Raw genomic sequence first — 57,671 nt, 5'->3', positions numbered from 1 at the left:
GGAAATATCCCGGAAACCCCATGTCAATAATGGTTTGGCATTCCCAACGCAAACGTTTCAAATAAGTAGGACGATGCGTATCCCGCTCAGCTTCTGTGTTGTACAACTGCGTTAGGCGCACTTCTAGACCGTCTTCGGCTTCTTTAATTAAATAATCACCTAGACTCATGCCTTCAGGGGTAGGAAAATCCGGTAAATGCGGCACCCCCAATTTAAGCTCCACGTTACAACGCTTTGCAATTTCTACCGTATTAATTAATGCCGAAGGAATATCGGCAAAGCGCTGCTGCATATATTCTGAATTAACAAAATACTGTTCAGGAGTAAATTTACGTGTTCGACGCGGATTCGCTAACTGCTCCCCTTCTGCAATACACACACGCACTTCATGAGCTCGGAAATCTTCGGGCTCAGCAAATTGAATAGGGTGAGTAGCTACCACAGGTAAGGTCAAATCACCCGCTAAAGATATTGCCGCTTGTATATAACGCTCTTCATCGACAAAACCTGCGCGCTGCAACTCTACATAATAACGATTTGGGTAATGCTCCTGCCACTGCTGTGCCCATTTCCAAGCTTGCTCTACATTGCCTGATAATAACGCTTGCCCTACGTCACCTTGGTGCGCTCCCGATAATAAAATCAAGCCGCTTTGATTAAAGAGCCATTCACGCTTTACCTCACCGCGACCTTTGTATTGATTCGTCAGCCAGGCTTTAGTCAGCAACTCACACAATGCCAAATAGCCTTCCATATTCATGGCAAGCACTGCCACTTTAAACGGTTTATCTCTATCTATTTCATTTTCCAAATACAGATCACTGCCTGCAATGGCTTTAATTCCTTGCTTACGAGCTGCTTTATAAAATTTAATTAATCCAAACAAATTAGCTAAATCAGTAATAGCTAAAGCCGGTTGACCGTATTCTTTGGCTTTGGCCACCATAGTAGGAATGCGTGTAATCCCATCTACCACTGAGAACTCAGAGTGACTGCGTAGGTGCACAAAAGCAGGGGTTGGATGGGAGGTTGTAGATATAGTCATAAAAATTAAATTACCTTAACGCTGCAAAGCATGCCAAGCACGCTCTACTCGCTTAACAGAAATGGGCATTGGCGTACGGAGTTCTTGAGCAAATAAAGAAACCCGTAATTCTTCTAGCATCCACATAAAGCGATCTAGCTGAGGATCTTCCGCTCCTTTAAGTGTTACCCGTGCTCGCAAATACTTACTCTGCCAAGGTAACACCTCCCCCATCAATCGTTGATCTCGTGCCGGATCAGCACGCAGTTTATCTATGCGTGTTTGTGCTGCTTTTAAATAGCGCGGGTAATGCTGTAATTGTTGTGAGTCCGTATCGCGAATAAACCATTTATGCATTAAACGACTTTGTTGGGATTGTAAATCTTCATAAGCATGTTGATGCGATTTAATGGTAGGCAATTTACGCATAAGCTCTGACCACGCTTGCAAAATAAGGGCTGCTTGTTTAGACACTTCTTGAGCAATTAAACCAAAGCGATTACGCGCCGCATCCACACGCTGCTTAAACTCGTTTTCATTGGTAGGCCAAGGTTCCATTAAACAGGATTGGTCGATAGCCGCATCGATTATTTGGGTTTTCAACTCGTCTTGAGTACCTAAATTCATATATAACAAAGCGGTACGAGTAAGGTCCTTAAGATTTTTCTCTTGAAATTTCACGGCATCACGTAATGCTAATCTGAATAATCTACGTAATCCTATTTTATGCGTACGCTTCGCTACCGCAGGATCATCAAATACGTCTAGTTCACAATACTCACTCTGATCAACTAGAGCTGGATAACCTACTACCGCTTGCCCACCGCGTCTTATCTCCAGTATTTCAGGTAGCTCACCAAAACTCCACGTGGTAATTTTGTCGTGAGCTAGGGCTTTAGCTACGCTTTTATCTTTAACAGCCACTTCTTGAAAAGAGGCTTGAGCGGCTTGCCCATGCTCTGCCTTCAACTGATCTATATTACGCCCCCCGGACAGCATACGACCTTGATCATCAATAACTTTAAAATTCATTAATAAATGAGGTGGTAAATTTTCCGGCTTAAAATCTGAGGCTTCTATACGTACCCGTTTTTGCTGCCATATATCGTCAATCAAGGCTTGCGTTAAGCTTTTAACTGGTTTGTGCGCTTGTTCAAACCAACGCTTATGAAAGCTTTCTGCATAATCAGGCACCGGCACACACGCTCTACGTAATCGTTGCGGCAACGAACGTAATAAATGCTGCACCTTCTCTTTAAGCATGCCCGGCACTAGCCATTCCGCACGTTCATTATCAATTTGGTTTAAATGAAATAAAGGCACAGTCACCGTAAGCCCATCACGCACGGAGCCGGGTTCAAAATGGTAATCCGCTTTTAGCTTGACCCCTTTCCACTCAATTTGACGGGGGAATACGTCTGTGGTCACCCCTGCGGCCTCGTGCTGCATCAGCTGATCACGATCTAGGAGCAATTGCTCGGCTTTTTCTTTAGGCAGTTTTTTATACCAACGCTCCAAAGTGGCAGTCTGAAACACATCTGCGGGAATCAATTGATCATAAAAAGCATAGATCAATGCATCATCAATTAATATATCGGGCCGGCGCGTTTGATGCTCAAGCTTTTCTACCGCATGTATTTGCTGATCATTGTGTTTAATGAATGGCAGATTCGACTGCACTTCCCCTGCAACTAGGCCATCACGTATAAATACTTCCCGTGCTTCTACGGGATTAATACGACCAAAATGAATACGTCTACCACTATAAATAGTGAGACCATACAGGGTGGCTCTTTCATTAGCTACTACACGCCCGGCTCGTTTTTCCCAGCGTGGCTCTGACCACGTTTTTTTCAATAAATGACTACCCACGCGCTCTACCCAAACAGGATCTATACGCGCTAAGCAACGGGCGTAAAGACGGGTGGTTTCTACTAATTCAGCCGCTAATACCCAGCGCCCGGCTTTTTTCCCTAGAGTAGATCCTGGGTGCATATAAAAGCGAATGTCGCGGGTACCCTGATAAGCATGCGACTCCTCAGACTTATGACCAATATTACTGATAAGTCCGGTTAATAAACACACATGTATTTGCTCATACGTGGCTTCTTTTTCATTAAAGCGCCATCCTTGCTCACGAATCAAAGTTTGTAACTGCTTGTGAACCTCACGCCACTCTCTAAAACGCATGGGTGATAAAAATCGCTCACGTAATAGGCTTGCTAATTTGCGATGCGACAAGCGACTTTTCACTTGTTCTGCATACCACTGCCACATTTTAATAAAGGATAAAAACTCTGACTGTGGTTCCACAAACATTTGGTGCGCCCGCTCCGCATTGTCACGCTGCTCTAAAGGACGCTCTCGTGGATCTTGAATGGATAAGGCCGACGCAATAACTAGCATCTCACTTAGGCAATGCTGATCTTTAGCCGCCAGAATCATGCGAGCAATACGCGGGTCCAAGGGCAGCCTAGATATTTCTTTACCTATTTTTGTGAGATTGCGGGCCTCATTCAAGGCGCCAATTTCTTGTAATAACTGATATCCATCTGCAATGGCGCGCCCAGAAGGCGCATCCACAAAGGGAAAGGTCTCTACTTCATTTAAACGCAATGCCTTCATGCGTAAAATAACGGCAGCTAAGGAAGAACGTAGTATTTCTGGATCAGTAAATTCAGCACGCTGATTAAAATCCTCTTCCTCATACAAACGTATGCACACCCCCGACGCCACACGCCCACAACGCCCAGCACGCTGATTAGCCGATGCTTGGCTAATGGGCTCAATGCGCAACTGTTCTACCTTATTACGCAAGGAGTAACGTTTAATACGCGCTAATCCACTGTCAATCACATAACGTATGCCCGGTACCGTTAAAGACGTTTCAGCCACGTTTGTGGCTAAAACAATACGGCGCGCATTGCCTTGTGGTTTAAAAATACGGGATTGATCGGCATGATTAAGACGCGCATATAAAGGTAGAATTTCAGTTCCTATCAATTCGGCTTTACGTAAGGCATCGGCCGCTTCGCGAATTTCTCTTTCTCCCGGTAAAAAAACTAGAATATCCCCTCTACCAATGCGCTCACACTCTTGAACAGCATCTATAATGCCATCATTTAAATCACGCTCAGAAATATCCTCTTTTTGCTTTGCCTCTTTATCTGTTTTTTCCGTTAAAATAGGTCTATAACGAATTTCCACAGCATATAAACGGCCAGACACCTCAATAACAGGTGCTGGCTTACCGTTTGTCTTGAAATGTTCTGCAAACTGTTCAGCGTCAATGGTAGCCGAAGTAATAATGACTTTTAAATCAGGGCGTTTATCAAGTAGTTGGCGTAAAAACCCGAGCAAAAAATCAATATTAAGACTGCGTTCGTGGGCTTCATCAATAATAATGGTGTCGTAACGTCTTAATAACGGGTCACGTTGAGACTCAGCAAGTAAAATGCCATCCGTCATGAGTTTAATGGCAGAGCGCGGACTGGTTTTATCAGTAAATCGAATTTGATATCCTACCCAATCGCCAATTTCAGTCTGTAACTCTTCAGCAATACGGTTTGCCACCGAAGTAGCAGCAATACGGCGCGGCTGCGTATGGCCAATCATTTTTTTACGCCCCCGCCCTAACTCTAAACAAATTTTAGGTAATTGCGTGGTTTTACCTGAGCCCGTTTCACCGCTTACAATAACAACTTGGTTGTTTTTAATGGCAGCAGCAATGTCGTCACGCCGTGCGCTGACGGGCAAATCTTCCGGATAGCTTATGGCAGGAAAGGAGGGGGCAATGGGTGTTGCTGTTGCTATAGTCTGTTCAGTATTTTTTTGCATGAAACTCGTTATATCGTAATCCGTGATCTATTCACATTATAGTTTGCTTAATCTTTTGTTCATCTTATTTGTACTATCCCTATGAGCCAATCTGATCTAGATACTTTTTCCGCCCTTGATGCGCCTGAATTTGCACCCGCCCAATTTGTACGCTGGTTTAGAGAGGTGGCCCCCTATGTACATCGATTTAGAGGTAAAACCTTTGTTATAGGTTTTGGTGGCGAGCTGGTTAGAGACGATATGCTCAATACGCTAATCCCTGACTTATCGTTAATGTCAGCTTTAGGGATTAAGCTAGTGTTAGTACATGGATCCAGACCCCAAGTGAACGAGCAATTGCGCGTTAAAGGCCATAATCTTTCATTTGGCCGCAGAAATGAGCCTACTACGGCCGCTGCTTTAGAATGCGCCAAAGAAGCCGCTGGCGAAATACGACTGGACATAGAGGCCGCCTTTAGCCAAGGTTTACCTAATACCCCCATGTCTAATGCTCAAATTCGTGTTATTTCAGGTAACTTTATCACCGCACGCCCCATGGGAGTCATTGATGGAGTAGATTACATACATGCTGGCGCCGTGCGTAAAATTGACACCCACTCCATCTTACAATCATTAGAACATGAAGCCATTGTACTGCTATCACCGCTGGGGTTTTCCCCCACCGGTGACGCGTTTAATATGGAAATGGAAGAGCTGGCTCAAAAAACGGCCATTGCCATACGCGCTGAAAAACTCATTTACTTAACCCCCAATGCCATTGCCACTCAAGATGGTAGAGAAGAAATTGCAGGTGAACTAGCGCGTATAGAAGCAGACAGATTGCTTGCAGCAGGTAAACTCAACGAAGACTCCACTATGTTTTTAGAGTCAGCCTCCAAAGCCGTAAAAGGAGGCGTTCCTCGCGCGCACCTTGTTCCCTACCCCTTAGATGGTAGTATTTTACTTGAAATATTTACCCATGACGGCGTGGGCACCATGGTGGTAGAAGACAAACTCGATGACCTACGCACAGCCACTCTTGATGATGTGGGGGCTATACTACAGCTCATTGAACCTTTAGAGGCAGATGGCACCTTAGTGGCTCGGGGTCATGCGGTGGTAGAGCGTGAAGTAGAACGTTTTACTGTCTTAGAACACGATGGTTTTATTTACGGTTGTGTGTCTATTACGCCTTATCTGAGTCAAGGCATGGTAGAAATGGCATGCTTAATTGTACACCCCGAATGGCAAGGCGAAGGCGAAGGCGAATTATTACTACGTCATGCTGAAAGCCGAGCCCGCACCTTAGGTGCTAGCAGTCTATTTGTACTTACCACTCGTACCTCACACTGGTTTATTAAAAATGGCTTTGTGCAAGGCACGGTAGAAGATTTACCTCAAGAAAAGCAGGCTCAATACAACCGTTCACGCAATAGTTTGGTGTTTATAAAAAAATTGAAACCAGCGAATCTGAAACTATAAGCCTTAAGCTTTGCGATGACTTGATAGAATCAAAAGCGGCTTCCTATTACAATCAGACAGTAATTCATTTTTTTAAAGGTGTGATATGTCCAGAATGGTGCAATGCGTCAAATTAAATAAAGAACTGGAAGGTTTAGATTTTCCACCGTATCCGGGAGATATTGGTGCCAAAATTTGGCAATCCATTTCAAAAGAAGCCTGGGCTAATTGGGTGGCGATTCAAACTCGTATTGTGAATGAAAATCACTTGAATTTAGCCGATGCACGCGCCCGCAAATACTTAACAGAACAAATGCAACGTTATTTATTTGAAGATGCTGATGTAGAAGCTCAAGGTTATGTACCCCCGGCTGATTAAGCAAACACATACAAAAAAATCTGGCATAACGATTAATTTATGCCAGATTTTTTATTGTGCTTTGATTACGCAAGTAGCCATCAATATAGCCATTAATTTTTACTCATCAAAATTAACATCTCTACCTAAAGCTGTACGTACTGTATGTTTCATCCCCATATGGCGCACATCATCACCTAATACTAAGTAGATAACACGTTCAGCCATATTTTTAGCGTGATCACCCATACGCTCTAGCGCTCTAGCAATAAAAATCAAATCAATAGAACGCGAAATGGTGCGCGGATCCTCAATCATGTAGGTAATGATATGACGTAATGAACCTTTCCATTCTTTGTCTACATCCTTGTCTTTACGCACCACATCAGCAGCCAACACCATGTCTTTACGTGCAAAGGCATCTAAAGAGAGATGAATCATGCTAACTACCGAATTACTCATATGACGCAGCTCAACTACTGGCTCGTAACCCGTATCGGCTTCATATAACCGGCGTGCCATCTTGGCAATGCGTTCAGCTTCATCACCACAGCGCTCTAAGTCAGTAAGCATTTTTGAAATGGAAAGCAACATGCGTAAATCAATAGCGGTAGGCTGATTGCGCGCAATAATATAGGTAATGCGCTCATCAATTTCCACCTCTAAACTATTTACCTCTTTTTCACGTTCGCGCACAATATCCACTAAGCTTAAATCACCAGTAAATAGCGCTTCCATGGCTTGCTCAACCATGGACTCGACCACGCCGCCCATTTGTAAAAACAAAGAACGAGTGGCCTCTAACTCGGTATGAAATTGTTTGTTTGTATGCTCAATCATAAGAACCCCTTAATAAGTATAGAAAATTATACCCAGCTTCTATGACATTGTTATGACACCGTTTTGGGTTGCCACTAAAGCTACAGTAGCTCCTGACAGAGCAAAAAGACCGCAACATACCACACCAGGAATATCGTTAATTTCAGACTCAAACTTGGCGGGGTCGGTGATCTTTAAACGTTCTACATCTAAAATGTGATTTCCGTTATCGGTTACAAAACCTTCACGCCACTCAACAATACCACCCAACTGCGCCAGACGACGGCTTACCGCCTCACGCGCCATGGGGATAACTTCTACAGGTAAAGGGAATTTACCCAACTGTTGTACGGCTTTGCTTTCATCAACTAAACATAAGAAATGACGCGCTACAGAAGCCACAATTTTCTCTCGCGTTAAGGCTCCACCCCCACCTTTAAGCATATGACGCTGCTTGTCAATTTCATCCGCACCATCAATATACCACTCCATTTTTTTCACATCATTTAAGTCTAATACTTCTATACCGTGACGTTGCAGGCGCTCTGTAGAGCGTTCGGAGCTGGAAACCACTGCTTTAAATAAGTCTTTATGTTCAGCTAAAGCATCAATAAACAGATCTATAGTGGAGCCGGTGCCTATACCTACTATGCTGTCTTCGGAAATTCTAGGCACAATAAAGTTAATAGCGGCTTCTACAACTTGGTGTTTTAGTTCATCTTGTGAGTACATGATTATCTTTACTTAATTGTTTATTTGTTTAACTGTTTATTTTTGAAAACGGGCAGCAAAAGCATCCGGCTTGAAACCTACAGAAACGCTGTGTTCATCAACCGCCACCGGCCTACGTACTAAAGTAGGAAACTCAGCAATTAGTTGTACCCATTCCTCATCCGTATCTGCTGCTTTCTGCTCTTCGGTCAGATTACGCCAGCTTGGCGAAGCCCTATTAACCAGCTTAGCCCAGCCCCCTACTTGTTCAGCCCACTGCGGCAATAATACCGGATCTATAGGGTGATCTCTGTAATCAATAAAAGTATAAGCTACCTCTTGGTCATCAAGCCATTTGGTCGCTTTTTTACACGTGCTGCAGTTTTTTAATCCGTAAATTTTTACCATATTATTTATCTCTTTGAAGACGACTAGCCACAATAACCACTAAGCCCACACCAAAAATAAATAGGGTAGCTAAAGCATTAATTTCAGGTTTTAACCCTAAACGCACGCGTGAAAACACTTCCACCGGTAAAGTGGTATAACCTGGGCCAGACAAAAACGAAGCGATCACCACATCATCCAAAGACAGTGTAAAAGCTAAAAGCCAAGCTGCCATTAACGCCGGGGCTATTAAAGGCAAGGTAATACTAAAGAACACCTTAAGTGGCGTCGCTCCCAAATCTAAAGCGGCCTCTTCGTAAGATTTATCAAAATCACGAATACGTGCTTGTATGACTACCGCCACATACGCCACACACAGCACTACGTGCCCCACCCAAATAGTAAATACGCCATTGCCATCAGGCCAGCCTAAAAGCTTAGACATTTCCACAAACATCAGCAGCAGTGAAATACCTAAGACCACTTCAGGAATAACCAACGGCGCGCTTAACATACCCACATAAAGGGTAAAACCTTTAAACTTACCCATGCGCGACAATACATACGCTGCCCACGTACCAATAGCGACTGAGGCAGTAGCAGTGATAAAGGCAATAAAAAACGACAGTTTTGCTGCATTTAATAAAGCCTGATCTGCAAATAAAGACTGATACCAACGCAAAGAAAAACCCGACCATGAAGTCATGATGGCAGAATCATTAAATGAAAACACCACCAAAAACACAATGGGTAAATATAAAAAGCCAAAGCCTATAAATAAACTCAAAGCCCGCAAATAAGGATTTGCTTTCATCATAATCGTTATCCTTTTTGCTCTGCATGCAGGTGCTTTACCTGACTGTATTGAAAGAAAATCAATGGCACGATGAGTAATAAAACCATCACACAGGTTACAGCCGCTGCCATAGGCCAATCTGCATTATTAAAAAACTCATTCCACATGACTCTACCCATCATGAGGGTGTTAGCTCCACCTAACATTTCAGGTACCACATACTCTCCTACTGCCGGAATAAATACCAGCATGGCACCAGAAACCACACCTGTCATAGATAGAGGTAAGGTTACTTGTCTAAACGCCGTAAAGGGCCGCGCACCCAAATCATAAGCCGCCTCTAATAAACGCAAATCTAATTTCACTAAAGTGGCATACAAAGGCAAAATAAAAAACGGTAAATACGCATAAACTAAACCTATATACACTGCTAAATCAGTACGATAAATCTCTAAAGGTACATCCGTAATACCAGCCCACATTAATACATTATTTAAAATGCCATCATTACGTAAAATACCCACCCATGCATAAACCCGTAATAATAACGAGGTCCAAAAAGGTAAAATCACCGCCAACAATAAATAATTACGTGTAGCTGGATTAGATCTAGCGATGTAATACGCCATGGGATAGCCGATCAGCACACATATTAATGTAGTGATGGCCGCCATTTTAACGGAGCTTAAATACGTGGCTATGTATAGATTGTCAGTAAATAACAAAATATAGCCACGTAAGTGCAGCATTAAATTTAAGGTTTCATCTGTGTAATCAAGCAGTGGCGTATACGGAGGTATGCCAAACTGCAGATCCGCAAAACTGATTTTAAAAACCAATAAAAACGGAATGAATAAAAAGAGAAATAACCAGACAAACGGGGCGGCAATAATAAGCGTACGCCCCGATGGTTTTAATGCAGAAAGATTCAGCTTTTTCATGAGGCTAATACCGTTGCGCTATCAGCAGACCAAGACACATACACCTCATCTTCTACAGCAGGTGCATCCGCTTGAGTTAATACTGAAGTGGGCATATTCGCTTCCATTAACATGCCACTATCTAAACGAATTTGATAACGTACATAGCCGCCCATCCAGGCCACATGCGTGACTTCACCCCGCCCCCAGTTGTGTTCTTGAGAAGGTTTCTCATGACTGACGTGAATTTGTTCAGGGCGTACTGAAACGTGCACTTCCATGCCTAGCGGCTCACTAATACCGTGATCCACATGTAAATGACTACTTAAATCCTCACTTTGAATTTCTACGTGATCGGACTCATCTACCACGATTTCACCAGTGAATAGATTAGTGGACCCAATAAAACTAGCCACAAACCGAGAATTAGGAAAGGTATACACATCATAAGGCGTGCCACACTGCTCTATTTGCCCTCCCGTCATCACGGCAATACGATCTGCCATGGTCATGGCTTCTTCTTGGTCGTGCGTCACCATCATGCAGGTCACTCCTACCTGCTCTAGAATTTTCACAAGCTCCACCTGGGTTTTTTGACGAATCTGCTTATCTAAGGCAGACATAGGTTCATCTAAAAGCAATAGCTTTGGTCGCTTCACTAAACTACGCGCCAAGGCCACCCGTTGCTGCTGACCGCCCGAAAGCTGACTAGGTTTGCGACGCGCAAAGCCAGCCATCTGCACCAAATCCAAGGATTCAAACACGCGCTCATGGATTTCATTAGCAGCCACGCCTTCTTGTTTCAAACCAAAGGCCACATTGGCTTCCACCGTCATGTGCGGAAATAAGGCATAGGATTGAAACATCATATTGACCGGACGCTTATAAGGCGGCAAATCGGTGATATCTTCATTATCAAGATAAATACGCCCTGAGGTGGCTTCTTCAAAGCCCGCCAACATACGCAGTAGCGTCGACTTTCCACAACCTGAGCTGCCCAAGAGCGCAAAAATCTCATGACGTTGCACGGATAAATTCACCGATTTAACGGCTACCGTATCACCAAAAATCTTGACAATATTTTCTACACGCACAAACTCATCTTCATCGCCAACCCAAGAAGAGCCAGCGGAGCGATTCTCTAACATCGAATATTCCTATGCCTTAAAGATGCAATAATTAACGGCCAGACTTCAACTCAGACCATAACCGAGTCTGTAAACGCTGAATAGCTAAAGGTTGCGGTTTAATAATAAATAACGTTTGGGATACCTCTTGTGATGGGTAAATCATCGGATTATTTGCCACCTCAGGATTTACAAACTCACGTGCGGATTTATTAGCATTGGGAAAGAACATAGTATTTGTAATGGCGGCATGCACTTCTGGGTTTTCTATGTAATTAATGAAGGTATGAGCAGCCTCCACATTCTTAGCACTTTTAGGAATTGCCATCGTATCAAACCACACCGGCGCACCGCCTTCAGGGATGTAATAATCCACTTTGTAATCTTTGTTCGCTTCACGTGCGCGATGTGCTGAAATCATCACATCACCAGAAAAGCCATACACCATGCATAAATCACCGGCCGCCAACTCATCAATATATCCCGAAGAACTAAATTGACGAATAAAAGGACGAATGGTTTTTAGCAGCTCCAAAGCTTCTTTGTAATCCTCAGGTTCAGAGCTATTGGGATCTTTACCCATGTAATGTAATACTGCTGGAAACACTTGAGCCGCTTCATCGAGCATAGAAATGCCACAACTTTTGAGCTGTTCAGCATTTTCAGGCTTAAACAGCATGTCCCAATTTCCTAGCTCAACCTCATCGCCAAAAACTTCCTTAACGCGCGTCACGTTATAGCCCAAACCATTAGTACCATACCCCCAAGGGATTAAATACTCATTGCCCGGGTCTACATCCGCTAATACCGCCATCAGGTCAGGATCTAAATGCTCCCAGTTTGGAATTTTAGATTTATCGAGTTTTTGAAATATGCCACCTTCGATTTGACGAGCGGCATAATGCGTTGAAGGCACAACCACGTCGTAACCTGATTTGCCGGTTAACAATTTGGCTTGTAAGGTGTCATTATTATCAAAGGTATCGTAGCGTGCTTTAATACCGGTTTCTTTCTCAAAGCCGGAAATGGTATCGGGCGCAGTATATTCAGCCCAGTTATACACATTCACCACATTTTCCTGCGCGTGTGCAGCTGTTAATGCAGCTGTTAATGCAGCCCCAACAAAAAAAGACTTGGCTATGCTGAAGTTCATAGTTGTGAACCCCTTTAAGAAAAATTTAATGGAAAATAACTAGGCGTGGCTTAGAGCAGCTGATAGGCATGATAAAACTCTTCAAACCATTGCAACCCTATATCACCCCGCACTTTAATTAAGGATCTACGCAGACGCAAGACGTTGTTTAGCCGCTGTTTGCTATTTACTACATTGAGAATTTTGGCTTTATCAAAATCAATTAAATGAATTTGCTGCTGCGCATCAATCAGAATATTAAATACGTTTAAGTCAGCATGCCATACACCGGCATCATGCATTTTTTTGACTACGAATGCAACGGCTGAGGCATTGGTTTTCTCTAGCTGATGAGCAATGGGTAGCGCTTCTGGGATGCGCTCTACAATGATTGCGGCCTTATAACCCAAAAACACACGCTCCCATAGCGCCGCTAAGGGCACAGGCACCGCTACCTGCCTGTTGCGCAGATGCAACAAAACGGCAAACTCAGCCCAAGAACGGGTGCGCTTAGCTCCCATCCAAAAATAATACCGTCGTACGAACTTAGCAATTAAACCACCGCGCCTATAGTGCCTTAATATCGCTTGCTGGCCGTTGTGTTTGATAAACCAAGCCGCATTGCGCCCTCCTTGAGTGACGGCTTGAGCCTGCAGGTTTACATTTTCAGGGTCAAACAACGCCGGTTTAGGCTCTGTGGTGAATCTAGGATTATAACGAATGCCGTCTGCATCAATAGTACGTATAGAAGAATTTCCCATGGCTTAAGGTTGTAAGCGGGCTACCGCATCCTCAATACGATCTACCGCCCAAATTTCTAAACCTTCTATAGGCTGCTTAGGTGCATTTGCCTGCGGAATCAAAGCAATGGAAAACCCCAGTTTAGCCGCCTCACGTAAACGCTCTTGGCCACGGGGTGCTGGGCGTATCTCACCTGCTAAACCTACCTCACCAAATATCACTAAGCCCTTAGGTAAGGGCCTATTATTTAAAGACGACATAATGGCTAATAGTACCGCTAAGTCAGCCGCGGGTTCTGTAATACGCACGCCCCCTACCGCATTCACAAATACATCTTGATCATGCGTCACAATACCTGCATGCCTGTTCATTACCGCCAACAACATGGCTAAGCGCGCCCCTTCTAAGCCTACCGATAAGCGACGTGGGTTCGGCACATGAGCAGTATCAACCAGCGCTTGAATTTCGACTAACAAAGGCCTCGTGCCCTCTTGGGTAGCCATCACACAGGAACCAGCTACGTCCTGCTGATGCCTAGATAAGAATAAGGCGGATGGATTACTGACTCCACGCAAACCTTTATCTGTCATAGCAAATACACCTAACTCATTCACGGCACCAAAGCGATTTTTAAAAGCCCGTACTAATCGATAGGAGGATTGACTATCGCCTTCAAAATATAAAACGGTATCTACAATATGCTCTAACACCCGCGGCCCTGCTAAAGAACCGTCTTTGGTCACATGGCCAATGAGCACTATTGCAATACCATGTTGTTTTGCCAAACGGGTGAGCTGCGCCGCACATTCACGCACCTGAGATACTGAGCCAGGAGCCGCACTTAACTGGGAAGAATAAAGCGTTTGAATAGAATCTATTACTGCCACCTTAGGTTGGCGCTCTAAGAGAGTGGCCGTAATATGCTCAAGCTGAATTTCAGCTAATAAATCCACACCTTCAGTGGGCAACTCTAAGCGCCGCGCACGCAAAGCCACCTGTTCCGCCGATTCTTCACCCGTTACATACAGTACCGGTACCACCGAGGCTAAGGAAGACATAGCCTGTAATAACAGCGTTGATTTACCTACGCCGGGATCACCGCCTATCAATATAACGCCCCCATCCACTAAGCCACCACCTAAAGCTCTATCTAATTCACTCAAACCCGTAGGCTGACGCGGCACTTCACGCGCTTGTATATCAGAAAGACTTTGGACTGGAGAAGCTCCCGCTAAAGATTGATAGCGGTTTACTACGCTCTTTACGGCCGCCGCCGGTTCTATGACAATTTCTTGTAAGGTGTTCCACTCTTGGCATTGTGAGCAACGCCCTTCCCAACGCGGGCTCTCGGCGCCGCACTCGGTGCACACAAAGGCGGTTTTTGCTTTTTTAACGGCTTTTCTGGTTACCATAATTCGTTTTTCTATCTTCCAATTAAACTGCTGCCACCATCAATAATAAGCTCTTGGCCCGTAATATGCCCTGCTGCTGGACTAAGAAAAAAGGCGACTGCTGCGGCAATTTCATCTGCTTGTGCTAAACGGCCCATGGGAATACGCTGCAGCACCTCTTGCTCACATTCACTGTGCTCAGGGCAATTTTGCCTAAAAAATGCTGTTTCAGTGGGGCCTGGCGCTATGGCATTCACCGTGATGCCATGGGTTGCTAACTCCAAGGCCCAGGTTTTGGTGCAGCTTAATAAGGCCCCTTTAGCAGCGGAGTAACTGGTGCGATCATAGGCACCATGAGCCGCTCTACTGGTAATATTAATAATACGCCCTTCTTGGCGTGATTTCATAGAGGGAATAAAGGTTTGCGTGACTTGCACTGCAGCGCGTACATTCAAATCAAACACCTCATACAGGGAGGCAATATCCACTTCACCTATAGATTGAGGCCTAACGGTGCCCACATTATTTACCACGGCATCAACCGGGTATTTCTCACGCAACATGCGTAACACCTCCTCGGTTAATCCAGCATCAGTAAAATCACAAGCATAAAGATAGCCGGGGAAATCAATATCTTGCGTATTACGCGCCAAACCCACTACGTGTGCGCCTAAATCGGCTAAATGTTGGCTAATAGCCCAACCTATACCCTTAGTAGCACCTGTTACAAGCACACATTTATTTTTCATCAAGATGTTGCGCGAGATACCCCGGACTGAAAGTCGGGGAGGGATAGCGCGTTGGCGTAAGCCAACCTGGTTCTCGCTTCTCCGTAGTTAATTGCTATCCGATCTAAGTGAATATCCGTAGCCATCGCTACGTTGAATAAGGGTGCAGTATCGATGGCTGATGCCTTGAACTAGCCCCTCTGCGGTTTGAATATTAAAGCTACCTGAAGCCCTAACAGCAACGCGACCCATATACACGCCAACCTTCTTGCCTTTCGTGACGATCGCCTTAACCCTATCACCCGTTTGAAAGCCATGAATTCGTTTTTGCCGTGTTAAATAGCCTCGCGGGAAGCCAAAACGATTAAGGCGTGTGCGTTGATAACTGCCGCGCCCAGTGGCTTTAATCGCTAACGTCGGTTTTTGCCACTGCTCCACATGATCCACTTGGCCCACACATACGGCATCTAAGGCATGCGTCTTTGGAATAGCGAGTCGTGAGCGATTGCACTTCGTTAAGCCGCCAGACCCAGTGCGTACAGTCAACCCGGTTGCTTTGAGCGCATTAAAGAGCTGCCATCGCGTGGCGTTAACCGCAGCCGCATCGCGTAACGGGCGTTTTGCTTGGGCTTGAATTTTAGTTAAGCGTTTAGGGTCTTTGGCCAAGAACAGCGTGATGTCTTGCGCGGCCTTTTTTAGGTTACACGGTGCACACGCGAGCGTTAAATTGCTGACGCGATTCGAGCCGCCACGCATTTGAAACCCGCGATGTATCAACTCAAACAGGTTTAGTACGTGCGCTGTAGTTATTATCTCGCCCGTTTCCGCGTCAATGGTGTTGCTATTGCGAACCAACGCCAGCCCTGATGTTTTACTGCCAGGGTCAATCTTAAGCTCTAACGGTTGTAACTCACTTTGCGCCACCTCTCTATCAATCAAGCGAATCGTAAAGGGGATCAATCGATGCACCCTGGCTCGCCCTCGCGCCAAAAGCAGTCTTGCTCGCTTCTCGGAGCACGGCATCAAGGGCACTTGGCGTCTATCTATTACAAAAACAGCCATGGCTATTTTCTCCTACTGGTTGCCCTTACGGGCCTAGTGACGGAGGCTTACGCCTCGCTCCCCTCGACAAGGTTGATGTCCCGCTAGATGCCTAACGCACCCTGCGGTAGCCCGTTTCGTGCCTACCCGAGGCGTGTCTGCGGCTACCGCTTGCAGCGCGTGGAACTGAGGAAGCATTCCACGGTGCGTCTTGAACGTAACATCAACGTAGCGCCACGACAGCGCTGAGTCTGGTCAATCTAGGCAAGCACAGAGTGACTCTGGCATGCCTCGCCTTTAGGGCGGGGTTATTGACGCGTTTTTCCCTATTTCTATTAGTTTGAAATCACCCGGGGCACACGTAGCGCTACAGCACATAGTAATTCATAACCAATGGTACCTGATGCTTGAGCCACTTCATCTACACTAGGCCCTCCTTGCCCCCATAACACTACCTTAGCACCTATCTGTGCCTCTTCAATATGGGTTAAATCTACCATTAACATATCCATAGAAACACGCCCTACTAACTGAGTGCGCTGACCATTGACAACCATAGGAGTACCGCTAGGCGCATGACGCGGATAGCCATCGGCATAACCACAAGCCACCACCCCTATACGCATGGCTTCAGTGCTAATAAAACTATGCCCATAACCCACTCCCTGATGGGCTGCTAAATGACGAATGCTGATAATTTCAGCATGTAAACTTTGTACTGGCAATAATTCTAAATCTTGGGCAGATACCCCAACAAACGGCGAGGCACCATATAAGCAAATGCCTGGGCGCACCCATTGCTCGTACTGGCCTGATAAGTGTTGTTGTAGAGTACCGGTTAATGTACCTGCTGAATTACATACACTTATGCGCCCCGGTAATTGATCGGTATACTCATTAAAACATTGCAATTGCTGATAAGTAATACTAGGATCATCATCGGCACGGGCAAAGTGGGTCATTTTACCCAAGGTGCCAATCACTCCCTGTTCTTGTAAGGCGAGTAACTGTGTAAAGGCTTCCTCAAACTGTTCTGGCGCAAAACCTAACCGGTTCATACCCGTATTAATTTTAACCATTACATCTAATGGATGACTCAAACTTTTAGCATGTTGCTGTAAAAGTGTAATTTGATGGCTGGTATGTATGACTACTGTAATGCAATGCTGATTAGTAATTGCTAAATCTTCTACATCAAAAAATCCTTCCAAGAGCATCAGTGGTTTTTTCCAACCTAGTTCTCTACAGCGCACTACTTCCGCAATATCTAACATAGCTAAGCCATCCGCCTCAGCAAAGCCTTGTACTGCCTCATCTATGCCATGACCATACGCATTGGCTTTAATTACCGCCCAAACACGAGGAGTTGGCCGCTTTAAGGGCATAACCTGCTGCTGTAAATTTGAACGTACTTGCGCTAAATTATGACGCATAGCCGGGATAGAAATGTGAACCGAAATAGGACGAGGCATACTACAACCCAATTATTGATCTATGAAAAATGCTGAAGGAAGGCGAGTGAACGCACTTAACAAAGATAATAACCTACGAGTACCTTATAATTAAGCTCATGTCTGTAGATCATTACGAAAACTTCCCGGTGGCCTCTTGGCTTATGCCTAAGCACCTACGCCAACCTATTGCCCATATTTATTGGTTTTCACGCCATGCTGATGACATCGCCGATGAAGGTGAGCATAGTGATGCGTGGCGCCTCACACAGCTTCAAGGTTATAGAGAAGCCTTAACTCAAATTGAAGCGGGACAATTGCAGTTTAGTGCGAATGATGACCGTTATGCTATCTTCGCTCCTTTACTTCCGGTCATCAAAACAAATAAGCTTCCCATAAACCTGTTTACCGATCTACTTACCGCCTTTGAACAAGACATCCGCGTTAAACGTTATGAGGATTACAAGCAACTGTACGAGTATTGCCAACACTCCGCTAATCCAGTAGGACGTATTTTATTGCATTTGTATCATGAACTCAGTGCAGACAGTTTGCAGATGTCAGATGCCATTTGCACTGCCCTACAATTAACCAATTTTTGGCAAGATGTGGCCATCGATTGGCAAAAAGACCGCGTTTATATTCCCCTAGAACAACTACAGCACTACGACCTAGATGAACAATACATAGCCTCCCGCTATGCGCATGAACCCACAACTGCCGCACAAGATCTACAATGGCAACGCCTAATGCAAGCACAAGTGCAATCCACGCGTGAACTATTTCATCGTGGAAAGCCGCTAGCTAAGCGCTTGCCTGGCCGTATAGGTTTAGAGTTACGCATGATAGTATTAGGTGGCTTACGCATTCTAGAGCGTTTAGATCAAGTAAACTACGATGTATTTCAGGCAAGACCAAAACTAGGCAAAGCCGACTGGCTACTATTAGGTGGCCGCCTTTTGACCACGCGATTTTAATTACAGAGAAAAATGAGTCCAGACGAATATTGTCAGAATAAGGCAGCCCAAAGTGGCTCCAGTTTTTATTATGCCTTTTTGTTTTTACCTCCTGAGCGTCGCAAAGCCATTACGGCTTTATATGCCTTTTGCCGTGAAGTCGATGATGTAGTGGATGAAACTTCAGAATCCTCCATAGCGCGTATGAAGCTAGTGTGGTGGCGCGAGCAAGTTAACGCTCTCTACCATAACCCAAAAGAGGCCACGCATCCGGTGATGTTAGCCTTAGCTCCTCACCTGAAGACGTATGATCTGAAAATGACAGAATTACTTGCTGTTATTGATGGCATGGAAATGGATTTAGAGGAAGTACGCTATCAAACGTGGGATGAGCTACGAGATTACTGTTGGCATGTGGCCAGCGTAGTGGGAATTTTATCAGCAAAAATCTTTGGTCAAACCACTGAAAAAACCACTGATTATGCCGTCAAACTGGGATTAGCCTTTCAGCTTACAAACATTATTAGAGATGTGGGTGATGACGCGCGCAGGGGGCGTATTTATTTACCCATGGAAGAATTAGAGCAGTTTAATGTACGCCCTAATGAAATCTTAGACGCCATGCACAGTGATAGGTTCGAGGCGCTTATGGCCTATCAAACCGAACGTGCCTATGGTCTGTATAAAGACGCTGCCCTTGCTCTGCCCGAACAAGATCGCCGTGCTCAGCGCCCGGGTTTACTCATGGCCGCTATTTATTATGCCTTGCTAGAAGAAGTAGCACGCGATAAATGGCAAGTACTTGATCAACGCGTGTCTTTGACGCCTATACGTAAATTTTGGTTAGCTTGGAAGACTTGGGTAAATGGCGGTAAAGGACTACTTAAACGATTAGGGCGATGAAAAAAAAAGTTGCAGTTATTGGTGCGGGCTGGGCTGGAGCGGCGGCGGCTTGGCAATTACATAAAAACGGTCATTGCGCTACGATTTTTGAAGCGTCTCATACGATAGGAGGCCGTGCCCGCAAGCACAATTCCACCCTACTATCACAAGTAGTGGATAACGGCCAACACCTACTACTAGGTGCCTACTCATCGACGTTGGCTCTTATGCAAGAGCTAGGTATAGACCCAAAACAAGCGTTTTATGGCTTTGACTTAGATATACATAGCGCCGATGATAGTTTTAGATTTAAAACCGCCCCTCTACCTGCGCCCTTGCATTTACTGGCTTCTTTATTTACAGCCAAAGGGCTAAGCCTCTCAGAGCGTTTACCCCTTCTTCGTTTACAAAGCTATTTAATAACTAAACGCTGGCAAGTGCCTGCCGCTATGACGGTGAAAGAACTATTAATACACAATAAACAACCGCCGGTATTAATTAATAAACTGTGGGTTCCTTTGTGTATAGCCGCCTTAAACACTCCTATAGAAACCGCTTGCGCCCAGCTTTTTTCCAATGTGTTACGTGACAGCCTAGGTGGCAGTCGTAAAGACACCCAAATGCTCATTCCTTTACGTAATATGAGTGATTTGTGGGCGGAATCCGCCCTGCAATATGCAGATGTGCGCTTAGGTCATGCAGCCAGACGGCTCACAGCTATCTCAGAGACACAATACCGCATCAATGAAGAGGAAGACGTGTTTGACGCGGTGATTATTGCTACTAATGCGCCCCCCGCCGCCCGTTTATTAAAATCATTAGCCTCAGAGCAAGAGCCAAACGCAGCACAGCAGCAATTACTTAATGCCTTGCAGGCCTTTGAATTTAATCCTATTGCCACCTTGTACTTACAGCCAGAATCCGCATGGAAAAACCCGCACCCTATGCTCATGCTGGAAGAGGATATGAATGGTTTAGCGGCGGGTCAATGGGTGTTTAATCATGCTGCCCTACCAGCTAGTGAATTCAAAAACATTATTAGTGTGACCATTAGCTACGCCAATAGACTGCACGGCCACAGCAAAGAATTAATAATGGATGCCATTATTAAGCAAGTGAACTACCAAGCACAAATCCCACTTCCCCCCATTGTTGCCAAAGAGCTTATTACTGAAAAACGCGCAACCTTTGTAGCAAAAACCGGCATAGAACGTCCTAAGATAAATACACCCTGGACAAGAATTAAATTAGCGGGAGATTGGGTGCAAAATGATTACCCAGCGGTACTAGAAGGGGCAGTTCGCAGCGGTATAGCCGCTGCGAACGCCATTGATGATGAAGCTTATTAGGCCGTCCGCTTATTAAGCATGCTGCGCGTGCTTTTCTACATAGGCACGTACCTGTGCCACGTCAGCATCCATTTCCACTACGCGCTGGGGTAAATCGCTTAAATGCTGCAAGTGCTCTGGTACCGGAGCCGACTGTCCAATAGCCTCCTCAATCGTTTCAGAGAACTTGGCAGGCAAGGCGGTTTCTAATACCAGCATAGGAATGCCTGATTGCACAAAGCCCTGCGCCACTTTCACCCCATCTGCTGTGTGAGGATCGATGAGCACACCGGTTTCTTCATAGGTTTTAGCGATAGTCTGTACGCGATTAGCGTGTGCACTCTGCCCTGCTACAAAACCATACTCACTTTCGAACACAGGGAGCATGTGGCTAAGATCAAAATAACCTTGAGTGGTTAACTGCTGCCAAAGTGCGCTGAGTTTTTCTGCATCACGCCCGACCAAATCAAACACAAAACGCTCAAAATTAGAGGCTTTAGAAATATCCATAGAAGGACTAGAAGTGGCGTAGGTATTTTCTGAACTACGTGGTCTATAAATACCCGTGCGGAAAAACTCTTCTAAGACGTTGTTTTCATTAGTGGCCAGCACTAAGCGCGCAATAGGTAAACCCATTTGGCGGGCAATATGCCCTGCTAAAATATTACCAAAATTACCAGATGGCACAGCAAATGACACCTTTTGCTCTGCACTGCTGGTAACACGTAACCAACCCCAGAAGTAATACACCACTTGAGCGGCAATACGAGCCCAGTTGATGGAGTTTACTGCGCCTAAGTGCATGGATTGCTTAAAGTCTAAATCGCCAGCCAACTGCTTTACAATATCTTGGCAGTCATCAAATACCCCTTTGACGGATAAATTATGAATGTTTTCATCTTGTAAAGAGTACATTTGAGCCCGCTGAAAAGCACTCATGCGGCCATGTGGTGACAGCATAAACACATTGACACGGCTTTTGCCACGCAAGGCATATTCTGCCGCTGAGCCGGTATCGCCAGACGTAGCCCCTAAGATATTGATATAAGCATCACGTTTTTCTAGAACGTACTCAAAGACTTGCCCTAAAAACTGCATGGCCATGTCTTTAAAAGCTAAGGTTGGGCCTTGTGATAAACCTAACAAACTCATATCGTCTTGTAAGGGTTTAACCGGTACCATGGTATCGCCTACGAATAACTCCGGGTCATAAGCGGCTTTCGTTAACGCCCGTAAATCGTCTGCAGGAATATCGGTGATAAATAACGATAATATCTCAAAAGCTAATTCATCATAAGACAAACTACGCCAGGCCTTTAAGGTAGCTTCTGAGATTAAGGGATACATCTCAGGCACAGCTAAACCACCATCAGTAGCTAGGCCTTCCAATAAAATATCGCTAAACGGTTGGGGCGACATGCCACCACGGGTAGAAATATAATTCATTACAAACTCTCTACGCGTAAGCGTGTTACGGGGGAACGCACAAAATCTAAGTTTTGTATTTTTAACATAGCGCTATCAATATCGCCTTCCCGTGCTTGGTGGGATAAGAAAATAATATCTGTTTCACTATTCACAGCAGGCTCTTGAAACATAGAGCTGATGGAGATATTAGTTTCAGCTAATAAACGTGATATATCAGCTAACGCCCCGGGGCGATCTTCTACGCGCAAACGTAAATAATACGAAGACTGCACCTCAGACATGGGCAATATGGGTGTATCTGCTAAGGCATCTTGTTGGAAGGCTAAATAAGGCACGCGACTGGCATGATCGGCATCTATAACTCGTGTTACGTCAACCAAATCAGCCACTACAGCTGAAGCGGTGGCTAATTCACCGGCACCCGCGCCGTAATAAACGGTAGGACCTACGGCATCGCCTTGTACCATGACGGCATTCATAGCTCCTTGCACATTCGCAAGCATACTCACCGAGGGTACTAAAGTAGGATGCACGCGCAGCTCAATGCCGTTTTCACGTGCGCGGGTAATACCTAACAGCTTAATGCTATAGCCCAAACGTTCAGCGTGTGCAATATCATCTGCAGCCAGTGAAGTAATGCCTTCTATGTGCGCTTGACTAAACTGCACGGGAATACCAAAGGCCAGTGAAGCCAACAGGCTCAACTTATGGGCTGCATCTACGCCTTCAATATCAAAGGTAGGATCAGCCTCAGCAAAACCCAGTTCTTGGGCTTCAGTTAAAGCCTCGGCAAAAGACAAACCACGGCTACGCATTTCGGACAGGATGAAGTTTGTGGTGCCATTAATAATACCTGCTACCCACTCAATACGATTAGCACTTAAGCCTTCACGCATGGCTTTAATAATAGGAATACCACCGGCTACAGCGGCCTCATAAGCCACCATAACGCCTTGCTGTTGTGCGGCCTCAAAAATCGCATTGCCATGCATCGCTAATAAAGCTTTGTTTGCGGTTACCACGTGCTTGCCTTCGACAATGGCTTCCATAATCCAGTCTTTGGCTAAGGTTTCCCCACCAACTAGCTCTACCACTACGTCTACATCTGGGCTGCGCACCACTTCCATCGCATCGGTAGTGAGAAATACCTTGGCCGCATCATCGCCTAATAAGGCCTGTGCTTTTTCCATATCGCGGGCGGCCACTGCCACCACCTCTATGTCTCTGCCCGCTCTACGAGTGATTTCATCCGCATTTTGAGTGAGCACTTTCCAAGTACCACCACCCACTACACCTAAACCTAATAACCCGACTCTAATTGGCTTCATTTCAACAACCCGTCCTTTCGGAACATTTCTCTAATGCCACGTACCGCTTGGCGTGTACGCTGCTCGTTTTCAATTAGCGCAAAGCGCACGTAATCATCACCGTACTCACCAAAACCAATACCCGGCGATACAGCAACCTTAGCTTCTTTTAGCAAACGCTTAGAAAACTCTAATGAGCCTTCTTTAGCATAAAAATCTGGAATCTTCGCCCAAATATACATAGAAGCTTTGGGGATATCTACCATCCAACCAATCTCATGCAGCCCTTTGGCTAATACATCACGTCTACGCTTATAACTTTCAGTAATTTCAGCCACACAATCTTGCGGCCCCTCTAGGGCAGCAATGGCGGCTACCTGTATAGGTGTAAATGTGCCGTAATCATGGTAGCTTTTAATACGCGCTAAAGCATGGACGAGTTTTTCATTACCCACCATATAGCCAATGCGCCAACCTGCCATGTTGTAACTTTTACTCATGGTGAAAAACTCAACGGCCACATCACGCGCCCCTTCCACCTGTAATATAGAAGGAGCTACATAACCATCAAAGGTAATATCGGCATAGGCTAAATCATGTACCACTAGAATATTATGTTCACGCGCTAAAGCGACGATGCGTTCAAAAAATTCTAAGTCAACACATTGGGCGGTAGGATTACTTGGAAAGCCTAAAATCATCATTTTTGGCTTAGGAATAGCCTCGCGTACCGCCCGTTCCACTTCCTCAAAAAAGTCCACTCCTGGCACCATAGGCACTGAGCGGATATTAGCACCAGCAATCACAGCACCATAAATATGAATAGGATAACTGGGGTTTGGTACTAAAACCGTATCCCCATTATCTAAAGTGGCCAGCATTAAATGAGCGAGGCCTTCTTTAGAGCCTATGGTTACAATGGCTTCAGTGTCTGGGTCTAACTTGACCTGATAACGGCGGTCGTACCAGTCAACAATAGCTTGACGTAGACGTGGAATACCACGAGACACGGAATAACCATGTGTGTCTGGGCGACTTGAGGCTTCGACCAGTTTGTCTACAATGTGTTGTGGTGTGGCGCCATCAGGATTACCCATCGACATATCAATAATATCTTCGCCGCGACGACGCGCCGCCATTTTAAGTTCACCCGTAATATTAAATACGTAAGGGGGCAAACGATCTATGCGAGGAAAGCTACTCATGGGATTCCTTAGATGTGCAAAAATAAATAAAGGGAAAAAAATATTAAAAAAATCGACTAAACGACAAGTCTAAGCATTGCGTTATGATTAGTATATATATTGTGGAGATTAATTGTGCTACTGCAAAAAGAAACCAACCCCGCACTCAACACTGTGACCGCTTATGGTGATGATTATATTGAAATCAATAAAACACGTCATACGCATTCAGTCTATTTTAAGCCCGAAGGCGAAATTCACGCCTTGGAAATACAAAACCCCATCGATTTTACTACAGAGACCCTACAAAAGCTCACGGGTGTGCGCGCTGCAGCAAAAGACCCCATGGCTTTTTTAAATGGTCAAAGCCATTCTTTAGAAAATCCAGAGCAAATAGAGGTAGTATTAATAGGTACCGGTGCCAAACAAATCTTCCTACCTATGGCCGTAATTAGCGATCTACTTAGTTTGGGCATTGGCGTAGAGGTAATGGATAGCCAAGCTGCAGCGCGCACTTACAATATACTAATGTCCGAAGGCCGCCGTGTGGTGGCAGCTCTATTACTGTAACCTCTTAACTAGATAGGAAACACATGTCCACCGTTGCTATTGATCAAGCTCTACCCGCTTTTACTGCGTTAAGCACTCAGGGAGAAATTTCCACCAAGTCTTTAGCAGGAAAGCCCTATGTGCTTTATTTTTATCCTCGTGACAACACACCCGGTTGCACTACCCAAGCACAAAACTTCAGAGACGTAATCGCTGAATTTGAAACTCTTGGTGTACGTATTATTGGTGTCTCCAGAGACACCATGAGTTCACATGAACGTTTTACTGAGAAACAGGCTTTGCCCTTTGCGTTAATTTCTGACCCAGATGAAAGCCTCTGTGAGCTATTTGGTGTAATGAAACTAAAAAACATGTATGGCAAACAAGTGCGCGGTATTGAGCGCAGTAGCTTTCTTGTGAATGCTGATGGTGTATTAGTACAAGAATGGCGCGGCCTGCGCGTACCTGGTCATGTGGATCAAGTACTTGAAGCCGCACGCGCCCTTTAATTTTTTGCGGAGCAATTTACATGCCCTTACCCACGCAGCCCTCTAGAATGGGCACGCTTTTAAGCGCTGATGAAATCAAAAATGCGCCTAAAGCCACCCCCCCCTCAAAGGTTGTTACCCCTACTTCTAATGAGGTAACAAGCCACGCTGCCCCCCCTAAAAAAGTCGTAGCAAAACAAGCAACAAAAAAGGCAACAACAGAAAAAAAATCAGCTCAAGCACCCCAATCCACTAAAAAAACAACAAAAACCACGGAATCACAACCCGTTAAACAAAAAAACACGACTCAAGAGTCACTCAAACTTTTTGTGCTAGACACCAACGTGCTCTTACATGACTCAAACAGCATTTTTAAGTTTGAAGAGCACGATGTGTTTATCCCTATGATGGTATTGGAAGAGCTAGACCATCAGAAAAAAGGCTTATCTGAAGTGGCGCGCAATGCACGTCAAATTAGCCGTCATTTAGAAGCTCTTGTGGGCGAACAAGATATCACTCATCCTATTGCCTTAAATGGTGCCGGACATACGGAGGCACGCGGTAAGCTGCACTTTCAAACTACCGCCTTAGATGCCAAGCTACCTATTGACTTACCTCTAGGCATTGCCGATAACGCTATTTTGCATGTGGTACATGCTTTACAAGCTCAGCATGGCAAAGAAAAAGTGGTGATGGTGTCTAAAGACATCAATATGCGCCTTAAAGCCCGCGCCCTCGGTATACATACTGAAGACTACCGTCATGATCATGTATTGAGTGACTCAGACCTTCTGTATGAAGGGGCTCGTGAGTTACCGCATGATTTCTGGCAAACTTACACCAAAAAAACCGATTCTTGGCAAGAGGGCGGCAGCACTTTTTATAAAATCCAAGGTCCGCTTTGTACAGAATTAAGTGTAAATGAGTTTGTTTATACAAATGAAGAGCCCGCGTTAAGTGCTCAAGTTAAGCAAGTCTCTAAAAATACGGCTGTAATTACTGTTATCCGTGATTACGGTCACAAGAAAAATAACGTCTGGGGCATCACTGCACGTAATCAGGAGCAAAATTTCGCTCTTAATTTACTGATGAATCCAGACTGTGATTTTGTATCTTTACTAGGTCAAGCCGGTACCGGTAAAACCTTACTGGCCTTAGCCAGCGCTTTGACTCAAACCTTAGAAACCCAGCTTTATAATGAAATTATCATCACTCGCGCTACCGTACCTGTAGGAGATGAAATCGGCTTTTTACCTGGTACAGAAGAGGAGAAAATGGCACCTTGGATGGGCGCCTTAGAAGATAACCTCGAAGTATTGCATTTAGGAAGTAATAAAAAATCTGCTCTGACTCAAGATCCAAACCGTAGTGCAACCATGGAAACCATACGTTCACATATTAAAGTGAAATCGATGAGTTTCATGCGTGGACGTACCTTTCAAAATAAATTTGTGATTATTGACGAAGCGCAAAACCTAACTCCAAAGCAAATGAAAACCTTAGTCACTCGGGCTGGTCCGGGCACTAAAATAGTTTGTATGGGTAATATTTCGCAGATTGATACGCCTTATTTAACGGAAGGCAGCTCAGGTCTAACATATGTGGTGGATCGCTTTAAAGGCTGGCCTCACGCTGGTCATATCACCTTACAGCGCGGCGAACGTTCACGTTTAGCCGATTACGCTAATGAGGCGCTATGATGCGAGTAAAACCTATAGGCATAACCATGGGCGATGCGGCTGGCATTGGCCCAGAAATTATTCTTAAGTTGTTTGCCGCCGAATTGCCACACCCTGCGGTGGTCTATGGAGACGTAGGCGTGTTGCAGCGCAGCGCAAAAGAGCTGGGGGTAGACCTACCTATAGTAGCCATTGATCAGCCAGCTAACTGGCCTGAAAATGGCATAGGTGTGCTAAATCGTTGGCAAGCCCTCCCCACTGATCTGCTCTATGGTAAAATTAATGCTAATGCAGGACGTGGCGCTTATGAATATTTATGCCACGCGATTGATGATGCACTAGCACAAAAAATTCGTGCTATTACCACGGCTCCTTTGCATAAAGATGCCATGTTAGTGGGGGGCATCGATGCCCCGGGGCACACGGAGATCCTAGCCGAGCGCACCGGTACCACCGATTTTGCCATGATGCTCAGCAACCCTGAGCTGCGCGTTATTCTCGTCACTATTCATGTGCCCATTACGGCTGTGAGCTCTCTGCTCACCATAGATAAAGAGTTACGTACGATTCGTTTAGCGCATCAAGCGTGTTTACATGCTGGCATTACTACACCTCGGGTAGCCGTGGCAGGCTTAAACCCTCATGCAGGAGAAAATGGCCGTTTTGGCAATGAAGAAGCGTTGTTTATAGAGCCCGCCATTACTGCAGCGCAGCAAGAGGGGATTAATGCTAGCGGCCCATGGCCTGGAGACACAGTTTTTATGCGCGCTCGCAAGGGGGAATTTGATATTGTAGTGGCGCAATACCATGATCAAGGGCTTATACCGGTTAAATATTTAGGCGTAGAACAAGGCGTAAATACAACGGTGGGTTTACCCTTTATTCGCACTAGCGTAGATCATGGCACGGCTTTTGATATTGCAGGTAAAGGCATAGCAGACCACACCTCTCTACGTGTGGCCTTTGATACGGCTTTGGAAATGACGCAAGACGTGAACAATTAAGCACCACCTAACAAATGATGTTTAGCGGAAAGCTGTTGTGGCGGTGTAGCGCGGTCATTACGCTCTCTGGGTTGCATTTCAATGGCATCACCCAAATCAAAAATGCGCATCACGTCTACTAAGCGAAAAGCTTGATCGTTTAGGGTGGCAGAAGCTACAGCAGACTGCTGCACTAATGCGGAGTTTTGCTGTGTTACTTCCTCTAGCTGACCAATGGCTTGGTTCACCTGCTCTACACCCATGCTTTGCTCTAAGGTAGCCGCGCTAATTTCATCAATAAGGGTTGCCACTTGGTTGACTTGCTCCACCATAGATTGAATAGTGGAACCCGCTAACCGCACCTTCTCATTGCCTTCTGACACTTTGCTCACACTATCTTCAATCAAGCTTTTAATGTCTTGTGCGGCCGAGGCACTGCGCTGAGCCAACGTGCGTACTTCACTGGCCACCACGGCAAAACCACGGCCCGCCTCACCTGCGCGCGCTGACTCTACTGCGGCATTGAGTGCCAAAATATTTGTTTGGAAGGCAATGCTATCTATCACATTAATGATATTTACAATTTGTTCAGAGGCATTTTTCATATCTTCCATGCTAGCTTCCACATCTTTGGCCGCATTTTGACCCGCTACGGCTGAGCTGCGAACCACTGCCGCCAGCTGCGTGGCTTCTTTAGCCGAATCCGCATTACTGCGTAGGGTGCTAGTGATTTCTTCCATGGCTGATGCCGTTTCCGTGACGTTTGCGGCTTGCTCTTCAGTACGCTGCGACAAATCCATATTACCGGCAGAAATTTGTGAACTACCCGTTGCAATACTATCGCTACTATTACGTACTTCTAGTACCGTTTGGCGTAAGGCATTTTGCATGTCATTCATAGAGTGCATGATACTGCCTGGTTCAGCCCTAGAAAGATCAATATAAGTATGTAAGCTTCCATGAGCGATTGCATCCGCAACCCTAGAAACCTCGGCTGGTTCACCGCCAAGCTGACGAATTAGACCGCGCGTTAAAAACCAACCTAACAAAATGGCTAATAAAGTCCCTCCGGTCACCATAACGATTAATCCATTGCGGGTATCGATAAAATTAGTAGCAATTTCTTAGTTGTAATTTTGTGCAAAATCGACTTTAAGCTGAATAGCTTGTGCTATTTCCTTATCCAGCTCAGTGGCTAAAGGCACCGCTGTGGTACGAATTTGCATCAACAAAGGCGTGGGTACAAAATAAGGCTGTTCATTGATGCGGGCAGTAATCGCATTTATGCTGCGCTTATAGTCTTGTGCTATACGTCTAACATTATCAAGATAGGTCCTACCTTGGTCTGTATTAAAGTTTCATACCTATACATATTATCAGCATTTTTATTAGCTTGACTTAAAGCATTACACTCCTACACCGCCTACTAAGGCTCCCAACACAGCTACAAGCAAAAATCCAGCAATTAACTTGGTTCCCACACGCATATTAATAAAAAATTGCATACCTACCTCTAAGAGCAATTATGAAATAGTAACAAGTCAAAGAAACCGACTGTTACACAAAAGTAGGTATCTTAACAAATATTAAGTTGCAGTGTTTTTTTTATCTAAAACTATAAAAATTAAACCGGACTGTAGTTCAAGAATCGTGTACTGGAACCTTGGAACGCCACACGCACCGTTCCTATAGGCCCGTTACGTTGCTTACCAATAATGAATTCCGCAGTACCTTTATCAGGGGAATCGGGGTTATAGACTTCATCGCGGTAAATAAAAAGAATTAAGTCCGCATCTTGCTCAATAGCGCCCGACTCACGCAGATCAGACATAATAGGACGCTTATTTGGGCGCTGCTCTAGGCTGCGATTTAATTGTGACAGCGCCACTAAGGGGCAGTTCAACTCACGCGCTAAACCTTTGAGGGCACGGCTAATTTCAGAAATTTCCGTGGCACGGTTTTCAGACCCCGAACTGCCTGACATCAGTTGTAAATAATCAATAATAATTAAACCCAGCTGCCCGCACTGTCTTGATAAACGACGCGCGCGCGCACGCACCTCCATAGCAGTAAGGCCAGGGCTTTCATCAATATAAATCTGCGCTTCTTGTACCTTTTGTACCGCGTGCGTGAGACGCGGCCAATCTTCATCGGTTAATTTGCCCGTACGCATGCGATGTTGATCTAGCATGCCTACTGAACCCACCATACGCATGGCTAACTGTACGGCCCCCATTTCCATGGAAAACACTGCCACCGGTAAGCCTTGCTCAATGGCCACATGCTCACCGATGTTCATTGCCAAAGAGGTTTTCCCCATAGAAGGGCGCCCTGCGACAATGATCAAATCACCTGGCTGAAAACCCGACGTCATGCGGTCTAAATCCACAAAACCCGTAGGCACCCCGGTAACCTCGGAATCCCCTTCACGATGATAAAGCTCATCAATACGCTCTACCACTTGCGCCAACAAAGGCTGTACTTCTTGAAAGCCTTGATTACCTCGCGCGCCCTCTTGGGCAATTTTAAATACGCTGGCTTCTGCCTCATCTAAAATCTGTCTGGCTTCTTTACCTTGAGGGTTAAATGCCGCGGATGTGATGTCATCAGCTACCGTCACCAACTTACGCAACATAGAACGCTCGCGTACTATTTCAGCATAACGTTGGATATTAGCGGCAGAGGGCGTGTTGTGTGCCAAGGCGTTTAAATACGCTAAACCACCTGCATCTTCGGCTTTACCAGCAGTGGTTAAAGACTCATAGACCGTAACCACATCAGCTGGACGTGCTAATCCTATAAGACGAGTAATATGCTGCCAAATAATGCGATGATCAAAACGATAAAAGTCATCATCTTTAATGATGTCAGCAATGCGGTCCCAAGCGCTGTTATCTAATAGCAAGCCGCCTAACACCGACTGCTCCGCCTCTGTTGAATGCGGTGGCACACGCAAATAATCTAATCCTTTATCCGCAGTCACACTGTTTTCCACATTAACACCTCAAGATAAGAATAAAAAAAGCCGGCATGCACCGGCTTTTTTGTTTGGTACAAATTAAACTGTACCATGCTTAATTAACTCATTTCGTAATGCTTTAATTAAACGAGTTCACCTATTACGGCTACAGTGATTTCTGCAGTTACATCAGGATGTAAATTAATTTCTACAGGAAACTCACCTACTGCTTTAAATGGACCTTCAGGTAAACGTACCTGTGATTTCACTACATCAGCAAAGCCTTTTTCAACTAACGCTGCTGCAATATCCATAGTGGTAACCGAACCAAATAAGCGACCATCAACGCCAGCTTTTTGGCCGATTTCAACACGCAGATCTGCCATTTTAGCAGCTACTGCTTCAGCTGCAGCTAAGCGTTCGGCTTGAGCTTTTTCTAACTCAGCACGGCGTGTTTCAAATTCAGCAATTGCCGCAGGTGTTGCACGGCGAGCCATTTTATTGGGGATTAAAAAGTTACGCGCATAACCATTACGCACATTAACCACATCACCCAAATCACCTAGGTTACCAATTTTTTCGAGCAAAATAACTTGCATGATTACTCCCCAGATTATTTGTGATTATCAGTGTAAGGCAACAAAGCCAAGAAACGTGCACGCTTGATAGCGGTGTCAAGTTGGCGCTGATAATTAGCCTTAGTACCTGTTAAACGAGCAGGAATAATCTTGCCGTTTTCTTGGATGAAATCGCGTAAAGTATCTAGATCTTTATAATCAATTTCTTTAGTGCCGGCCACGGTAAAGCGACAGAATTTACGGCGCTTAAATAGGGGGTTTTGTTGACCAAAACGACGGCGACGTTCTTTGCCTCTGCGAGCGAAAGCCATAATTAACCTCTTTATATTCAGTAAAACGGATACCCGTTTGTATAGTTACATTTACACAAGCGCTGCGGGTGAAGTAGACACGTTATAGTTTTTAAATGTTTGTATATGCAAAACTAAACGGCTGGAAGATTTACGTAAGGGAGCAATGAAGCCTTCTATCTCTAGTGCATCGCCTATAGCAGCAGCACTAAGAGCATAAGCGGTATCACCCATTGCAACGGCATTTATATCAAAGCTGAGCTGACGCTGTACTTCAGCCTGCTCAACCACAGACTGATGCTGTAGTTCTAGCTCTATAACAGGAATACCTGCTGGAGTATAGCGTATGGGTTGAGTGCTAAGCACTAGCCCTTGGATACGTAAATAGTTCACCGACCTTGTGCAATTAGTCTTCAGACTCGTTGTCTTCTTCTTCGACTTCTTCTTCTTCGACATTGCGCTCAGCACGTGGTGCCTCTGCAGCCGGCTTACGGCCTTCTTCGCGCTCTACAGACTTCATCATAACCGAAGCGCCTTCAGGGGCATCTTTAGTTTTAGCGATCAAGTAACGCAAGATAGCGTCATTGTAGCGGAAAGAATGCTCTAGCTCATCTAATGTAGCCTGACCAATTTCAATATTGAAGCAAACGTAATGGGCTTTAACGAGTTTTTGAATAGGGTAAGCTAACTGACGACGACCCCAGTCTTCTAGACGGTGAATTTGACCGCCATCATTTTTGATAATGGTTTCGTAACGCTCGATCATAGCGGGCACTTGCTCGCTTTGATCAGGGTGTACAATAAACACTACTTCGTAGTGACGCATGTATAACTCCTTGTGGATATCGCTCTTATGAGCCTGACAGCCCGACTAATAAATATAGTTCGAGCAAAGAATAAGCTTACTATTATAGCGTCATCTATGTTTTAAGCGCAAGAAAAATAACCCTTAGGCTAATTTTTACTAGCCTTCTACCACCGCATAAGCCGAATGATTGTGTATTGATTCGAAATTCTCGGCTTCAATTCTATAACCTTCTATACCATCCATGGCTTGCACTGCCACCGCTACATCACGCACTAAGTCTTCCACAAACTTTGGATTTTCATAGGCCTGTTCAGTCACGTATTTTTCATCGGTGCGCTTTAATAAACCCCAAAGCTCGCAAGATGCCTGGGCTTCAATAGTCTGAATCAAGGTATTAATATCCAAAGCTTCAGGATGCCCCACCACGGATACAGTGATGTGAGAGCGCTGATTATGAGCCCCATATTTAGAGATGGCTTTAGAACAAGGGCACAAGCTTGTAACCGGTACCAACACGGTCAATTCAAATTGCACATCCACATCGTCTGTTGTGGTTTTAACGGCATTTGCTGCCCAGCTTACCTGATAATCCAACAAACTACTGACTTCGGATACAGGAGCGACTTTATTTATAAAGTAAGGAAAGGAAGCGGTGACATCCCCTTCAGTCGCATCGAGTAAGCTCAACATTTCAGCCGTCATCTGACAAAACCCACTCATGGCCATAGGCGTAGTGCGATATTTTTCTAAAAGCTCTAAAAAGCGCGACATATGCGTGCCTTTCTCTTCAGGCGGCAAGGCCACGGTGAGCTCCCATTCAGCCACGGTGGGCATCGCTTCGGTGCCATTATCTACTAGTAGTGGATAGCTAACATCACGCACCCCTACTTTTTGTATAGGGATCTGACGAGTGTCTACAGCACTTTGCACATCAGGCATGGCTTCTACAGGTGTAGCGGTCAAGGTGGACATAATAAATTTAATAAAGACAATAAGTTCAATAGGTTGAATAGTTTTAATGGCTAATTATTTATAACCATTATGGAATACTTCAAGCTCAAAGCACAAAATGCCCTTAAATAATAAGGGCATTTAGGGATCGAACGGTGTTAAGAAGCTAGTAACGCGGCAAAACGCTGTTGAATTTTTTTTGTAATCCCCGCGCTATCTAAGCCCAACATAGCATGCAGCTGTTTTTGCTCACCATGATCAATATATTCATCAGGATAACCCAATAATAAACTAGGGGTTGTATGACCTTCATAGCTTAAATGCTCAAGTACTGCACTGCCTGCCCCACCCATCACACAGCCATCTTCTAGCGTAACAATCGCCTCGTGAGTCGCACACATCTCATCAATCAATTCAACATCTATAGGTTTTACAAAACGCATATCTACTAGCGTAAAGTTTAAGGACTCAGCTACTGATAGCGCATTTTGCAATAAGGTACCGAAGGCTAAGATAGCCACTTTTTCACCTTGCCTACGCACAACGCCTTTACCTACAGGTACGGTTTGTAAATCAGAGGTGATGGCCGCGCCACACCCTGCTCCTCGTGGATAGCGTACAGAAGAAGGACCCACATGCTGATAACAAGTATTTAATAATAAACGGGTTTCGTTTTCATCTGAGGGTGTGCTAATAACCATCTTAGGCACACAGCGCAAAAAAGCAATATCATAATTACCAGCATGGGTGGCACCATCGGCACCAACTAAGCCCGCTCTATCTAAAGCGAAGGTAACATCTAAATCTTGTAAGGCTACATCATGAATGAGCTGGTCATAAGCACGCTGTAAAAAAGTTGAGTAAATAGCCACTACCGGCTTTAAACCTTCAGTAGCTAAGCCTGCGGCAAAAGTGACTGCATGCTGCTCGGCAATGCCCACATCAAAGTAACGCTTAGGAAACTGCTTTTCAAAAGCCACCATGCCACTGCCTTCGCGCATAGCGGGTGTGATCCCAATCAGTTTTTCATCAGCAGCCGCCTGATCACAGAGCCACTTACCAAATACCTGTGTAAACGTGGTAGCACTGGGTGCAGTAGATGGCTGAATACCAATGCTGGGATCAAATTTGCCCGGACCATGATAGAGCACGGGATCAGCCTCAGCCCGAGGATACCCTTTCCCCTTGCGAGTCACCACATGCAAAAACTGTAGTCCGCCCAGCTCACGAAGATTTTCCATAGTAGGAATTAACGCGTCTAAGTTGTGACCATCAATGGGCCCCACATAATTAAAACCAAACTCTTCAAACAAGGTGGCAGAAGAAAACACCCCTTTAGCATGGCCTTCAAAACGACGAGCCAACTCAAGCATAGGCGGCACATGCTGCAACACCGACTTGCCTACATTTTTGGCCTTAGCGTAAAACTGGCCAGACAATAAACGTGCAAAATACCCATTTAGCGCCCCCACTGGCGGCGAGATAGACATGTCATTGTCATTTAAAACCACGAGCATATTTACGTCTGGAGTAACACCGGCATTATTCAAGGCTTCAAACACCATACCGGCTGTCATGGCACCATCACCAATCACCGCGATGTGCTGCCTGTGAATACCTTGATTGCGCGAAGCCACCGCCATACCTAAAATAGCAGAAACCGAGGTGGATGAATGCGCCGTACCGAAGTCATCGTAATCCGATTCAGCTCGTTTAGGAAAACCTGAAATACCGCCATACTGGCGCAGACCCGCCATTTGCTCGCGACGTCCAGTTAATACTTTATGAGGATACGCCTGGTGCCCTACGTCCCATACAATACGATCGTGGGGCGTGTTAAATACATAATGCAAAGCAACGGTGAGCTCTATGGTGCCCAAGTTAGAGGATAAATGCCCTCCTGTGGCTGCCACAGATTGCAATATGTATTCACGCAACTGAGAAACGACCAGATCTAGGTCTGCGCGTTTAAGCTCACGAAGATCATGGGGAGATTGAATATGCTGCAAAGATACATTAGCCATATGAGTCGTGTTTAATCGAATAAGACCTATTGTAGACGCATTTCTAGTAAGTGCGACTTGTATTAATGATTTCTATCAACAATAAAATCAGCCAGTTTGGCTAGTGATTGCGCACCCGTACCTAAAGGCAATAAGGCTTGGTGGGCCTGTGCTTTAAGGTCAGCGAGTAATTGCTGCGAAGCCTCTAGGCCTAAAATAGAAACATACGTGGGTTTATTGTCTGCGGCGTCTTTACCCGCTGTTTTACCTAAAGTGATGGTGTCTGCTGTCACATCCAACACATCATCAACCACCTGAAAAGCAAGACCTATGGCTTTTGCATAATCTAATAAATGCTGACGATTAGCGGAACTGGCGCCTGCCACAATGCCACCTAACAGCACTGAAACTTCCAACATAGCACCGGTTTTAAGGCTATGCATTTGACGCAGCTCATCGGCTGAAAGTACTTTATCTACATTGGCACAGTCTAGGGCCTGCCCCCCTACCATACCTTGACTACCCGCTGCTTTCGCTAATACCGTCAACGCTTGCACCACTAATGCGGGAGCGATGGGCATAGCAGCTAAAAGCTCAAAAGCTAAGGGTTGTAAAGCATCACCCACAAGCATAGCAGTGGCTTCATCATAGGCCACATGCACCGTAGGACGCCCTCTACGCAGCTCATCATCATCCATGCAAGGTAAATCATCATGCACTAAAGAATAAGCATGTATAAGCTCTACGGCTGCTGCCGCATGATCTAAGGCTTTTACTTGTGCGCTGCTTAAGCCACTTTGCTGCGCTGCGGCTTCACCTGCCGCATAAACCAAAGCGGCTCTTACGCGCTTACCTCCACCTAAAACAGCGTAACGCATGGCCTCATGCAAAGCAGTGGGCACCGTATCAACTGGCATTTGCGTATCAATAAACGTTTCAACTCGCTTAATATGTTGTTTGAGCCATTGTTGATTCTTTGTTTCATCTGTCATGTTTATTTAATCCTGATCGGTATCTATCTCTGCAAGGGGGCGCATTAACTCACCTTGTAATACCATTACCTGTTGCTCTACCTGGTCTAAGCGCTGTTGGCACACCTGAGCTAATTTCACGCCCTTTTGGTACGCCTCCAACGACTGCTCTAAGGGCAAGTCCCCTCTTTCCATACGCTCTACTATCTGTTCGAGATCAGCCAAAGCCTCTTCAAAATCCGATGGCAGATCTGCGTGTTTTTGGTTGTCTTGCATATATTGCCCTCTATAAATCCACTATCTACGCTTAATAGCGCATTTTAGCCAAGATTATCAAAAGTTGCTGCTTCAATCCGCTGCACGTGGACGAGCGGGATCTGCAATCCACTCACTCCATGAGCCAGGGTAAATACGTGAGCCACTTAAACCTGCTAACTCCATGGCAAACATATTGTGGCAAGCCGTCATACCTGAACCACAATAATGCACCACATTTTCAGGATCTACATCTCCTAATAGCTGTGTAAAATCAGCATTTAATTGTGCTGCGGGTTTGAAACGGCCATCTGCTTGTAAGTTTTGTGGTGTGGGTCTATTGACGGCACTGGGTATACGACCGGCAATAGGATCTATGGGTTCTTTTTCTCCCCTGTAGCGCTCAGCGGAACGCGCATCTACTAAGGTATAACGCGTTGACTGCCCTTCTTTTAGCTGAGCTAAAATCTCATCCGCATTCACCGTTGCTAACCGAGGCGTTACCTCCTCTACTACCGCATGACTCGTAGGCACTGGCGGTAAAGATAAATGATTATCGGTGACGCCATTGGCTTCCAACCAAGCCTGCCAGCCACCATCTAAGAGCATCACGTGTTCAAAACCCGCCCAACGTAATAGCCACCAAGTGCGGGCAGCCAAATGACCTTGACTGGCATCATACACGACTATACGACTCTCTTTATGGAGACCGTATTGCAGCATGAGCTGCTTAAACTGTGCGAGATCGGGTAAAGGATGACGGCCATTAAAGCCAGTCATAGGACTCACCAGTTCAGCCTCATTATCCAAAAAATAGGCTCCTGGGATGTGCGCTTTCATATATTGCTGTCGACCTAAACGATGGTCCATCAAATCATAGCGTACATCAAAAATCACCAGATCGGGCTGCTGCAACTGCTGTTGTAGCTCTTGTACACCTATTAATAATCGTTCTTCAGACATAGTATTACTCCTGTTTACTGCATGATGCGTTTAGGAGGCAGCCGTAGGTGCTTTACCTCGCATAATGCGATCTTCACTATAAGTACGCCACGCCGATATCAATCCTGAAATAATAATTAATGCCATTCCTAATAAAGCGGTGACATCTGGAACCTCTCCCCAGAAGCTAATACCTATAATAGCGGCAAAAATAATTGTGGCGTATTGTAAAACAGCCGTTAAAAGTGTTGAGCCCAAACCAAACGCCCGAGTGACGGCTAACTGCCCAAATAAACCGCTCAAACCAACCCCTGCTAGAGCCAAGTAGGCTTGCCATGATAAAGGGGGCCAACCTAAAACGCTTAATGCGGCAACGCCTGTTAAACATACTACGCTAGAGAAAATAAGCACAGTGCGCCACTCGGATTCACCTAAACGACCCAATTGACGAATTTGCATCATGGCAGCAGCACCAAAGGCACCTGACATCAATCCTAGTACTGCGTAAAACAAATGATCTTGCTGCAAGCTAGGACGTAGAATTGCTAATACCCCTAAAAACCCTAATAACACAGCAGTAATTCGTATAAGATCACGCTGAGCCCCACCAAAAAACAACATCCACCCCCCTATAAATAAAGGAGCGGTATAGTTTAAACTAATAGCGGTAGGCAAAGGCAATATAGATAAGGCGGTAAAGCCTAGCCACATGGAAGTGACGCCAAAGCCGTTGCGAAGCAGGTGCGCTTTCCAGCTTTTAGGTCTGAGGCGACGCCCGGTGGACATCGCCCATAAGGTCAACAATATAACCGACGGAATACCTCTAAAAAGAATAATCTGCGGTAAATTGGCCTCAAAATCAGTGGCTATTTTTACCGACGCTCCCATGAGCGCAAACATGGCACAAGCCACCAACATCCATAACGACTGCATGAAAAATTACCTTATAATCAAAGCAATCCATTATATTACGCGATAGGACTTATACATGAAGCGAATCTTTTTATTTTTAGCGACTAACTTTGCTGTTATGTTGGTGCTAAGTGTTGTGCTTAACTTACTCGGGGTAAACCGTTTCTTAGTGGGCTCCGGAATTAATGTTCCTCAATTACTGATTTTCTCCATGGTAATTGGCTTTGCAGGCTCGCTCATTTCACTTTTCATAAGTAAATGGATGGCTAAAAGAAGCACAGGGGCGTATGTGATAGACCCTCAAAACCCTCGTAATCAACAAGAAGCTTGGTTAGTTAGCACTGTACACCAACTGGCCGATAATGCCGGCATTGGTCATCCGGAGGTGGCTATTTATGAAGGGGAGCCCAATGCTTTTGCAACAGGTGCTTTTAAAAACGATGCCTTAGTGGCGGTATCCACCGGCTTATTAAACACCATGACCCAAGAAGAAGTCATGGCCGTATTAGGCCATGAAGTAGCTCACGTGGCTAATGGTGATATGGTCACACTTACCTTAATTCAAGGCGTAGTAAACACCTTCGTGGTGTTTTTCTCCCGTATTGTGGGTTATGTGGTGGATCGCGTCATTCTTAAAAACGAACGGGATGGCGTAGGCATGGGCTATTATGCGGCGGTGATTGTGAGCGAAATTGTGTTCGGTATCTTAGCGTCTATGATTGTGGCCTGGTTTTCTAGGTGGCGGGAGTACCGCGCCGATGCTGGCGCCGCAAAACTCTTAGGCTCTCCCACTCCTATGATTAACGCCTTAGCGCGTTTAGGCGGCGTAGAAACCAGTGACCTACCCAAATCATTTGAGGCTTCAGGCATTGCGGGCGGGCGCGCTTTAGGTGCATTATTTGCCTCGCACCCACCCATTGAAGACCGTATTCGCGCCTTGCAACAAGGCCGTTAAGCCGCTAGTAGGTAAGGCGCCACACCTAATGCGCCTGCCCCCAATTATCTCCCACCCCAACTTCAGCAATCAGTGGCACATCTAATTCTGCCACTGATGCCATAAGTTCTGGCAGCTTAGTCACTAACACATCCACCTCATCAGCCGGAGCATCAAACACCAGCTCATCATGCACTTGCATAATCATTAAGGTTTTCATCTGTTGCGCCTCAAGCCAATCTTGAATAAGCACCATGGCTTTCTTGATAAGATCTGCGGCTGTACCTTGCATAGGGGCATTAATGGCAGCACGCTCTGCTCGCGTCGCCATAGCACCTCTGCCTTTAATTTGAGGAAAGTACAATCTACGGCCATATACCGTTTCTACATAACCTTGCTCTTTAGCTTGCGTTTTAATGTTATCCATATAATGCGCTACACCAGGATAACGCACAAAATAACGATCTATGTAAGACTTGGCAGCGGCATTCGTAATGCCTAGATTTTTAGCTAGACCGTACTGACCCATACCATAAATGAGGCCGAAATTAATCGCCTTAGCTGAATTACGCTGTTCGGCTGTGACTTCAGCCGGCTCAATGTGAAAAATTTCTGCTGCCGTCGCACGGTGCACATCGCCCCCTTCAGCAAAAACTTTTTGTAAGTTTTTATCACCCGAGACATGCGCCATGATACGCAACTCAATCTGTGAATAATCCGCTGCTACAATCTTATCTTTAGAGGCAATAAAAGCATCACGCACCTGTCTTCCCTCAGGCGTACGAATCGGGATATTTTGTAAATTGGGATCCGAGGAAGATAAACGCCCTGTAATAACCGCAGCTTGAGCATAACGGGTATGCACGCGCCCCGTTTTACTATCTACCATTTTTGGCAACTTATCGGTATACGTAGATTTCAGTTTCGCAATGCCACGATATTCCAAAAGGAGCTTAGGCAGGGGATAATCTAAGGCCAATTCTTGTAATACGTCTTCGCTGGTAGATGGTGCCCCCCCTTTGGTTTTACGAACTGGTGGGATGCCCATTTTCTCAAATAACACTTCACCCACTTGTTTAGGAGAGTTCATGTTGAAAGGCTGCCCAGCTAATTCATAGGCTTGCTGCTCCAACGCCACCAAACGTAAACCTAAGGCTTGGCTTTGCTGTTGCAATAAACCACTATCAATAGCTACCCCATTGCGTTCTACTACGCCTAGCACTACGGACGTTTGCAATTCCAATTGATAAATACGCTCTAAGCCCTCTTGAGCTGCTATTTGTGGACGCAATACCTGGTGTAAACGCAAAGTCATATCGGCGTCTTCACAAGCATAATGTGAGGCTGTGGCCACATCCACCTCTTCAAAGCCTATTTGCTTGGCGCCTTTGCCACAAATCGCTTCATAGGTGGTGCCTTCTATCCCCAACCAACGCTCCATGACTTCCGCCATATTAACGCGCTGATGGGCCTCCAACACATAAGCTTGCAACATGGTGTCTTCAGCAACCCCTTTTAAGGCAATACCTTCATTCGCTAATACATGAGTGTCGTATTTGGCATTATGCAAAATTTTTGTGGCTTTAGTACTTTCAAACCAAGTCTTTAAGCTGGCTAAAGTTTCTGCCTTATCCAGTTGTGTGGTTTGATCCGGCCCTGTATGAGCCAAAGGAATATAACAAGCTTCACCCGCTTTTACTGACAAAGAAATCCCCACTAAACTCGCCTGTAATGGGTCTAAGGAAGTGGTTTCCGTATCTAAAGCCACGCGCTCTGCTGTTTCTATTCTCTTTAACCACTGCGCTAAATCTGCTTTGGTTGTGATAGTTTGGTAGTCAATCTGCTCCACTATTGCCGGCTCAGGAACAACCACCTCAACCTTAGACGTTGCCTTCACTTCCGCCTTTTTCTCTTTGCTTGCATCTGTATCTACATCTGTTTTTTTATCTAACTCAGCTAACCACGTTCTAAAGTTATATCTGCTGTAGTAGTCTCTTAACTTTTCTTTATCTTGGGGGATTGGTGTTAAGTCTGTGATGCCGGTAATATGCTCAGGCAACTTACAATCTAACTTAATGGTGACTAATTGGCGTGTTAACTCAAATTCGGGAATAAACTCACGCAGATTATTACCGGCGACGCCTTTAATTTGATCGGCATTAGCAATGATATTTTCTAAACTACCGTATTGGTTAAGCCACCTTTCTGCTGTTTTGGGACCCACTTTGGCTACACCTGGAATATTATCCGAACTATCACCCATCAGCATCAGGTAATCAATGATTTGATCAGGACGCACACCGTATTTTTCTATAACACCCGCCTCATCTTGACGCTCATCTTTCATTGTATCTATGAGCTCAGTGTGTTCATTAACAAGTTGGGCTAGATCCTTATCACCGGTAGAAATAATGGTATGTATACCTTGCTGGCTGGCCTGTAATGCAAGCGTTCCAATGATATCATCTGCCTCTACGCCGGGTTCACACAACAAGGGCCAACCCATTGCCTGTATAATTTCATACAGAGGTTCTAGTTGTTGAGCTAAATCTTCAGGCATAGATTCACGATTTGCTTTGTATTGCGTATACAATTCATCTCTGAAGGTTTTCCCCTTGGCATCAAACACACAAGCCATATAATCGGCGTCAACATCTTGCAATAATTTACGCAACATATTGATAACACCATACATAGCACCCGTGGGTTCACCTTTCGCATTCATTAAATTACTGCGAAACATCGCATAATAGGCGCGATATAAATAACTGGATCCATCAACTAGCAACAAGGTTTTTTTCATGTCTAATAATAAAATTGTACGTTTACCGGCTTCTGAACAAATTCCAACCATCAGCAAAGAGCTACAGACTGCTGTAGATACTCTACAGGAAATTGGCTGGGGCGTAAGTGTTTTTGGTAGTGCGCGTATTAAGCCAGATAATAAATACTATCACTTAGCCGAAGAGATTGGGCAACGCTTAGCACAAGCGAACTACCCGGTAATTGCAGGGGGCGGCCCCGGTATTATGGAAGCCGCTAATAAAGGCGCTTTTGAGGCCGGTGGCCGCAGTGTGGGCTTAAATATTGAGCTACCGCGTGAAACCACGAACAACAAATACCAGACGCACAGTTTACAGTTTGAATATTTCTATTCTAGAAAAGCCACCTTTTTTATGCATAGCGCGGCTTACATTTCCATGCCAGGTGGCTTTGGTACCTTAGACGAGTTTTTTGAAGCACTTACTTTGGTACAAACGCGTAAAAACCCACCTGCCCCTATTATTTTAGTGGGCTCTGAGTTTTGGACCGGTCTTATTGATTGGATTAAAGAGCAGTTAGTTAGTCATAAATTCATTTCTCCCAATGACATAAACTTAATTACTATCACTGATGATGTAGAAGAAGTGATGCAAATAATTAACGACTGTTTTAGCCCACTGGCCGTTGAGCAATCCAAAGCACCTGCCATTCCTAAAGAAACCACTTATACTGAGGATTGATTTCTAATGAAAAAACTCCTAATTAAATCAGCGGCCATAGCGCTATTTGCTAGTGCTAGCTTGCCTTTTGCTTTAGCGCAAACGGCTGCTTTTAAAGAAATCCGTATAGCCACTGAAGCGGGTTATGCGCCTTTTGAATATATTGCCCCCAGCGGTGAGCTTCAAGGCTTCAATATTGATATTGGCAATGAAATCTGTAATCGGCTTGAGGCCAAATGTGTGTGGGTAGATCAATCATTTGATAGTCTCATACCCGGCTTGCAGGCCCGCAAGTTTGACTTAGCTAACTCCACCATGACTGCTACGGATGCTCGCCGTAAAGTCATTGATTTCAGCACTCCTATGTATGTGGTGGCCTCACGGTTAGTGGCACCTAAAGATAAGAACCTAGAACCTACTGTAGAATCACTTAAAGGCTTACGTGTGGGCGTGCAACAGGGCACCACCATGGAAGCCTATGCACGCAAAGAGTGGGCACCTAAAGGCGTAACTATCATCACTTATCCAAGTTACACCAATGCGTTTACCGATTTAGCCTCTGGCCGCATTGATGCTTCATTCCAAGAAGCGCCTAATGCCGTAGATGGTTTTTTAAATAAGCCCGAAGGCAAAGACTTTCATCTCACAGGTGAAACAGTAAAAGACAGCGCCATTCTTAATGAGCCCATTGCCATTGGTATACGTAAAGGCAATAAAAAGCTAAAAGCTGCTGTAGATGAAGCCATTAAAGCGATGTTGGCCGATGGGACTATTGCCGCTTTTAGCGAGAAATATTTCGAGCCCAACACCATTGAGCTTCCTTCTGGCAATTAAGCCCGTATAATCATGCTTTGTTTATAAAACTCGTCACTAGAGCGTACATTCATGTTTTTAATGGGTTATGGCCCGCAACTTTTAGCGGGTACCTGGGAAACCATTAAGCTAGCCGTACTATCGCTGATTGTAGCGGTAGTACTGGGCTTAATTGCAGCTACAGCTAAACTGTCTAAAAACACCTTAGCGCGTATGCTGGCTGCCACTTATACCACTTTAATTCGTGGTATTCCTGATCTGGTCTTGCTGCTGCTGCTTTTTTTCAGTATGCAAATCTATCTTAATGAGCTGACCGATGCTTTGCATTTACCGTATATAGACATAGAGCCTTTTTCAGCGGGTGTGCTCACCTTAGGCTTTATCTATGGCGCCTACTTTACGGAAACCTTCCGTGGTGCCTTTATGGCAGTGCCTAGCGGTCAAGCTGAAGCTGCCGTGTCATATGGATTTACCCCATGGCAAGTGTTTAGCCGTATCCAATTTCCACAAATGATGCGCCACGCTCTGCCCGGACTCGGTAATAACTGGCAAGTATTATTGAAAGCCACGGCTTTGGTGTCTTTAATTGGTCTCAATGATTTAGTTAAGGTGGCACAAAATGCAGGCAACGTCACGTTTAAAGTGTTTTTATTCATTAGCATTACGGGGTTGATTTATCTGCTCTTAACCACGGTTTCTAATGGAATCTTATACTTATTAGAAAAACGCTATTCAGTGGGCGTAAGGCAGGCTGAGTTATGAATACCGTACTAGAAGAGTTTTGGCGTGCCTATTTATACACGAGTAACGGTCATCTTTCAGGACTAGCGGTTACGCTCTGGTTATTGGCTGTATCTTTAGCCTTTGGTTTTGTTATTTCTTTATTTATGGCGATTGGCCGTAATTCAGCGCGCTTTTACGTTGCAAAGCCCATTTGGTTTTTTACCTATGTGTTTAGAGGTACGCCCTTATATGTACAAATTCTCTTTATTTATACGGGTTTATACAGCTTAGAAATTATTAAAGACACACCTGCTCTAGCCGCTTTTTTTCAAAGTGGCTTTAACTGTATGGTGCTGGCCTTAGTGTTAAATAATGTAGCTTACACGACGGAGATTTTTGCCGGTGCTATTCGCCAAACACCTATTGGTGACATTGAAGCGGCACGCGCTTATGGCATGAGTAAAGCAACGATGTATAGGCGTATTATTATCCCTTCAGCACTCAGGCGTTCTTTACCCGCATACAGTAATGAGGTGATACTCATGCTGCACGCCACCTCTTTAGCGTTTACTGCCACGGTGCCAGACATCTTAAAAGTAGCACGCGATGCGAATTCAGCCACCTATGAAACCTTTGCTTCTTATGGCATTGCCGCGTTAATTTATTTAGCTATTTCTTTTGTTTTTGTGGGTAGTTGCCGCTTGCTTGAGGCGCGACTACTAACGCCTTTGCAACCTAAGAAAACTCATTAACCTCCCCTCTTCCTCTATTATGTCTACGCCAAAACTTTCTGTACAAAACATCCATAAAAGTTATGATGATCATCACGTTCTTAAAGGCGTGTCATTAGTGGCTAATAGAGGGGATGTAATTTCTATTATTGGTTCTAGTGGCTCAGGAAAAAGCACCTTTTTACGCTGCATTAACTTTCTAGAGCTGCCTAATCAAGGCAAAATCCAAGTGGATGAACTCATAGTTGAAGCTATTGCAGACGCCACAGGCAAAGCCAAAATATCAGACTTGCAAACTTTACGCGCCATGCGTACTCGTTTAGCTATGGTGTTTCAGCACTTCAATTTATGGGGGCATATGACAGTGCTCGCGAATGTGATGGAAGCCCCTGTTCATGTATTGAAAATTAACCGTAAAGAAGCCCAAGAACGTGCTGAATATTACTTAGAAAAAGTGGGGCTACCTCTAAAGTCTTATAAACAGTATCCCACGCACTTATCAGGGGGCCAGCAACAACGAGTAGCCATTGCCCGAGCCTTGGCCATGGAGCCAGAAGTCATGCTATTTGACGAGCCCACCTCAGCCTTAGACCCGGAGCTAGTAGGCGATGTGCTACGGGTGATGCAACAGCTAGCCGAAGAAGGCCGCACCATGTTAGTAGTAACCCATGAAATGGGATTTGCGCGTAACCTAAGCTCTGAGGTGGTGTTTTTGCATCAAGGTATTATTGAAGAGCAAGGCGCTCCTGCCGAAGTCTTAGATAACCCACAAAGCCTGCGGTTGCAGCAATTTTTATCTGGTAATTTAAAATAAGTAGATAAAAAAAGCCTGCAAATTTGCAGGCTTTTTTTATCACACGATACGATTAATTAATTATCACTACGTGACTGCTTACGGCGCTCGTGCTCTTTAAGATAACGCTTGCGTAGACGAATAGACTTAGGAGTGATTTCTACTAATTCATCATCGGCAATAAAATCAATGGCGTACTCTAAAGTTAAACGTACCGGCGGCACTAAATCAATGTGCTCATCCTTACCTGAAGCACGTACGTTAGTCATTTTCTTTTCTCGGATAGGATTAACAATTAAATCCGTATCACGGCTATGAATACCAATGATCATACCTTCATAAACTGGATCATTAGGCTTAACAAACATGCGGCCACGCTCTTGCAGCTTCCAGATGGAATACGCCACCGCCTCCCCATCATCTTGACTAATTAGCACTCCATTACGGCGCTCACCTACCATGCCTTCACGCATGGGACGGTACTCGTCATAAATATGGCTCATTAACCCCGTACCGCGTGTAAGCGTCATGAATTCACTTTGGAAACCAATCAAACCACGCGCAGGAATACGGTACTCTAAACGTGTGCGACCTTTACCATCCGGCTGCATATCGAGTAAATCGCCACGACGACGACCTAGCTCTTCCATAATGCCACCCTGATGGCTATCTTCTACGTCTACGGTGAGTAACTCGTAAGGCTCCATCTTCACGCCATTCTCTTCCCGTATTAATACACGTGGACGAGACACTGCTAGCTCATAACCTTCACGACGCATGTTTTCAATCAAAATGGTTAAGTGCAACTCACCACGACCACACACCTCAAAGGACGTGTCTTCGCCGGTATCATTGACTCGTAAAGCCACGTTTGATTTCAGCTCTAAGTCTAAGCGATCACGAATTTGACGACTGGTAATAAACTTGCCTTCCCGTCCAGCTAAAGGTGATGAGTTAACAATGAAATTCATGGTTAAGGTAGGCTCATCAATACGCAATAAAGGCAGCGCTTCAATGTGGTTAGGATCAGTCAATGTGCAACCAATACCAATCTCTTCAATACCATTAATCAAGACGATATCACCGGCTACGGCTTCATCTACCGTTTGGCGATCTACACCTTTAAAGGTTTGCACTTGATTAATACGGCCTTTGAACTGCTCGCCTTCTGGGCCAAATTTCACTACGACCTCTTGGCCGGCTTTGACTCTACCGCGGTTGACACGGCCTACGCCAATCTTACCTACGTAAGAGTTGTAATCCAAGGAACAAATTTGCAACTGCAAAGGCCCTTCGGCATCGTCTTCACGCTGTGGTACATGCTCTAAAATGGCTTCAAATAACGGACGCATGGTGCCTTCACGTATATCGGCGTTATCACCCGCATAACCAGAAAGACCAGAGGCATACACAATAGGAAAGTCCAACTGCTCGTCAGTGGCACCTAATTTATCGAATAGATCAAAGGTTTCGTTAATGGCATAATCAGGTCTGGCACCATTGCGGTCAATTTTGTTGACCACTACGATGGGACGTAAACCTAGTTCTAACGCCTTACGAGTCACGAAACGGGTTTGAGGCATGGGACCTTCAACCGCATCCACCAAAAGCAACACCCCATCAACCATAGACAGCACACGTTCTACCTCACCACCGAAGTCAGCGTGGCCGGGCGTGTCAATAATGTTGATGTGAGTACCTTCAAATTCAGCGGCACAGTTTTTAGCTAAAATTGTAATACCACGTTCTTTTTCAATATCCCCGGAATCCATCACACGGTCAGAGACATGCTCATTAGCGCGAAAAGTACCGGATTGTTTTAAAAGCTGATCCACTAAAGTGGTTTTACCATGGTCTACGTGGGCAATAATTGCCACATTGCGCAAGGCGCGAGTCATAATGCTTCCTTCTTGAGGTTGACTGGCTGTAATCCGGCCGGCAGATCTGACAGCGCGATGAGCGTTTGTTCCGGCTCAGACAGGTTCTGTAAAGCTTCAAGCTCTATAGATGAGTTTAAAGTAAAGGGCCCTACTTGAGTGCGCCGTAATGCCGTCAAATGGGCATAACACCCTAAGGCTCGCCCTATGTCTTGGGCTAAGGTACGTATATATGTGCCTTTACTACTCTTTACAAATATACGTAACTCAGTAGGAGTAAATTCAATTAAATCGAGTTGATGAATAGTGACATCACGTGGTGGGCGCTCTAAAACAATACCTTGACGCGCATATTCATACAACGGTTTACCATCACGCTTCAAAGCTGAATGCATAGGAGGGATTTGCTGTATATCTCCTCTAAACTTAGGCAATACTGTCTGCACTTCTGCTTCGGTAACGCCGGTAAAATTTTCAGCTCTAGCTACTACCTCACCGGTTAAATCACCGGCATCGGTTTCTACGCCTAGCTGTAGAGTGGCCTCATAGGCCTTATCTGCGTCAAGTAAGAGATTTGAAATTTTGGTGGCTTTACCAAAACAACACACCAGAAGCCCGGTAGCAAAAGGATCTAAGGTGCCTGTATGTCCTGCTTTACGGGCGTCCATAGCACGTTTTGCACGCTGTAATGCGTGATTACTAGAGAGTCCGGCGGGCTTATCTAACAGCAATACACCGTCCAACAAGCGCCCCCGTTGTCGTCGGCTTGCCATAATCAATATTCCTAAAAAGTTCTACAGATGATAGCAGCCAACTAGGACTGCTCGTCTGGATCATCGGGCTCAAGTGCAGCTTTCTCGTGATAAGGGCGGTTTGCCTCTTCGATCAGCTTATTCATCGCCATGCCACGTACTACGTGGTCATCATAAAAGAAGCGCAAAGTGGGTACGGTATGTATGTGCAATACCTTAAACAATTGCGAATACAACCAGCCTGCTTTGGCATTAAGAATTTCCGTTGCTACCTCAGGCTCTGCGCCTAAGACAGTAAAATGGACTTTAGCGTGGGCATAATCTGCAGACAGGTCTACACCGGTAAGGGTGATTAGACCTGCTGTAGATACATCTATTTCACGCTGTATGAGCTCAGCCAAATCTTTTTGGATTTGGTCAGCTAAGCGGACATTACGCCCGCTTACAGGTTTATTTTTACGTCTTGCCATAAAAATTATAAAGTACGCGCAATTTCTTTGATTTCGAAGATCTCGAGCTGATCGCCCTCTTCAATATCATTATTGCCACGTAAAGTAATACCACAATCAAAGCCTTGACGTACTTCACGTACATCATCTTTAAAGCGGCGTAAAGAGTCTAAGTACCCTGTCCAGATAACCACATTATCTCGTAACAGACGAACTTGCGAATCGCGTTTAACCACGCCTTCTGTAACCATACAACCTGCCACTTTACCGATGCGCGAAATATGGTAGACCTCACGAACCTCAACCATACCAATAATTTCTTCACGCTGCTCGGGTGTGAGCATGCCAGATAAAGCTGCTTTGACTTCATCTACGGCGTCGTAAATCACGTTGTAATAACGGATATCAATACCGTTAATTTCCGCTTGCTTACGAGCAGTGGCTTCGGCGCGCACATTAAAACCTATAACAACTGCATTCGATGCAATAGCTAGGTTAACGTCACTTTCAGAAATACCGCCTACGGCAGCATGAACGACTTGAACTTTCACCTCGTCTGTAGCTAATTGTAGTAAAGAAGACACCAATGCTTCTTGTGAACCTTGTACATCCGTCTTAATAATTAAAGACAAGACCTTAGCTTCACTACTGGCATCTTCAAACAAGGATTCTAAGCGTGCAGCTTGCTGACGTGCTAATTTAACATCGCGGAACTTACCTTGGCGGTAAAGGGCGATTTCACGTGCTTTACGCTCATCAGCCATCGCTACAAGCTCATCACCTGCTGCAGGGACTTCTGTTAGACCTTGAATTTCTACAGGTGTGGACGGGCCGGCTTTGGCTAAGTTTTTGCCTAGCTCGTTTGTCATTGCACGCACTCGACCAAAACTCGCACCCACTAAGACCGTATCACCACGGTTTAAAGTACCACTTTGTACCAGCACAGTGGCCACTGGGCCACGACCCCGGTCTAAGCGTGCTTCAATAACCGTACCACGTGCAGGTGTGTTTACGGCAGCCGACAACTCTAGCATTTCAGACTGTAGCAACACATGCTCAAGTAAATCATCAATGCCTTCACCGGTGCGTGCTGAAACGCCAACAAATGGCACGTCACCCCCATACTCTTCTGGAATGACAGACTCAGCGACTAGCTCTTGCTTTACACGATCTAGATTGGCTTCAGGCTTATCCATCTTGGTGATCGCAACCACTAGAGGAACCTCCGCAGCCTTAGCGTGGTGAATGGCTTCACGTGTTTGAGGCATCACACCATCATCAGAAGCTACAACTAAAATGACTACGTCTGTGGATTTAGTTCCACGTGCACGCATGGCTGTAAACGCTTCGTGACCAGGTGTGTCTAAGAAAGTGATATTACCACGCTCTGATTTGACGTTATAAGCACCAATGTGTTGGGTAATGCCACCGGCTTCACCATCGGCGATTTTAGCGCGACGAATGTAGTCAAGTAATGAGGTTTTACCGTGATCAACATGACCCATTACCGTTACTACAGGACAGCGTGGTGCCTCTTCGATTTCACCCACAAACACATCCTCTAGGAATGATTCGGGATCGTCTAGCTTAGCAGCTACTGCAATATGTCCCATCTCTTCCACGAGAATCATGGCGGTGTCTTGATCTAACACTTGGTTAATCGTCACCATTTGACCTAGTTGCATTAAATGTTTAATCACTTCAGTGGCCTTAATCGCCATTTTATGAGCTAAGTCTGCAACGGTTATGGTTTCAGGCACGGGGATTTCACGTGCAATAAACTCGGGCTGCTGAGGCGGCTGCTGTTGCTGTTGACGCTGATCCTCATCTCTACCACGACGACCGCGACGGCCACCTCGTGCAGGAGCGCGCCATGCGTCTTTAGTGCTGCCTGCGGAGGCTACATCCGCTTTAGACGTCTTACGACGACCTTCTCGGCTACTGTCAGTAGTCTTGACAGCTGCTTTTTTAGAATCTGCCGATTTGGTCGCTTTCTTAGAAGCGGCTTTAGTGGCTTTCTTAGCGGCCTTTTCTGGCTCTGCTGCGCGTAACACTTTACGCGGACGGCTAAGCATTTCACTAATAGCTGCAGCTTCAGCAGCAGCAGCTTTGCGCGCACGCGCACGCTCTAATTCGGCTTCTGGATTATCCGCAGCCTCAGAGGTGGGATGGCGATCCGAAGTTTTAGTGGCCACTGCAGGCGTTTTTGCTGCAGGGCGGGGTTTAGTTGATGCGGCGGCACGACCTTTAGCAGGCGGCTCAGTGCGCGCAGGGCTTGTTTTTTTGGCGGTTTTTTTCTCGTCTACCACGTTATCCTGTTTTTTCATCTGTTCTGCCACGGCAGGCTTTACCTCATCAGCCTTTTCTACAGAATCAGGCTGTTTGTTAACGGTAGTCTGCTTAGCTGGAGCCGATTTCTCAGGCTGGTTTTTAGCCTTCTCGGTATGAGTAGCAGACTGCTTTGTTTGATCGGCACCTACAGACTCAGTCTTTTGAGCTGCCGGTGTTGGTGTTGGTTTAGGAGCAGGAACTGGTTCAGCCTTTGGTTTTTCTACTACAGGCTCGGTTGGTTTCTCTGCTGCTTTAGCTGTTTTAATTGCTTTAGTAGCAACGGCCGGTTTGTCTGAGTCTTTAGGTGCAGACTTAACCGCTTTTTTCACTGCGGCTTGTTCTGCCTGTGCTTTTTCAGCCTCTGCCAATAACTCAGCCGTATCACGCTTCACATAAGTGCGACGCCTAACCGTTTCAACCGGAATTGTGCGGGAGCGCCCTGAACTATCCGCCTGACGAATTTCAGACGTTTTTCTGCGCGTTAAGGTGATTTTATCCCCTCGAACAGCTTCCATCAATTTATTTTTATCTGCGTCCGTAATCGTGTCTTTAATAGACTTGACCTGAACCCCTGCACTCTGCAACTGTTCAAGAACGGACTCAGGGGAGCTTTGTAATTCTTGGGCGTACTTTTCAACTGTGTTACTAGGCATTCGACTCTCTCTTTAACGACTTATTCTAATAAATATGACCCCGGTCGCCGCACATACGCGCAGCGACGGCGCAATAGCGGCTTATTCATCGAACCAATGGGCTCGGGCACGCATAATCATTGCGCTCGCCTCTTCGCTATTTAACCCAACCATTTCTGCCAACTCATCCGTGGCCAATTCAGCCAAATCGTCTAAGGTGACAATGTCTTGTGCCGCCAAGGCAGCTAAGATATCGGGGGTCATGCCTTCTATTTCTTGTAGATCTTGTGCTACAGATTGTACGAGCTTGTCTTTAGCTATGGCTTCCGATAGCAACGCATTACGAGCTCGGGTACGTAGCTCATTTACTAAGTCTTCGTCAAAGGCCTCAATGTCTAACAACTCTTGCAACGGCACATAGGCAACTTCTTCTAGACCGGTAAACCCTTCGTCTATCAATAAATCAGCCACATCTTCACCTACATCTAAACGCTGTACAAACAGATCAGATAAGGCTTGACGCTCTTCGGCTTGACGATCTTGGTTTTGCTCTGGAGTCATGATGTTAATCTGCCAACCCGTGAGCTCGGAGGCTAGACGCACATTTTGACCTCTAGAACCAATGGCTTTAGGTAGATTTTCTTCATCTACTACTACATCCATCGCGTGTTTGTCTTCATCAACTAATATAGACTGCACATGCGCTGGTGCTAGCGCACCAATCACAAATTCAGCCGCATCCTCAGACCACAACACGATATCAACTTGCTCACCACCTAACTCATTACGTACAGCGGTAACCCGTGAGCCCCGCATCCCTACACAAGTACCTATAGGGTCGATGCGTTGATCATAGGCAATAACGGCTATTTTTGCTCTGGCACCCGCATCACGAGCAGCAGCCTTAATCTCTAATAGGCCTTGCTCTATTTCAGGCACCTCATTTTCAAACAATTCTTTAATGAATTCCGGAGCAGTGCGCGATAAAAACACCTGTTGGCCACGAGCGGATCTATCAACTTTTTGTACCCATGCTCGTACACGATCACCCATACGGATATTTTCTTTGGGGATCATTTCACTACGCGGTAAACGGGCTTCAATTTTACCCATTTCAATGATGGCGTCCCCTCTATCTATACGTTTTACCGTACCCGATACGATGGTCTCACCACGATCTAAGAAATCATTTAACACCTGCTCGCGCTCAGCGTCACGGATGCGTTGTAAGATAGCTTGTTTAGCGGTTTGAGCCCCAATACGACCAAACTCGATGGATTCTAATGGCTCTTCCATGTAATCACCCACTTCAATATCGGGAGCATACTCTAGCGCATCGGAATACATTTCTTGTTTATCAGGCTCTTGTAAGCCTTCTTCATCGGCTACCACTACCCAACGACGAAAACTTTCGTATTCGCCTGTAGTGCGGTCTATTTCAACCCGAATATCCACATCTTCCTCAAAGCGCCTTTTCATAGCGGACGCTAAGGCCCCTTCTAGGGCTCCGAATACGACATCTGGCTCTACGCCTTTTTCACGCGCCAGTGCATCGACTAGCAAAAGAATTTCGCGACTCATCGCTTTCTACCCTTGAAATCAAGAATGGGATCTAATTTGGCACGGTCCACATCTTCAAATGTGAATGTTAAGTCCTGTACCTGTCCCGATGGCTGTTCTAGCTCTAACACGAACTCAGTATCTACGGTAGCCTCTTCGGGCTGCATATTTTCTGGCGCATATAAAAGCCCTCTAAATACCTTTTGGTTTTCTATTGGCTCATATAAGCGCAATTCAATGCGCGAGCCACTGAAACGTACAAAATCGGCTAATCGCTTCAAAGGGCGATCCACACCGGGAGAGGCAACTTCGAGGCGATTATAGTCAATGTCTTCGACTTCGAAGACACGAGATAGCTGTTTAGAGACTTGCTCACAGTGATCAATAGTAACACCACCGGGATAGTCAATAACAACCCGCAACAACCCTTTAGGCGCACGTTCCACATCGACAAGTTCGATATCTGTGCCTAAAAGAGTTTCTTGAGTTAATGCGAAAATATCTGTCATAAAATCCAAAAAAAATGGGCTGTATGCCAGCCCACTGCTACTGTATCAATGGTGCTATATATAACAACACTGACCAGTTCATTGCTAAACGATGCCCTCAGAGCTAACGGCATACCACACTTACTTATAAAGTATAAACTTATAATAATACGTTTATATACCGTACTAAGCACTACATTCTAACAGTAAACCAGCCATGTCGTCTACATTAACAACTAACGGCCACCACGTCGCCCTACTCTGGCCAACTTAGACTCATGCGCACCGGCACCCGGCTGTCTATCTTCAGAGCGATGATTATTGTTAGCGCGTGTGGTTTTTTTTGCAGCATGTTTTCGTGCACCGCCGCCTTGTCTACGCAAAGCATTGGGCCCTACATTTTTACGAGCCCCACTTCTACCACGTTTAGGTCTACTTTCATCACGCCCGGCATTGGGATGGCCATTCGCTAAACCTCCACTCACTAAGAGCCCTGTACCTGTAGAATCACCAACCAACATAGGCTGATGAGCAGCAGGTGCACCCCTATGCATAGGACGACGCGCGGGACGATCAGAAGCTCTGTAACCCGGAGGCAAAGCACTGTCATGGGTCAATGGCTGCTGCGAACGACGGCGCCCATCACGCTGCTGACCTCTAGCCTCAGAGCCATCAGCACGTAACAAACCTAAACGCACCATTAACGCTGTGGCCATTTCCGAAGAAAGCTCTTCCCAGCGCCCACGACGCAAGTTACTAGGAAGTACGACCTCACCAAAACGAGTACGAATCAAACGGCTCACCGTTAACCCCATGGCTTCAATCATACGACGCACCTCACGGTTACGCCCTTCATTGATAGTCACTCTATACCAACGGTTACTCCCCTCGCCACCTACAAACTCAATGGAACCGAACTGCGCCATGCCATCTTCCAGCTTAATGCCATCTGTTAGCTGCTTCATTTGCTCAGCGCTGAGTTCTCCTAGTATACGAACAGCATACTCACGCTCTGCGCCATACCGAGGATGCATAAAGCGGTTTGCTAAATCACCTGAATTGGTAAATATAAGTAGGCCTTCCGTGTTTAAATCTAGACGCCCTACTGAAAGCCACTTACCCATTCTGATCTTAGGCAATCGTGAAAACACAGTCTCGCGCCCTTCTGGGTCATTGTGGCTAACGATTTCACCCGCTGGTTTGTGATAAATAATAATACGAGGAGGTCTATCGGCATCAGGACGCTGAATAACACGACCATTAACGCGAACCACATCCTCAGCGCCCACACGTTGCCCTATATGTGCAGGCTCACTATTAACAGAAACGCGACCTGATATGATCAACTCCTCCATATCACGTCTAGACCCTATTCCGGCATCAGCCAATACTTTATGGAGCTTAGGCTTAACCGCATCAGAGCTCAAAAATCGACCTAAACGCTGCGAGGTTTGCTCTGTATTAGCTAAAAAGGAAAGCCCTAACTCTGTATCGTCTTTTTGACGATCTGCACGAGGTCTAGAGCGTGCATTTTTATGCGGCCTACGCTCTGGCTGGACTGCTGCTTGTTGTTTTTCGTTTTCTGCAACAGGCATGAAGGGGGCTGGCCCACGCGATCTGCGCGCTTTATTATTTTGTACGGCATCCCCGCGGCGACGTCTAAATGGAGTGCGTAATTTACGCCCTTTGGTTTTAGCTGCCGTGGGTGCAGCCGCCGACTGCGCATCAGAAGCTGGCTGTTTTTTGTCAGTCATTGGACTAAGAAACTCCTATTTTTTACATTTTTCTGCTATATCCACACCTATATGTGAGGTGGGTGCATTTTAAGTAGTAGGCTTTTGTGAGACAGAGGATGCTAATTGAGAGTCCTCTAAATATTGCTCTTGCAGCGTATCTAATTCAGGTAAATCTTGTATAGAGCGCAAGGCAAGATCATCTAAAAACATTTTTGTTGTACCTAATAAGGCCGGACGCCCAGGGGCATCTCTATAACCTAGGGTTTCAATCCAGCCACGATCTTCTAAGGTACGTATAATTTGAGTAGATACGCTGACTCCGCGTATGTCTTCGATATCGCCACGAGTAACAGGCTGACGCCAAGCTATGATGGCTAGTGTCTCTAATGTGGCTCTAGAATAGCGTGTTGGCTTTTCGCTTTGCAAGCGTAACAAATAAGGCTGCAAGTGAGGGCGACTCTGGAAGCGCCAGCCATCGGCAAGCTCCACTAGCTCTAAACCCCGATCGTGCCAACTTTGCGCCAAAACGGCTAAATGATGCTTTATTATATCTGTAGTTAACTCAGTTGGGGCAAAAGCTTTGCGTAATTGTTGTATAGACAACGGCCGATCTGCACACAACAGTAAAGCCTCTAAAGTATGTTGTAACTCATTTTCATTCATTTTGGCCAGCACCCCAAGCATTTTCAGTGATTTTTAAGCATCTTTTGATATATGCCTTGCATTTTCTTTTCATATAGCCTATTATAACCTTTCTGACGCGGGATGGAGCAGCATGGTAGCTCGTCGGGCTCATAACCCGAAGGTCGTTGGTTCAAATCCAGCTCCCGCAACCAAATTTAAAAGCCTCGAATAGTAATTGAACTGACCCCCAATAGTTGAACGGTTTAATTTACTGGGTAGTTAAGGACTGAATTCGGTATTGCACCGGACTCAGTCCTTTTAGTTTTAGTTTAATCCGTTCGTGATTGTAATAGTAAATATACTCATCAATTGCTTTTTTAAGCTGCTCTA

General features: G+C 45.4%; 54 protein-coding genes and 1 tRNA gene (1 of these 55 running past the window's edge). 16 read left to right on the top strand and 39 right to left on the bottom strand.

Annotated features, from left to right (window positions below; translation table 11 throughout):
• Positions 1 to 1,039, bottom strand: the 5' end (the start) of a protein-coding gene (gene dnaE / locus AC2UZJ_RS11025) for a DNA polymerase III subunit alpha (protein WP_486950215.1). Its footprint begins 2,456 nt before the window's first position; 1,039 of the gene's 3,495 nt are visible here — the first part of the coding sequence; it begins with the start codon at positions 1,037 to 1,039; the stop codon falls past the left edge of the window.
• Positions 1,040 to 1,060: 21 nt separating this feature from the next.
• Positions 1,061 to 4,861, bottom strand: coding sequence for an ATP-dependent RNA helicase HrpA (gene hrpA, locus AC2UZJ_RS11020; RefSeq protein ID WP_486950207.1), 3,801 nt, complete (start codon positions 4,859 to 4,861; stop codon positions 1,061 to 1,063).
• A gap of 81 nt (positions 4,862 to 4,942) precedes the next feature.
• On the opposite strand from hrpA, the gene argA reads away from it, so the two are divergent.
• Both argA and AC2UZJ_RS11010 read left to right on the top strand, forming a co-directional pair.
• The gene (gene argA, locus AC2UZJ_RS11015) at positions 4,943 to 6,322 is read left to right on the top strand and encodes an amino-acid N-acetyltransferase (RefSeq protein WP_486950206.1); all 1,380 of its coding nucleotides are present in this window, start codon (positions 4,943 to 4,945) and stop codon (positions 6,320 to 6,322) included.
• A gap of 85 nt (positions 6,323 to 6,407) precedes the next feature.
• The gene (locus tag AC2UZJ_RS11010; protein WP_486950205.1) at positions 6,408 to 6,680 is read left to right on the top strand and encodes an oxidative damage protection protein; all 273 of its coding nucleotides are present in this window, start codon (positions 6,408 to 6,410) and stop codon (positions 6,678 to 6,680) included.
• Between the two features lie 99 nt (positions 6,681 to 6,779).
• Here AC2UZJ_RS11010 and phoU read toward each other — a convergent pair whose 3' ends face one another.
• The 12 genes from phoU to alr form a co-directional block, all read right to left on the bottom strand.
• Positions 6,780 to 7,499, bottom strand: coding sequence for a phosphate signaling complex protein PhoU (gene phoU / locus AC2UZJ_RS11005; RefSeq protein WP_486950204.1), 720 nt, complete (start codon positions 7,497 to 7,499; stop codon positions 6,780 to 6,782).
• A 39-nt stretch (positions 7,500 to 7,538) separates the two neighbouring features.
• Positions 7,539 to 8,210 (bottom strand): ribose-5-phosphate isomerase RpiA, encoded by a 672-nt coding sequence (rpiA, locus tag AC2UZJ_RS11000; protein WP_486950203.1) that lies wholly within the window; start codon positions 8,208 to 8,210, stop codon positions 7,539 to 7,541.
• Positions 8,211 to 8,246: 36 nt separating this feature from the next.
• On the bottom strand, positions 8,247 to 8,597 hold the full coding sequence (locus AC2UZJ_RS10995; protein WP_486950202.1) for a Spx/MgsR family RNA polymerase-binding regulatory protein: 351 nt from the start codon (positions 8,595 to 8,597) through the stop codon (positions 8,247 to 8,249).
• 1 nt (position 8,598) lies between these two features.
• Entirely contained in the window at positions 8,599 to 9,393 is a 795-nt protein-coding gene (locus tag AC2UZJ_RS10990; RefSeq protein ID WP_486950201.1) for an ABC transporter permease subunit, read from the bottom strand.
• A 5-nt stretch (positions 9,394 to 9,398) separates the two neighbouring features.
• Positions 9,399 to 10,313, bottom strand: a complete 915-nt coding sequence (locus AC2UZJ_RS10985; protein WP_486950200.1) for an ABC transporter permease subunit — start codon at positions 10,311 to 10,313, stop codon at positions 9,399 to 9,401.
• Positions 10,310 to 11,440 (bottom strand): ABC transporter ATP-binding protein, encoded by a 1,131-nt coding sequence (locus AC2UZJ_RS10980; protein ID WP_486950199.1) that lies wholly within the window; start codon positions 11,438 to 11,440, stop codon positions 10,310 to 10,312. Before AC2UZJ_RS10980 ends, AC2UZJ_RS10985 begins: the two co-directional genes overlap by 4 nt.
• A gap of 31 nt (positions 11,441 to 11,471) precedes the next feature.
• Positions 11,472 to 12,572: a polyamine ABC transporter substrate-binding protein gene (locus tag AC2UZJ_RS10975; protein ID WP_486950198.1), complete on the bottom strand. Its 1,101-nt coding sequence runs from the start codon at positions 12,570 to 12,572 to the stop codon at positions 11,472 to 11,474.
• Positions 12,573 to 12,622: 50 nt separating this feature from the next.
• On the bottom strand, positions 12,623 to 13,312 hold the full coding sequence (locus AC2UZJ_RS10970; protein WP_486950197.1) for a 3-deoxy-D-manno-octulosonic acid kinase: 690 nt from the start codon (positions 13,310 to 13,312) through the stop codon (positions 12,623 to 12,625).
• Positions 13,313 to 13,315: 3 nt separating this feature from the next.
• Complete coding sequence (gene radA / locus AC2UZJ_RS10965; protein WP_486950196.1) at positions 13,316 to 14,704, bottom strand: DNA repair protein RadA; 1,389 nt, start codon at positions 14,702 to 14,704, stop codon at positions 13,316 to 13,318.
• 11 nt (positions 14,705 to 14,715) lie between these two features.
• Positions 14,716 to 15,432: an SDR family oxidoreductase gene (locus tag AC2UZJ_RS10960; RefSeq protein ID WP_486950195.1), complete on the bottom strand. Its 717-nt coding sequence runs from the start codon at positions 15,430 to 15,432 to the stop codon at positions 14,716 to 14,718.
• Positions 15,433 to 15,519: 87 nt separating this feature from the next.
• Entirely contained in the window at positions 15,520 to 16,473 is a 954-nt protein-coding gene (locus AC2UZJ_RS10955; RefSeq protein WP_486950194.1) for an RRXRR domain-containing protein, read from the bottom strand.
• A 314-nt stretch (positions 16,474 to 16,787) separates the two neighbouring features.
• Positions 16,788 to 17,924 carry an alanine racemase gene (gene alr, locus AC2UZJ_RS10950; RefSeq protein WP_486950193.1) on the bottom strand — a complete coding sequence of 379 codons (1,137 nt, stop codon included), beginning with the start codon at positions 17,922 to 17,924 and terminating at the stop codon, positions 16,788 to 16,790.
• Positions 17,925 to 18,022: 98 nt separating this feature from the next.
• Here alr and hpnC point away from each other — a divergent pair, with 98 nt between their 5' ends.
• From hpnC to hpnE, 3 genes are read left to right on the top strand one after another with little or no spacing between them, the layout of a single operon-like run.
• On the top strand, positions 18,023 to 18,880 hold the full coding sequence (gene hpnC / locus AC2UZJ_RS10945) for a squalene synthase HpnC (RefSeq protein ID WP_486950192.1): 858 nt from the start codon (positions 18,023 to 18,025) through the stop codon (positions 18,878 to 18,880).
• A gap of 12 nt (positions 18,881 to 18,892) precedes the next feature.
• Positions 18,893 to 19,762: a presqualene diphosphate synthase HpnD gene (gene hpnD / locus AC2UZJ_RS10940; protein WP_486950191.1), complete on the top strand. Its 870-nt coding sequence runs from the start codon at positions 18,893 to 18,895 to the stop codon at positions 19,760 to 19,762.
• On the top strand, positions 19,759 to 21,090 hold the full coding sequence (gene hpnE / locus AC2UZJ_RS10935) for a hydroxysqualene dehydroxylase HpnE (RefSeq protein ID WP_486950190.1): 1,332 nt from the start codon (positions 19,759 to 19,761) through the stop codon (positions 21,088 to 21,090). Before hpnD ends, hpnE begins: the two co-directional genes overlap by 4 nt.
• Positions 21,091 to 21,102: 12 nt before the next feature.
• Here hpnE and thrC read toward each other — a convergent pair whose 3' ends face one another.
• From thrC to alaC, 3 genes are read right to left on the bottom strand one after another with little or no spacing between them, the layout of a single operon-like run.
• Entirely contained in the window at positions 21,103 to 22,515 is a 1,413-nt protein-coding gene (gene thrC / locus AC2UZJ_RS10930; protein ID WP_486950189.1) for a threonine synthase, read from the bottom strand.
• Positions 22,515 to 23,825 (bottom strand): homoserine dehydrogenase, encoded by a 1,311-nt coding sequence (locus AC2UZJ_RS10925; RefSeq protein ID WP_486950188.1) that lies wholly within the window; start codon positions 23,823 to 23,825, stop codon positions 22,515 to 22,517. Before AC2UZJ_RS10925 ends, thrC begins: the two co-directional genes overlap by 1 nt.
• Positions 23,822 to 25,009 (bottom strand): alanine transaminase, encoded by a 1,188-nt coding sequence (gene alaC / locus AC2UZJ_RS10920; protein WP_486950187.1) that lies wholly within the window; start codon positions 25,007 to 25,009, stop codon positions 23,822 to 23,824. The genes AC2UZJ_RS10925 and alaC overlap by 4 nt, the downstream gene beginning before the upstream one ends.
• A gap of 114 nt (positions 25,010 to 25,123) precedes the next feature.
• Here alaC and AC2UZJ_RS10915 point away from each other — a divergent pair, with 114 nt between their 5' ends.
• Genes AC2UZJ_RS10915 through pdxA form a run of 4 tightly spaced genes read left to right on the top strand, consistent with a single transcriptional unit; the run spans position 25,124 to position 28,708 of the window.
• Positions 25,124 to 25,558 carry an Mth938-like domain-containing protein gene (locus AC2UZJ_RS10915; protein WP_486950186.1) on the top strand — a complete coding sequence of 145 codons (435 nt, stop codon included), beginning with the start codon at positions 25,124 to 25,126 and terminating at the stop codon, positions 25,556 to 25,558.
• A gap of 23 nt (positions 25,559 to 25,581) precedes the next feature.
• Positions 25,582 to 26,046: a peroxiredoxin gene (locus tag AC2UZJ_RS10910; protein WP_486950185.1), complete on the top strand. Its 465-nt coding sequence runs from the start codon at positions 25,582 to 25,584 to the stop codon at positions 26,044 to 26,046.
• Between the two features lie 20 nt (positions 26,047 to 26,066).
• Positions 26,067 to 27,725, top strand: a complete 1,659-nt coding sequence (locus AC2UZJ_RS10905) for a PhoH family protein (RefSeq protein WP_486950184.1) — start codon at positions 26,067 to 26,069, stop codon at positions 27,723 to 27,725.
• Positions 27,722 to 28,708 (top strand): 4-hydroxythreonine-4-phosphate dehydrogenase PdxA, encoded by a 987-nt coding sequence (gene pdxA / locus AC2UZJ_RS10900; protein WP_486950183.1) that lies wholly within the window; start codon positions 27,722 to 27,724, stop codon positions 28,706 to 28,708. Before AC2UZJ_RS10905 ends, pdxA begins: the two co-directional genes overlap by 4 nt.
• Here pdxA and AC2UZJ_RS10895 read toward each other — a convergent pair.
• The 12 genes from AC2UZJ_RS10895 to AC2UZJ_RS10840 all read right to left on the bottom strand — a co-directional run bounded on the left by AC2UZJ_RS10895 (position 28,705) and on the right by AC2UZJ_RS10840 (position 39,377).
• Positions 28,705 to 29,766 carry a methyl-accepting chemotaxis protein gene (locus AC2UZJ_RS10895; protein ID WP_486950182.1) on the bottom strand — a complete coding sequence of 354 codons (1,062 nt, stop codon included), beginning with the start codon at positions 29,764 to 29,766 and terminating at the stop codon, positions 28,705 to 28,707. The genes pdxA and AC2UZJ_RS10895 overlap by 4 nt on opposite strands.
• Positions 29,767 to 30,311: 545 nt before the next feature.
• Positions 30,312 to 31,682, bottom strand: a complete 1,371-nt coding sequence (locus AC2UZJ_RS10890) for a replicative DNA helicase (RefSeq protein WP_486950181.1) — start codon at positions 31,680 to 31,682, stop codon at positions 30,312 to 30,314.
• A gap of 107 nt (positions 31,683 to 31,789) precedes the next feature.
• The gene (rplI, locus tag AC2UZJ_RS10885; RefSeq protein ID WP_486950180.1) at positions 31,790 to 32,245 is read right to left on the bottom strand and encodes a 50S ribosomal protein L9; all 456 of its coding nucleotides are present in this window, start codon (positions 32,243 to 32,245) and stop codon (positions 31,790 to 31,792) included.
• A gap of 14 nt (positions 32,246 to 32,259) precedes the next feature.
• The gene (gene rpsR / locus AC2UZJ_RS10880; RefSeq protein WP_486950179.1) at positions 32,260 to 32,535 is read right to left on the bottom strand and encodes a 30S ribosomal protein S18; all 276 of its coding nucleotides are present in this window, start codon (positions 32,533 to 32,535) and stop codon (positions 32,260 to 32,262) included.
• A gap of 51 nt (positions 32,536 to 32,586) precedes the next feature.
• Positions 32,587 to 32,907, bottom strand: coding sequence for a primosomal replication protein N (gene priB, locus AC2UZJ_RS10875; RefSeq protein WP_486950178.1), 321 nt, complete (start codon positions 32,905 to 32,907; stop codon positions 32,587 to 32,589).
• Between the two features lie 13 nt (positions 32,908 to 32,920).
• Positions 32,921 to 33,340, bottom strand: coding sequence for a 30S ribosomal protein S6 (rpsF, locus tag AC2UZJ_RS10870; protein WP_486950177.1), 420 nt, complete (start codon positions 33,338 to 33,340; stop codon positions 32,921 to 32,923).
• Between the two features lie 138 nt (positions 33,341 to 33,478).
• Positions 33,479 to 34,294, bottom strand: a complete 816-nt coding sequence (folE2, locus tag AC2UZJ_RS10865; protein WP_486950176.1) for a GTP cyclohydrolase FolE2 — start codon at positions 34,292 to 34,294, stop codon at positions 33,479 to 33,481.
• 137 nt (positions 34,295 to 34,431) lie between these two features.
• Complete coding sequence (gene dxs / locus AC2UZJ_RS10860; protein WP_486950175.1) at positions 34,432 to 36,297, bottom strand: 1-deoxy-D-xylulose-5-phosphate synthase; 1,866 nt, start codon at positions 36,295 to 36,297, stop codon at positions 34,432 to 34,434.
• A 62-nt stretch (positions 36,298 to 36,359) separates the two neighbouring features.
• Positions 36,360 to 37,268: a polyprenyl synthetase family protein gene (locus AC2UZJ_RS10855; protein ID WP_486950174.1), complete on the bottom strand. Its 909-nt coding sequence runs from the start codon at positions 37,266 to 37,268 to the stop codon at positions 36,360 to 36,362.
• Between the two features lie 6 nt (positions 37,269 to 37,274).
• The gene (locus AC2UZJ_RS10850; RefSeq protein WP_486950173.1) at positions 37,275 to 37,523 is read right to left on the bottom strand and encodes an exodeoxyribonuclease VII small subunit; all 249 of its coding nucleotides are present in this window, start codon (positions 37,521 to 37,523) and stop codon (positions 37,275 to 37,277) included.
• A gap of 72 nt (positions 37,524 to 37,595) precedes the next feature.
• The gene (locus AC2UZJ_RS10845; protein ID WP_486950172.1) at positions 37,596 to 38,465 is read right to left on the bottom strand and encodes a sulfurtransferase; all 870 of its coding nucleotides are present in this window, start codon (positions 38,463 to 38,465) and stop codon (positions 37,596 to 37,598) included.
• Positions 38,466 to 38,495: 30 nt separating this feature from the next.
• Positions 38,496 to 39,377 (bottom strand): DMT family transporter, encoded by an 882-nt coding sequence (locus tag AC2UZJ_RS10840; RefSeq protein WP_486950171.1) that lies wholly within the window; start codon positions 39,375 to 39,377, stop codon positions 38,496 to 38,498.
• A 55-nt stretch (positions 39,378 to 39,432) separates the two neighbouring features.
• Between AC2UZJ_RS10840 and htpX the strand changes: the two genes are divergently transcribed.
• Positions 39,433 to 40,311, top strand: coding sequence for a protease HtpX (htpX, locus tag AC2UZJ_RS10835; RefSeq protein WP_486950170.1), 879 nt, complete (start codon positions 39,433 to 39,435; stop codon positions 40,309 to 40,311).
• Between the two features lie 25 nt (positions 40,312 to 40,336).
• Here htpX and polA read toward each other — a convergent pair whose 3' ends face one another.
• Positions 40,337 to 43,093, bottom strand: coding sequence for a DNA polymerase I (gene polA, locus AC2UZJ_RS10830; protein WP_486950169.1), 2,757 nt, complete (start codon positions 43,091 to 43,093; stop codon positions 40,337 to 40,339).
• On the opposite strand from polA, the gene AC2UZJ_RS10825 reads away from it, so the two are divergent.
• Genes AC2UZJ_RS10825 through AC2UZJ_RS10805 form a run of 5 tightly spaced genes read left to right on the top strand, consistent with a single transcriptional unit; the run spans position 43,092 to position 46,853 of the window.
• Positions 43,092 to 43,793 carry an LOG family protein gene (locus AC2UZJ_RS10825; protein WP_486950168.1) on the top strand — a complete coding sequence of 234 codons (702 nt, stop codon included), beginning with the start codon at positions 43,092 to 43,094 and terminating at the stop codon, positions 43,791 to 43,793. The genes polA and AC2UZJ_RS10825 overlap by 2 nt on opposite strands.
• Before the next feature lie 6 nt (positions 43,794 to 43,799).
• On the top strand, positions 43,800 to 44,606 hold the full coding sequence (locus AC2UZJ_RS10820; protein WP_486950167.1) for a transporter substrate-binding domain-containing protein: 807 nt from the start codon (positions 43,800 to 43,802) through the stop codon (positions 44,604 to 44,606).
• 51 nt (positions 44,607 to 44,657) lie between these two features.
• Positions 44,658 to 45,347, top strand: a complete 690-nt coding sequence (locus AC2UZJ_RS10815) for an ABC transporter permease (protein ID WP_486950166.1) — start codon at positions 44,658 to 44,660, stop codon at positions 45,345 to 45,347.
• Positions 45,344 to 46,060 carry a histidine ABC transporter permease HisM gene (hisM, locus tag AC2UZJ_RS10810; protein WP_486950165.1) on the top strand — a complete coding sequence of 239 codons (717 nt, stop codon included), beginning with the start codon at positions 45,344 to 45,346 and terminating at the stop codon, positions 46,058 to 46,060. The genes AC2UZJ_RS10815 and hisM overlap by 4 nt, the downstream gene beginning before the upstream one ends.
• Before the next feature lie 19 nt (positions 46,061 to 46,079).
• Entirely contained in the window at positions 46,080 to 46,853 is a 774-nt protein-coding gene (locus AC2UZJ_RS10805) for an ABC transporter ATP-binding protein (RefSeq protein WP_486950164.1), read from the top strand.
• 56 nt (positions 46,854 to 46,909) lie between these two features.
• On the opposite strand, the gene typA is transcribed toward AC2UZJ_RS10805, so the two are convergent.
• The 8 genes from typA to scpB all read right to left on the bottom strand — a co-directional run bounded on the left by typA (position 46,910) and on the right by scpB (position 57,320).
• Positions 46,910 to 48,730: a translational GTPase TypA gene (gene typA / locus AC2UZJ_RS10800; protein ID WP_486950163.1), complete on the bottom strand. Its 1,821-nt coding sequence runs from the start codon at positions 48,728 to 48,730 to the stop codon at positions 46,910 to 46,912.
• Positions 48,727 to 49,482, bottom strand: coding sequence for a tRNA pseudouridine(55) synthase TruB (gene truB, locus AC2UZJ_RS10795; RefSeq protein WP_486950162.1), 756 nt, complete (start codon positions 49,480 to 49,482; stop codon positions 48,727 to 48,729). Before truB ends, typA begins: the two co-directional genes overlap by 4 nt.
• Positions 49,483 to 49,523: 41 nt before the next feature.
• The gene (gene rbfA / locus AC2UZJ_RS10790) at positions 49,524 to 49,931 is read right to left on the bottom strand and encodes a 30S ribosome-binding factor RbfA (protein WP_486950161.1); all 408 of its coding nucleotides are present in this window, start codon (positions 49,929 to 49,931) and stop codon (positions 49,524 to 49,526) included.
• 5 nt (positions 49,932 to 49,936) lie between these two features.
• The gene (gene infB / locus AC2UZJ_RS10785) at positions 49,937 to 52,894 is read right to left on the bottom strand and encodes a translation initiation factor IF-2 (protein WP_486950160.1); all 2,958 of its coding nucleotides are present in this window, start codon (positions 52,892 to 52,894) and stop codon (positions 49,937 to 49,939) included.
• Between the two features lie 81 nt (positions 52,895 to 52,975).
• The gene (nusA, locus tag AC2UZJ_RS10780) at positions 52,976 to 54,454 is read right to left on the bottom strand and encodes a transcription termination factor NusA (RefSeq protein ID WP_486950159.1); all 1,479 of its coding nucleotides are present in this window, start codon (positions 54,452 to 54,454) and stop codon (positions 52,976 to 52,978) included.
• Entirely contained in the window at positions 54,451 to 54,942 is a 492-nt protein-coding gene (gene rimP, locus AC2UZJ_RS10775; RefSeq protein ID WP_486950158.1) for a ribosome maturation factor RimP, read from the bottom strand. Before rimP ends, nusA begins: the two co-directional genes overlap by 4 nt.
• Before the next feature lie 215 nt (positions 54,943 to 55,157).
• The gene (locus AC2UZJ_RS10770) at positions 55,158 to 56,675 is read right to left on the bottom strand and encodes a pseudouridine synthase (protein ID WP_486950157.1); all 1,518 of its coding nucleotides are present in this window, start codon (positions 56,673 to 56,675) and stop codon (positions 55,158 to 55,160) included.
• Between the two features lie 69 nt (positions 56,676 to 56,744).
• Entirely contained in the window at positions 56,745 to 57,320 is a 576-nt protein-coding gene (gene scpB / locus AC2UZJ_RS10765) for an SMC-Scp complex subunit ScpB (RefSeq protein ID WP_486950156.1), read from the bottom strand.
• 96 nt (positions 57,321 to 57,416) lie between these two features.
• On the opposite strand from scpB, the gene AC2UZJ_RS10760 reads away from it, so the two are divergent.
• Positions 57,417 to 57,493 (top strand) — tRNA-Met (locus tag AC2UZJ_RS10760).
• Positions 57,494 to 57,549: 56 nt separating this feature from the next.
• On the opposite strand, the gene AC2UZJ_RS10755 is transcribed toward AC2UZJ_RS10760, so the two are convergent.
• The coding region (locus AC2UZJ_RS10755; RefSeq protein ID WP_486950214.1) for an IS3 family transposase at positions 57,550 to 57,671 on the bottom strand (122 nt) is incomplete at its 5' end.

It is taken from the genome of Paenalcaligenes sp. DL 309, assembly GCF_057475285.1.
Note: the sequence above shows the minus strand (reverse complement) of the source record. Positions and strands in the feature narration are given on the sequence as shown.

What these genes read in the sequence shown, in the direction of transcription:
- AC2UZJ_RS10960 (WP_486950195.1), bottom strand. Translation starts at nt 15,432, where the DNA reads ATGAAAAATAAATGTGTGCTTGTAACAGGTGCTACTAAGGGTATAGGT.
- hpnC (WP_486950192.1), top strand. Translation starts at nt 18,023, where the DNA reads ATGTCTGTAGATCATTACGAAAACTTCCCGGTGGCCTCTTGGCTTATG.
- AC2UZJ_RS10825 (WP_486950168.1), top strand. Translation starts at nt 43,092, where the DNA reads ATGTCTAATAATAAAATTGTACGTTTACCGGCTTCTGAACAAATTCCA.
- AC2UZJ_RS10845 (WP_486950172.1), bottom strand. Translation starts at nt 38,465, where the DNA reads ATGTCTGAAGAACGATTATTAATAGGTGTACAAGAGCTACAACAGCAG.
- AC2UZJ_RS10995 (WP_486950202.1), bottom strand. Translation starts at nt 8,597, where the DNA reads ATGGTAAAAATTTACGGATTAAAAAACTGCAGCACGTGTAAAAAAGCG.
- AC2UZJ_RS10805 (WP_486950164.1), top strand. Translation starts at nt 46,080, where the DNA reads ATGTCTACGCCAAAACTTTCTGTACAAAACATCCATAAAAGTTATGAT.
- AC2UZJ_RS10985 (WP_486950200.1), bottom strand. Translation starts at nt 10,313, where the DNA reads ATGAAAAAGCTGAATCTTTCTGCATTAAAACCATCGGGGCGTACGCTT.
- AC2UZJ_RS10980 (WP_486950199.1), bottom strand. Translation starts at nt 11,440, where the DNA reads ATGTTAGAGAATCGCTCCGCTGGCTCTTCTTGGGTTGGCGATGAAGAT.
- nusA (WP_486950159.1), bottom strand. Translation starts at nt 54,454, where the DNA reads ATGAGTCGCGAAATTCTTTTGCTAGTCGATGCACTGGCGCGTGAAAAA.
- AC2UZJ_RS10925 (WP_486950188.1), bottom strand. Translation starts at nt 23,825, where the DNA reads ATGAAGCCAATTAGAGTCGGGTTATTAGGTTTAGGTGTAGTGGGTGGT.
- AC2UZJ_RS10975 (WP_486950198.1), bottom strand. Translation starts at nt 12,572, where the DNA reads ATGAACTTCAGCATAGCCAAGTCTTTTTTTGTTGGGGCTGCATTAACA.
- hpnE (WP_486950190.1), top strand. Translation starts at nt 19,759, where the DNA reads ATGAAAAAAAAAGTTGCAGTTATTGGTGCGGGCTGGGCTGGAGCGGCG.
- folE2 (WP_486950176.1), bottom strand. Translation starts at nt 34,294, where the DNA reads ATGTCCACCTTGACCGCTACACCTGTAGAAGCCATGCCTGATGTGCAA.
- hisM (WP_486950165.1), top strand. Translation starts at nt 45,344, where the DNA reads ATGAATACCGTACTAGAAGAGTTTTGGCGTGCCTATTTATACACGAGT.
- rplI (WP_486950180.1), bottom strand. Translation starts at nt 32,245, where the DNA reads ATGCAAGTTATTTTGCTCGAAAAAATTGGTAACCTAGGTGATTTGGGT.
- AC2UZJ_RS10820 (WP_486950167.1), top strand. Translation starts at nt 43,800, where the DNA reads ATGAAAAAACTCCTAATTAAATCAGCGGCCATAGCGCTATTTGCTAGT.
- thrC (WP_486950189.1), bottom strand. Translation starts at nt 22,515, where the DNA reads ATGAATTATATTTCTACCCGTGGTGGCATGTCGCCCCAACCGTTTAGC.
- AC2UZJ_RS10955 (WP_486950194.1), bottom strand. Translation starts at nt 16,473, where the DNA reads ATGGCTGTTTTTGTAATAGATAGACGCCAAGTGCCCTTGATGCCGTGC.
- AC2UZJ_RS10770 (WP_486950157.1), bottom strand. Translation starts at nt 56,675, where the DNA reads ATGACTGACAAAAAACAGCCAGCTTCTGATGCGCAGTCGGCGGCTGCA.
- rpsF (WP_486950177.1), bottom strand. Translation starts at nt 33,340, where the DNA reads ATGCGTCACTACGAAGTAGTGTTTATTGTACACCCTGATCAAAGCGAG.
- htpX (WP_486950170.1), top strand. Translation starts at nt 39,433, where the DNA reads ATGAAGCGAATCTTTTTATTTTTAGCGACTAACTTTGCTGTTATGTTG.
- hpnD (WP_486950191.1), top strand. Translation starts at nt 18,893, where the DNA reads ATGAGTCCAGACGAATATTGTCAGAATAAGGCAGCCCAAAGTGGCTCC.
- AC2UZJ_RS10815 (WP_486950166.1), top strand. Translation starts at nt 44,658, where the DNA reads ATGTTTTTAATGGGTTATGGCCCGCAACTTTTAGCGGGTACCTGGGAA.
- rbfA (WP_486950161.1), bottom strand. Translation starts at nt 49,931, where the DNA reads ATGGCAAGACGTAAAAATAAACCTGTAAGCGGGCGTAATGTCCGCTTA.
- pdxA (WP_486950183.1), top strand. Translation starts at nt 27,722, where the DNA reads ATGATGCGAGTAAAACCTATAGGCATAACCATGGGCGATGCGGCTGGC.
- AC2UZJ_RS10905 (WP_486950184.1), top strand. Translation starts at nt 26,067, where the DNA reads ATGCCCTTACCCACGCAGCCCTCTAGAATGGGCACGCTTTTAAGCGCT.
- AC2UZJ_RS10855 (WP_486950174.1), bottom strand. Translation starts at nt 37,268, where the DNA reads ATGACAGATGAAACAAAGAATCAACAATGGCTCAAACAACATATTAAG.
- alaC (WP_486950187.1), bottom strand. Translation starts at nt 25,009, where the DNA reads ATGAGTAGCTTTCCTCGCATAGATCGTTTGCCCCCTTACGTATTTAAT.
- alr (WP_486950193.1), bottom strand. Translation starts at nt 17,924, where the DNA reads ATGCCTCGTCCTATTTCGGTTCACATTTCTATCCCGGCTATGCGTCAT.
- AC2UZJ_RS10850 (WP_486950173.1), bottom strand. Translation starts at nt 37,523, where the DNA reads ATGCAAGACAACCAAAAACACGCAGATCTGCCATCGGATTTTGAAGAG.
- AC2UZJ_RS10910 (WP_486950185.1), top strand. Translation starts at nt 25,582, where the DNA reads ATGTCCACCGTTGCTATTGATCAAGCTCTACCCGCTTTTACTGCGTTA.
- phoU (WP_486950204.1), bottom strand. Translation starts at nt 7,499, where the DNA reads ATGATTGAGCATACAAACAAACAATTTCATACCGAGTTAGAGGCCACT.
- AC2UZJ_RS10990 (WP_486950201.1), bottom strand. Translation starts at nt 9,393, where the DNA reads ATGATGAAAGCAAATCCTTATTTGCGGGCTTTGAGTTTATTTATAGGC.
- AC2UZJ_RS10840 (WP_486950171.1), bottom strand. Translation starts at nt 39,377, where the DNA reads ATGCAGTCGTTATGGATGTTGGTGGCTTGTGCCATGTTTGCGCTCATG.
- scpB (WP_486950156.1), bottom strand. Translation starts at nt 57,320, where the DNA reads ATGAATGAAAATGAGTTACAACATACTTTAGAGGCTTTACTGTTGTGT.
- rpsR (WP_486950179.1), bottom strand. Translation starts at nt 32,535, where the DNA reads ATGGCTTTCGCTCGCAGAGGCAAAGAACGTCGCCGTCGTTTTGGTCAA.
- argA (WP_486950206.1), top strand. Translation starts at nt 4,943, where the DNA reads ATGAGCCAATCTGATCTAGATACTTTTTCCGCCCTTGATGCGCCTGAA.
- infB (WP_486950160.1), bottom strand. Translation starts at nt 52,894, where the DNA reads ATGCCTAGTAACACAGTTGAAAAGTACGCCCAAGAATTACAAAGCTCC.
- truB (WP_486950162.1), bottom strand. Translation starts at nt 49,482, where the DNA reads ATGGCAAGCCGACGACAACGGGGGCGCTTGTTGGACGGTGTATTGCTG.
- AC2UZJ_RS10970 (WP_486950197.1), bottom strand. Translation starts at nt 13,312, where the DNA reads ATGGGAAATTCTTCTATACGTACTATTGATGCAGACGGCATTCGTTAT.
- AC2UZJ_RS10895 (WP_486950182.1), bottom strand. Translation starts at nt 29,766, where the DNA reads ATGGTGACCGGAGGGACTTTATTAGCCATTTTGTTAGGTTGGTTTTTA.
- dxs (WP_486950175.1), bottom strand. Translation starts at nt 36,297, where the DNA reads ATGGCTAATGTATCTTTGCAGCATATTCAATCTCCCCATGATCTTCGT.
- radA (WP_486950196.1), bottom strand. Translation starts at nt 14,704, where the DNA reads ATGGTAACCAGAAAAGCCGTTAAAAAAGCAAAAACCGCCTTTGTGTGC.
- rpiA (WP_486950203.1), bottom strand. Translation starts at nt 8,210, where the DNA reads ATGTACTCACAAGATGAACTAAAACACCAAGTTGTAGAAGCCGCTATT.
- rimP (WP_486950158.1), bottom strand. Translation starts at nt 54,942, where the DNA reads ATGACAGATATTTTCGCATTAACTCAAGAAACTCTTTTAGGCACAGAT.
- hrpA (WP_486950207.1), bottom strand. Translation starts at nt 4,861, where the DNA reads ATGCAAAAAAATACTGAACAGACTATAGCAACAGCAACACCCATTGCC.
- AC2UZJ_RS11010 (WP_486950205.1), top strand. Translation starts at nt 6,408, where the DNA reads ATGTCCAGAATGGTGCAATGCGTCAAATTAAATAAAGAACTGGAAGGT.
- polA (WP_486950169.1), bottom strand. Translation starts at nt 43,093, where the DNA reads ATGAAAAAAACCTTGTTGCTAGTTGATGGATCCAGTTATTTATATCGC.
- typA (WP_486950163.1), bottom strand. Translation starts at nt 48,730, where the DNA reads ATGACTCGCGCCTTGCGCAATGTGGCAATTATTGCCCACGTAGACCAT.